49 protein-coding genes and 1 tRNA gene (1 of these 50 cut by a window edge) are annotated in these 57,671 nt (G+C 62.1%); 23 read left to right on the top strand and 27 right to left on the bottom strand.

All coding sequences use genetic code 11. From position 1 onward, the window contains the following. The 9 genes in view from P0M04_RS12235 to P0M04_RS12195 are tightly spaced (at most 53 nt apart) and all read right to left on the bottom strand, a layout consistent with a single transcriptional unit that may run on beyond the window. Positions 1-186 carry the 5' portion of an ABC transporter permease/substrate-binding protein gene (locus P0M04_RS12235; protein ID WP_259450863.1) on the bottom strand. It extends 1,359 nt beyond the left edge of the window, so 186 of the gene's 1,545 nt are visible here — the first part of the coding sequence; the start codon lies at positions 184-186; the stop codon falls past the left edge of the window. A gap of 45 nt (positions 187-231) precedes the next feature. Next, on the bottom strand, positions 232-1,443 hold the full coding sequence (gene hutI, locus P0M04_RS12230; RefSeq protein ID WP_259450736.1) for an imidazolonepropionase: 1,212 nt from the start codon (positions 1,441-1,443) through the stop codon (positions 232-234). After that, positions 1,436-2,053 carry a HutD/Ves family protein gene (locus tag P0M04_RS12225; RefSeq protein WP_259450735.1) on the bottom strand — a complete coding sequence of 206 codons (618 nt, stop codon included), beginning with the start codon at positions 2,051-2,053 and terminating at the stop codon, positions 1,436-1,438. The genes hutI and P0M04_RS12225 overlap by 8 nt, the downstream gene beginning before the upstream one ends. A gap of 25 nt (positions 2,054-2,078) precedes the next feature. Further along, positions 2,079-3,440, bottom strand: a complete 1,362-nt coding sequence (locus P0M04_RS12220) for a formimidoylglutamate deiminase (RefSeq protein WP_259450734.1) — start codon at positions 3,438-3,440, stop codon at positions 2,079-2,081. Next, positions 3,437-4,237, bottom strand: a complete 801-nt coding sequence (gene hutG / locus P0M04_RS12215; RefSeq protein ID WP_259450733.1) for an N-formylglutamate deformylase — start codon at positions 4,235-4,237, stop codon at positions 3,437-3,439. The genes P0M04_RS12220 and hutG overlap by 4 nt, the downstream gene beginning before the upstream one ends. 13 nt (positions 4,238-4,250) lie before the next feature. Then, positions 4,251-5,792, bottom strand: coding sequence for a histidine ammonia-lyase (gene hutH, locus P0M04_RS12210; protein ID WP_307727238.1), 1,542 nt, complete (start codon positions 5,790-5,792; stop codon positions 4,251-4,253). A gap of 13 nt (positions 5,793-5,805) precedes the next feature. After that, entirely contained in the window at positions 5,806-7,497 is a 1,692-nt protein-coding gene (gene hutU, locus P0M04_RS12205; protein WP_259450732.1) for a urocanate hydratase, read from the bottom strand. 53 nt (positions 7,498-7,550) lie between these two features. Next, positions 7,551-8,204 carry a hypothetical protein gene (locus P0M04_RS12200; RefSeq protein ID WP_259450731.1) on the bottom strand — a complete coding sequence of 218 codons (654 nt, stop codon included), beginning with the start codon at positions 8,202-8,204 and terminating at the stop codon, positions 7,551-7,553. Next, on the bottom strand, positions 8,201-9,874 hold the full coding sequence (locus tag P0M04_RS12195) for an amidohydrolase (RefSeq protein WP_259450730.1): 1,674 nt from the start codon (positions 9,872-9,874) through the stop codon (positions 8,201-8,203). The genes P0M04_RS12200 and P0M04_RS12195 overlap by 4 nt, the downstream gene beginning before the upstream one ends. A gap of 173 nt (positions 9,875-10,047) precedes the next feature. On the opposite strand from P0M04_RS12195, the gene P0M04_RS12190 reads away from it, so the two are divergent. Next, positions 10,048-10,686, top strand: a complete 639-nt coding sequence (locus P0M04_RS12190; protein WP_259450729.1) for a glutathione S-transferase family protein — start codon at positions 10,048-10,050, stop codon at positions 10,684-10,686. Between the two features lie 10 nt (positions 10,687-10,696). On the opposite strand, the gene P0M04_RS12185 is transcribed toward P0M04_RS12190, so the two are convergent. After that, positions 10,697-11,197: a hypothetical protein gene (locus P0M04_RS12185; protein WP_259450728.1), complete on the bottom strand. Its 501-nt coding sequence runs from the start codon at positions 11,195-11,197 to the stop codon at positions 10,697-10,699. Positions 11,198-11,458: 261 nt separating this feature from the next. Here P0M04_RS12185 and P0M04_RS12180 point away from each other — a divergent pair, with 261 nt between their 5' ends. Then, entirely contained in the window at positions 11,459-12,094 is a 636-nt protein-coding gene (locus P0M04_RS12180) for a transposase (RefSeq protein WP_259450861.1), read from the top strand. Positions 12,095-12,136: 42 nt separating this feature from the next. Here P0M04_RS12180 and P0M04_RS12175 read toward each other — a convergent pair whose 3' ends face one another. Beyond that, positions 12,137-12,826: a 2OG-Fe(II) oxygenase gene (locus P0M04_RS12175; protein ID WP_259450727.1), complete on the bottom strand. Its 690-nt coding sequence runs from the start codon at positions 12,824-12,826 to the stop codon at positions 12,137-12,139. Then, a complete protein-coding gene (gene ada / locus P0M04_RS12170) occupies positions 12,823-13,929 on the bottom strand; it encodes a bifunctional DNA-binding transcriptional regulator/O6-methylguanine-DNA methyltransferase Ada (protein WP_259450726.1) in 1,107 nt (368 codons plus the stop codon). Before ada ends, P0M04_RS12175 begins: the two co-directional genes overlap by 4 nt. Before the next feature lie 131 nt (positions 13,930-14,060). Here ada and hutC point away from each other — a divergent pair, with 131 nt between their 5' ends. From hutC to P0M04_RS12140, 6 genes are all read left to right on the top strand, one after another. After that, positions 14,061-14,780: a histidine utilization transcriptional repressor HutC gene (hutC, locus tag P0M04_RS12165; RefSeq protein WP_259450725.1), complete on the top strand. Its 720-nt coding sequence runs from the start codon at positions 14,061-14,063 to the stop codon at positions 14,778-14,780. Positions 14,781-15,062: 282 nt separating this feature from the next. Further along, complete coding sequence (trxA, locus tag P0M04_RS12160) at positions 15,063-15,389, top strand: thioredoxin TrxA (protein ID WP_036236119.1); 327 nt, start codon at positions 15,063-15,065, stop codon at positions 15,387-15,389. Positions 15,390-15,528: 139 nt separating this feature from the next. Then, positions 15,529-16,791 carry a transcription termination factor Rho gene (gene rho, locus P0M04_RS12155; RefSeq protein ID WP_036236120.1) on the top strand — a complete coding sequence of 421 codons (1,263 nt, stop codon included), beginning with the start codon at positions 15,529-15,531 and terminating at the stop codon, positions 16,789-16,791. Positions 16,792-16,927: 136 nt separating this feature from the next. Further along, complete coding sequence (locus P0M04_RS12150) at positions 16,928-17,197, top strand: hypothetical protein (RefSeq protein WP_259450724.1); 270 nt, start codon at positions 16,928-16,930, stop codon at positions 17,195-17,197. Between the two features lie 154 nt (positions 17,198-17,351). Continuing rightward, entirely contained in the window at positions 17,352-17,621 is a 270-nt protein-coding gene (locus P0M04_RS12145; RefSeq protein WP_056124537.1) for a type B 50S ribosomal protein L31, read from the top strand. A gap of 180 nt (positions 17,622-17,801) precedes the next feature. After that, complete coding sequence (locus P0M04_RS12140) at positions 17,802-19,562, top strand: ArnT family glycosyltransferase (RefSeq protein WP_259450723.1); 1,761 nt, start codon at positions 17,802-17,804, stop codon at positions 19,560-19,562. 4 nt (positions 19,563-19,566) lie between these two features. Here P0M04_RS12140 and P0M04_RS12135 read toward each other — a convergent pair whose 3' ends face one another. Further along, the gene (locus tag P0M04_RS12135) at positions 19,567-20,181 is read right to left on the bottom strand and encodes an FxDxF family PEP-CTERM protein (protein ID WP_259450722.1); all 615 of its coding nucleotides are present in this window, start codon (positions 20,179-20,181) and stop codon (positions 19,567-19,569) included. 283 nt (positions 20,182-20,464) lie between these two features. Between P0M04_RS12135 and P0M04_RS12130 the strand changes: the two genes are divergently transcribed. After that, positions 20,465-20,938 (top strand): hypothetical protein, encoded by a 474-nt coding sequence (locus tag P0M04_RS12130; RefSeq protein WP_259450721.1) that lies wholly within the window; start codon positions 20,465-20,467, stop codon positions 20,936-20,938. Positions 20,939-20,944: 6 nt separating this feature from the next. On the opposite strand, the gene P0M04_RS12125 is transcribed toward P0M04_RS12130, so the two are convergent. Then, entirely contained in the window at positions 20,945-22,903 is a 1,959-nt protein-coding gene (locus P0M04_RS12125; RefSeq protein ID WP_259450720.1) for an APC family permease, read from the bottom strand. A gap of 150 nt (positions 22,904-23,053) precedes the next feature. On the opposite strand from P0M04_RS12125, the gene P0M04_RS12120 reads away from it, so the two are divergent. The 6 genes from P0M04_RS12120 to P0M04_RS12095 all read left to right on the top strand — a co-directional run bounded on the left by P0M04_RS12120 (position 23,054) and on the right by P0M04_RS12095 (position 29,024). Beyond that, positions 23,054-23,138, top strand: a tRNA-Leu gene (locus P0M04_RS12120). Positions 23,139-23,315: 177 nt separating this feature from the next. Beyond that, on the top strand, positions 23,316-24,500 hold the full coding sequence (locus P0M04_RS12115) for a tyrosine-type recombinase/integrase (RefSeq protein WP_259450719.1): 1,185 nt from the start codon (positions 23,316-23,318) through the stop codon (positions 24,498-24,500). Positions 24,501-24,540: 40 nt separating this feature from the next. Beyond that, complete coding sequence (locus P0M04_RS12110) at positions 24,541-25,167, top strand: hypothetical protein (RefSeq protein ID WP_259450718.1); 627 nt, start codon at positions 24,541-24,543, stop codon at positions 25,165-25,167. A gap of 117 nt (positions 25,168-25,284) precedes the next feature. Continuing rightward, positions 25,285-25,488 (top strand): helix-turn-helix transcriptional regulator, encoded by a 204-nt coding sequence (locus P0M04_RS12105; protein WP_259450717.1) that lies wholly within the window; start codon positions 25,285-25,287, stop codon positions 25,486-25,488. Positions 25,489-25,607: 119 nt separating this feature from the next. After that, positions 25,608-26,297 (top strand): hypothetical protein, encoded by a 690-nt coding sequence (locus tag P0M04_RS12100; RefSeq protein ID WP_259450716.1) that lies wholly within the window; start codon positions 25,608-25,610, stop codon positions 26,295-26,297. A gap of 54 nt (positions 26,298-26,351) precedes the next feature. Next, on the top strand, positions 26,352-29,024 hold the full coding sequence (locus tag P0M04_RS12095; RefSeq protein WP_259450715.1) for a bifunctional DNA primase/polymerase: 2,673 nt from the start codon (positions 26,352-26,354) through the stop codon (positions 29,022-29,024). Positions 29,025-30,129: 1,105 nt separating this feature from the next. On the opposite strand, the gene P0M04_RS12090 is transcribed toward P0M04_RS12095, so the two are convergent. From P0M04_RS12090 to P0M04_RS12080, 3 genes are read right to left on the bottom strand one after another with little or no spacing between them, the layout of a single operon-like run. Beyond that, positions 30,130-31,104: a GIY-YIG nuclease family protein gene (locus tag P0M04_RS12090; protein ID WP_259450714.1), complete on the bottom strand. Its 975-nt coding sequence runs from the start codon at positions 31,102-31,104 to the stop codon at positions 30,130-30,132. A gap of 54 nt (positions 31,105-31,158) precedes the next feature. Beyond that, positions 31,159-32,265: a serine/threonine protein kinase gene (locus P0M04_RS12085; RefSeq protein ID WP_259450713.1), complete on the bottom strand. Its 1,107-nt coding sequence runs from the start codon at positions 32,263-32,265 to the stop codon at positions 31,159-31,161. A 1-nt stretch (position 32,266) separates the two neighbouring features. Next, on the bottom strand, positions 32,267-32,683 hold the full coding sequence (locus P0M04_RS12080; RefSeq protein ID WP_259450712.1) for a DUF3010 family protein: 417 nt from the start codon (positions 32,681-32,683) through the stop codon (positions 32,267-32,269). A 131-nt stretch (positions 32,684-32,814) separates the two neighbouring features. On the opposite strand from P0M04_RS12080, the gene P0M04_RS12075 reads away from it, so the two are divergent. From P0M04_RS12075 to P0M04_RS12055, 5 genes are all read left to right on the top strand, one after another. Then, positions 32,815-33,450 (top strand): recombinase family protein, encoded by a 636-nt coding sequence (locus tag P0M04_RS12075; RefSeq protein WP_259450711.1) that lies wholly within the window; start codon positions 32,815-32,817, stop codon positions 33,448-33,450. A 105-nt stretch (positions 33,451-33,555) separates the two neighbouring features. Continuing rightward, positions 33,556-34,146: an HNH endonuclease gene (locus tag P0M04_RS12070; protein WP_259450710.1), complete on the top strand. Its 591-nt coding sequence runs from the start codon at positions 33,556-33,558 to the stop codon at positions 34,144-34,146. A 986-nt stretch (positions 34,147-35,132) separates the two neighbouring features. Next, complete coding sequence (locus tag P0M04_RS12065; protein ID WP_259450709.1) at positions 35,133-37,553, top strand: DEAD/DEAH box helicase family protein; 2,421 nt, start codon at positions 35,133-35,135, stop codon at positions 37,551-37,553. 13 nt (positions 37,554-37,566) lie between these two features. Beyond that, entirely contained in the window at positions 37,567-38,751 is a 1,185-nt protein-coding gene (locus P0M04_RS12060; protein WP_259450708.1) for a restriction endonuclease subunit S, read from the top strand. Between the two features lie 2 nt (positions 38,752-38,753). After that, positions 38,754-40,664, top strand: coding sequence for a class I SAM-dependent DNA methyltransferase (locus P0M04_RS12055; RefSeq protein WP_259450707.1), 1,911 nt, complete (start codon positions 38,754-38,756; stop codon positions 40,662-40,664). Between the two features lie 227 nt (positions 40,665-40,891). On the opposite strand, the gene P0M04_RS12050 is transcribed toward P0M04_RS12055, so the two are convergent. Then, entirely contained in the window at positions 40,892-41,452 is a 561-nt protein-coding gene (locus P0M04_RS12050; RefSeq protein WP_259450706.1) for a hypothetical protein, read from the bottom strand. A gap of 523 nt (positions 41,453-41,975) precedes the next feature. Continuing rightward, a complete protein-coding gene (locus P0M04_RS12045; RefSeq protein ID WP_259450705.1) occupies positions 41,976-43,124 on the bottom strand; it encodes a hypothetical protein in 1,149 nt (382 codons plus the stop codon). A 135-nt stretch (positions 43,125-43,259) separates the two neighbouring features. On the opposite strand from P0M04_RS12045, the gene P0M04_RS12040 reads away from it, so the two are divergent. Continuing rightward, entirely contained in the window at positions 43,260-43,502 is a 243-nt protein-coding gene (locus P0M04_RS12040) for a helix-turn-helix domain-containing protein (protein ID WP_259450860.1), read from the top strand. A 107-nt stretch (positions 43,503-43,609) separates the two neighbouring features. On the opposite strand, the gene P0M04_RS12035 is transcribed toward P0M04_RS12040, so the two are convergent. Next, positions 43,610-43,825, bottom strand: a complete 216-nt coding sequence (locus tag P0M04_RS12035; RefSeq protein WP_259450704.1) for a hypothetical protein — start codon at positions 43,823-43,825, stop codon at positions 43,610-43,612. A gap of 703 nt (positions 43,826-44,528) precedes the next feature. Next, on the bottom strand, positions 44,529-45,269 hold the full coding sequence (locus tag P0M04_RS12025) for a substrate-binding periplasmic protein (protein WP_259450703.1): 741 nt from the start codon (positions 45,267-45,269) through the stop codon (positions 44,529-44,531). 242 nt (positions 45,270-45,511) lie between these two features. On the opposite strand from P0M04_RS12025, the gene P0M04_RS12020 reads away from it, so the two are divergent. After that, on the top strand, positions 45,512-48,871 hold the full coding sequence (locus P0M04_RS12020; RefSeq protein WP_259450702.1) for an MHYT domain-containing protein: 3,360 nt from the start codon (positions 45,512-45,514) through the stop codon (positions 48,869-48,871). Continuing rightward, positions 48,868-49,893 (top strand): response regulator, encoded by a 1,026-nt coding sequence (locus tag P0M04_RS12015; protein ID WP_259450701.1) that lies wholly within the window; start codon positions 48,868-48,870, stop codon positions 49,891-49,893. The genes P0M04_RS12020 and P0M04_RS12015 overlap by 4 nt, the downstream gene beginning before the upstream one ends. Here P0M04_RS12015 and P0M04_RS12010 read toward each other — a convergent pair whose 3' ends face one another. The 6 genes from P0M04_RS12010 to P0M04_RS11985 all read right to left on the bottom strand — a co-directional run bounded on the left by P0M04_RS12010 (position 49,894) and on the right by P0M04_RS11985 (position 57,662). Next, entirely contained in the window at positions 49,894-51,045 is a 1,152-nt protein-coding gene (locus tag P0M04_RS12010; protein WP_259450858.1) for a glycosyltransferase family 4 protein, read from the bottom strand. A 25-nt stretch (positions 51,046-51,070) separates the two neighbouring features. Beyond that, positions 51,071-52,336, bottom strand: a complete 1,266-nt coding sequence (locus P0M04_RS12005; RefSeq protein ID WP_259450700.1) for a glycosyltransferase family 4 protein — start codon at positions 52,334-52,336, stop codon at positions 51,071-51,073. Next, the gene (locus P0M04_RS12000; protein WP_259450699.1) at positions 52,333-53,274 is read right to left on the bottom strand and encodes a GDP-mannose 4,6-dehydratase; all 942 of its coding nucleotides are present in this window, start codon (positions 53,272-53,274) and stop codon (positions 52,333-52,335) included. The genes P0M04_RS12005 and P0M04_RS12000 overlap by 4 nt, the downstream gene beginning before the upstream one ends. 1 nt (position 53,275) lies before the next feature. Next, the gene (gmd, locus tag P0M04_RS11995) at positions 53,276-54,319 is read right to left on the bottom strand and encodes a GDP-mannose 4,6-dehydratase (RefSeq protein ID WP_259450698.1); all 1,044 of its coding nucleotides are present in this window, start codon (positions 54,317-54,319) and stop codon (positions 53,276-53,278) included. 361 nt (positions 54,320-54,680) lie between these two features. After that, complete coding sequence (locus P0M04_RS11990) at positions 54,681-56,993, bottom strand: NADP-dependent malic enzyme (RefSeq protein ID WP_259450697.1); 2,313 nt, start codon at positions 56,991-56,993, stop codon at positions 54,681-54,683. Positions 56,994-57,125: 132 nt separating this feature from the next. Further along, positions 57,126-57,662 carry a carboxymuconolactone decarboxylase family protein gene (locus P0M04_RS11985; RefSeq protein WP_259450696.1) on the bottom strand — a complete coding sequence of 179 codons (537 nt, stop codon included), beginning with the start codon at positions 57,660-57,662 and terminating at the stop codon, positions 57,126-57,128. Positions 57,663-57,671 lie beyond the last annotated feature (9 nt).

Genomic DNA, 57,671 nt, shown 5'->3' with positions numbered 1-57,671 from the left:
CAGCGCACCCAGCACGATGGCCGTGTTGCCCAGGCCCTGTTTATGCTCGGCCGGCCCGGTGCGCGCCGCGGTCTGGGTGAGGATCTCGCCCAGGATGTACGACTCGGTGAAGCGCTTGGAGCCCACGCGCAGGGGTTCTTCCGCGTGGGCGGACGACAGGATGCCGGCGCAGGCGAGCACCAGCATGGCGAATCTCAGCATGCGGTTTCCGGTGGCGTTGTGGATGAGCCGTCAGGATACCTGATCGCGCCACACGCCGGCACGGACGACGCCCCGGCACGGGTTCGCACCGATTGCATACGCCAGGTCGGCCGGACGGGCGATGTCCCACAGGGCGAAGTCGGCACGCTGACCCGCTGCGAGCGTGCCGGCGTCCGTACGGCCCAGCGCGCGCGCCGCATTCACGGTCACGCCGCGCAGTGCCTCCAGCGGGGTCAGGCGCCACAGCGTGCACGCCATGTTCATTGCCAGCAGCAGCGACGTCATCGGCGACGTGCCCGGATTGCAGTCCGTGGCGACGGCCAGTGGCACGCCCGCTTCGCGCAAGAGAGCAAGCGGCGGCATGCGCGTCTCGCGCAGGAAGTAATAGGCGCCGGGCAGCAGCACGGCGACGGTGCCCGCGCGCGCCATCGCGGCCACGCCCTCTTCCGACAGCCACTCCAGGTGATCGGCCGACAGCCCGCCGTACTGTGCGACGAGTGCCGCGCCGCCCTGGTCCGACAGCTGCTCCGCATGCAGCTTCACGGGCAGCCCGAGACGCCGCGCCACGTCGAACACGCGCGCCGTCTGGTCGTGCGAGAAGCCGATGCGCTCGCAGAACGCGTCGACGGCATCCACGAGACCCTGCGCCGCCAGCGCCGGCAGCATCTCGCCGCACAGCATGTCGATGTAGTCGTCGGCGCGGCCCGCGTACTCCGGCGGCAGCGCGTGCGCGCCGAGGAAGGTCGTGTACACGTCCACGGGCAGCAGCTCGCCCACGCGGCGCGCCACGCGCAGCATCTTCGCTTCCGTCTCCAGGTCGAGGCCGTAGCCGGACTTGATCTCCAGCGTCGTCACGCCCTCCGCCAGCAGCGCGCGGATGCGCGGCAGGCTCGCCTTCAATAAATCGTCTTCGGATGCCGCGCGGGTGGCGCGCACGGTGGACATGATGCCGCCGCCGGCACGCGCGATGTCTTCGTAGGTCGCGCCGTTCAGGCGCGCTTCCCATTCGTCGCTGCGGTTGCCCGCGTAGACGACGTGCGTATGGCAGTCGACGAGGCCGGGCGTGAGCCACAGGCCGCCGCAATCGTGCGTTGACAACGCCGGGGGCGCGTCGGCACGCGGTCCGACCCACGCGATGCGCCCGGCACGCACGGCCACCGCGCCATCCTCGATGATCCCGTAGCCGTCCGCCAGCGTCGCGACGCGCGCATTCGCGTACAGGACGTCGACGGCTTCACTCATACATGCCGTCCTCGTTGTCGAGGTCGTCCTCGTCGTCGTAGTAGTGGATATCGACGATGAAGATGGCGCCCTGCTCCGCCCGCAGTTTCCACTTCGTGTCCGGGTCGAGCACGACGGCGTCGAAGCGCACGAGGTTGATGCGCTGGTCGTCGCTGCACAGTTCCAGGCTGTCGCCTTCGGCCAGGAACAGCACGGTGACGTCGGCGCGCGCGACGAACGTGGAGTCGCCGTCGAGCCGGCGGCGGCCGAAGCGGTGCCAGCAGCGGTCCGTCCGCGTCATCACGTTGAAGTCCGTGCTGGCGCCGCGGTTCAGCTTGGCCTCCACGCGTGACTCGCCATCGAACGCCGCGACCGGTTCGCCCTTCGACAGCAGCATGGGCGTGCCGTCGATGTCGAGCGTCATGCCGGGGCCGTCGACGAGCACCAGCGTGCGCTCGACGCCGGGGAACACGGAGAACGGGCCGTCGTTCGCGATGGTGGCGAGGCTCACGCGCCAGTCGAAGTCGTCGAAGCCCGCGTCGGGTGGGAACACGGCGATTTCGGTCGTGCTGCCGCCGCCGTTTTTCCAGGACACCGGTTCGAGGTTCGCATACGGAATCAACATCGTCATGGCTTGCACCCCTTCGTCGTTGGCATCAATGTGCGTGCAGTGTACGCGCTGCGGCCTTGTAGCGCTGCGCGATCGCGTCCTGTGCCTTGTGGCGGCCGCCCTGCACCACCCAGTGGCCGCCGGCCAGCACGTCGCGCACGAGGTTGTCGTTGCCGCTGAACAGGAAGCGGCCCAGCACTTCGTGCGGCGGCACGCCGTCCAGGTTCGGGTGCGCGCTGTCCAGCACGAGCAGGTCGGCGCGCCGGCCCTGGGCGAGCACGCCGAGCCGGCGTCCGGCCGCCTGCGCGCCGCCCGCCAGCGCCTGCTGCCACAGGAAGGCGCCGACGTCGCGTTCGTCGCCATGGACGGCGATATTGCGGCGCTGGTGCACGAGGCGCTGGCCGTATTCGAGCCAGCGCAGTTCTTCCACGGGACTTTGCGACACATGGCTGTCGCTGCCGATGCCGAAGCGCCCGCCGGCCGCGATATAGGGAGACAACGGGAACAGGCCGTCGCCCAGGTTCGCCTCCGTCGTCGGGCACAGGCCCGCGACGGCGCCGCTGGCCGCGATGCGGTCCCGTTCTCCGTCCGACAGATGCGTCGCGTGCACGAGGCACCAGCGCGCATCGACGTCTGTCTGCTCCATCAGGTAATCCACCGGCCGCATGCCGGTCGCCTCCAGACACTGCACCACTTCCGCCTGCTGCTCGGCGATGTGGATGTGCTGCGGCCGTCCGGGCGGCAGCGCCTGCACCAGTTCGCGCAACTGGCTTGCCGACACGGCGCGCAGCGAATGCGGCGCCGCGCCCACTTCGAGCTGCGGACTGCGCAAGGGTTCCAGCGCTTCGACGATGCGCAGCACCTGGGCGGGATCCGTGCGGAAGCGTTCCTGGTCCTCACGCAACGGCGTGTCATTGAAGCCCGCGTACGCATACATCACGGGCAGCAGGGTCACGCCGATGCCGGCTTCGTGCGCGGCCTGGGCGATGCGCTGCGCCGTCTCGGCCGGATGGCCGTAGACATGGCCGCCCGGCGCGCGCTGCACGTAATGAAATTCGCAGACGGCCGTGTAGCCGTGGCGCAGGCATTCCGCGTACAGCTGCGCGGCCACGGCTTCCATCTGCTCCGGTGTGATGCGGTTGGCCACGCGGTACATCAGGTCGCGCCAGGTCCAGAAGCTGTCAGGTCCGCTCCCCGCCCGCTCGGTCAGCCCGCCGATGGCGCGCTGGAATGCGTGCGAATGCAGGTTGATCATGCCGGGCAGGACGTAGTCCACGCGCGCCACGCCGAGCGGCGGCGACGCCTCCGGCGCGACCTTCGTCAGGTCGCCGCGCACGTCCCATTCCAGCAGCACGTCCCGCTGCCAGCCGCCGGCCAGCAGCGCGTGGCGCGCGAACAGGGCGTTCACGCGTGTCCTCCCGCCCTCGCCCAGCCGATCGCGGACTCCAGCAATTCGCGCAGCAAAGGCTGTACCTTGCCGGCGGCGTCGGGTTGATATTCGAACGGCGGCGCCTCGTCCATGTACAGGCACTGGCACATCTCGAGCTGGATCGCGTGCACGCCGGCGGCCGGATCGCCATAGAAGCGCGTGATGTGGCCGCCCTTGAAGCGGCCGTTGAAGACGAACGAAAACAGGTCCTGGGAATCCGCCACGCGCATCATCTCGCCCTGCAACTGCAGCGAGCATGAGCGGCCGTCGGCCGTGCCGAAGTTCAGGTCGGGCAGGCGGCCGTCGAAGAAGCGCGGCACGACGGATGCGATCGAATGCGCATCCCACAGCACGACCTGCCCGTGCAGCGCGAGCAGCCGGTCGAGTTCCGCGCGCAGTTGCTGGTGATACGGGCGCCAGTAGCGCTCCAGGCGGCGCTCGATCTCGTCGGTGTCCGGTTCGCGGCCGTCCTGGTACAACCGCTCGCGCGCGAACGTGTCGACGGGGCACAGGCGCGTCGTGTCCTGGCCCGGGTACAGGCTCGTGTCCTCGGGCGGACGGTTCAGGTCGATGACGTAGCGCGACCAGCGCGCGGACAACGTGGAGGCGCCAAGGCTGTCCGCGAACGCGTACAGGTCGGGCAGGTGCCAGTCCGTGTCGGCCCGCACCAGCGCGCACGACGCCATGGTCGCTGCGATGTCGTCGGGAATGTCGGTGCCCGCATGCGGTATCGACAGCAGCAGCGGCACGGAACCTGGCTTGAACCTGAAATCCATCGTGATCCCCTGATCAGTGCAGTGCGGCGAACAAGTCCTTGCACGCGGCCGACAGTTCGCCATCCATCACCATCCGGCGCGCCGCCTCGATGTCCGGCGCGAAAAACCGGTCTTCGTCGAACGCCGGCACGTGCTCGCGCAATTTTGCATGGACATGTTCCAGGTGGCTGGAGCTCGTCAGCGGCCGGTGGAATTCGATCCCCTGCGCCGCCGCCAGCAGCTCGATGCCGACAATGACACCCGTATTGTGCGCCATCTGGCCGAGACGGCGCGCCGCGAATGTCGCCATGCTGACGTGGTCTTCCTGGTTGGCGGACGTCGGCAGGCTGTCGACGCTGGCCGGATGCGCCAGCGACTTGTTTTCCGACGCCAGCGCGGCCGCCGTCACGTGCGCGATCATGAAGCCGGAGTTCACGCCCGGTTCGCGCACGAGGAACGGCGGCAGGCCGGACAAGGTGGAATCGATGAGCAGCGCGATGCGGCGCTCGGCCAGCGCGCCGATCTCGGCAATGGCCAGGGCCAGGATGTCGGCCGCGAATGCGACGGGTTCCGCGTGGAAATTCCCGCCGGAAATCACTTCACCGGAGTCGGGGAACACGAGCGGATTGTCCGTGACGGCGTTGGATTCGATCAGGAGTGTCCGGCCGGCCTGGGCGATGAGGTCCATCACGGCGCCCATCACCTGCGGCTGGCAGCGCAGGCTGTACGGGTCCTGCACGCGCTCGTCGCCGACGAGGTGCGAGGCGCGGATCGCGCTGCCCGCCACCAGCTGGCGATAAATCTTCGCCGCCGCGATCTGGCCCGGCTGGCCGCGCACTTCATGCACGCGCGGGTCGAATGGGGCGTCGCTGCCGCGGGCGGCGTCCAGCGACAGCGCGCCCGACACCATCGCCGCTTCCAGCAGGCGCTCGGCGAGGAACAGGCCGTTCAGGGCCAGCGCCGTCGACACCTGCGTGCCGTTGATCAGCGCAAGCCCCTCCTTCGCGGCCAGCACGACCGGTTCGATGCCGGCCGCGTCCAGCGCGGCGCGCGCATCCATCAGTTCGCCGCGCATGCGCACCTGGCCGACGCCCAGCATCGCGAGCGTCATGTGCGCCAGCGGCGCGAGGTCGCCGGATGCGCCGACGGACCCTTGCGACGGGATCGCGGGCATGATGCCGGCGTTGTACAGGGCGATCAGGGTGTCGATGATCAGCGGGCGCACGCCGGAATAACCGCGGGCGAGGCTGCCGATCTTGGTCAGCAGGATCAGGCGCACGACGTGATCCGGCAGGAGCTCGCCCGTACCGACGGCATGCGACAGGATCAGGTTCTGCTGCAGCTGCTCGAGCTGGGCCTGCGGGATGTGGCGCTTGGCCAGGATGCCGAAGCCCGTGTTGATGCCGTAGGCCGGATCGCCCTTGGCGACGATGGCCTGCACGGTGGCGGCCGAGGTCTCGATGGCGGCGTAGGCTTCCGGTGCGAGCGTGAGCGGACCGTGCGCGCCCCAGACGGCGCGCAGGTCGTTCAGGGACAAGGCGCCCGGTTGCAGGGTCAGGGAATGTGCTTGTGTCATGGTGTCGATATGCTTACTTGATCATCGGGAGGCGCAGGCCGAAACGCTTGGCCGTCTCGATCGCGAGTTCGTAGCCGGCATCCGCATGGCGCATCACGCCCGACGCGCAATCGTTGACGAGGACGCGGGCCAGGCGTTTATCCGCGGCCTCGGTACCGTCCGCCACGATGACGACGCCCGCATGCTGCGAATAGCCCATGCCGACGCCGCCGCCGTGGTGCAGCGACACCCACGTCGCCCCGCCGGCCGTGTTCAGCATGGCGTTCAGCAGCGGCCAGTCGGAGACGGCATCGGTACCGTCGCGCATCGCTTCCGTCTCGCGGTTCGGGCTCGCGACGGAGCCCGTGTCCAGGTGGTCGCGCCCGATCACGATCGGCGCTTTCAATTCGCCCGTGCGGACCATCTCGTTGAACGCGAGGCCGGCCAGGTGGCGCTCGCCCAGGCCCAGCCAGCAGATGCGCGCCGGCAGGCCCTGGAACGCGATGTGGTCGCGCGCCATGTCGAGCCAGCGGTGTACGCGCGTATGCTGCGGGAACAGCTCCTTGATCTTCGCGTCGGTTTTATGGATGTCTTCCGGGTCGCCGGACAGCGCCACCCAGCGGAACGGGCCGCGCCCCTCGCAGAACTGCGGGCGGATGTACGCGGGAACGAAGCCGGGGAAGTCGAAGGCGTTCTTGACGCCCTGGTCGAACGCGACCTGGCGGATGTTGTTGCCGTAGTCGACGGCGTACGATCCCATCGCCTTGAAGTCGAGGATCGCCTGCACGTGCACGGCGCACGATTCGGCCGCGGCCTGCTTCAGCGCAGCGTGCTGCGCCGGGTCGCGCTGGGCCGCCAGCCACTGCTCGACGGTCCAGCCGCGCGGCAGGTAGCCGTGGATCAGGTCGTGGGCGGACGTCTGGTCCGTCACGAGGTCCGGCACGAGACCGCCCTCTTTCGCCCTGCGCACGAGTTCCGGCAGCACGTCGGCCGCGTTGCCGAGCAGGCCGATGGAGACGGCTTCCTTGCGTTCCGTGTGGGCGCGGATCATGGCCAGCGCCTCGTCGATGTCCTTCGCCTGCTTGTCGAGGTAGCGGGTGCGCAGGCGGAAGTCGATGCTGCTCTGCTGGCATTCCACGTTCAGCGACACGGCGCCGGCGAATGTCGCGGCCAGCGGCTGCGCGCCGCCCATGCCGCCCAGGCCCGCCGTCAGGATCCAGCGACCGGACATGTCGCCGCCAAAGTGCTGGCGGCCGGCTTCCGCGAATGTCTCGTAGGTGCCCTGCACGATGCCCTGGGTGCCGATGTAGATCCAGCTGCCGGCCGTCATCTGGCCGTACATGAACAGGCCTTTGCGATCGAGCTCGTTGAAATGCTCCCACGTCGCCCATTTCGGCACGAGGTTCGAGTTCGCCAGCAGCACGCGCGGGGCGTCGGGGTGCGTCTGGAACACGCCGACCGGCTTGCCGGACTGGATCAGGAGGGTCTGGTCGTCGTCGAGATCGCGCAGCGACGCGAGGATCTGGTCGAAGCAGGCCCAGTCGCGCGCCGCGCGGCCGATGCCGCCGTAGACCACGAGCCCCTGCGGGTTTTCCGCCACCTCGGCATCCAGGTTGTTCTGCAGCATGCGGTAGGCCGCCTCGGTCAGCCAGCTTTTACATGTGAGCTCGCTGCCGCGCGGGGCGCGGATGACGCGGGTGGGATCGAAACGCGGGTCTTTGGTCATGACGGACTCCTCGATGGGCATTCCAGGAAGTCTAAGTTGTCTATACAACCTCGTCAAGGGCGATAACTGAGGTTGGGTCGATAGCGCAGCAATTCATTGTCCACCCGGTCGACGAGGCCGGACAGCGTGTACGGCGTCCCCAAGGTCGCGGCCGCGCCGAACGACGCCACGGCGCGCATCAGCACGTATTGCGGGGCCTCGCCGCCCGCCTGCAGCCGGTACCACGTCTGGCGCGCCGTGCCGCGCGCGCGTGCCACCGCCTGCTCGAACGCCGCTTCCTGGCCGGGGCGGATGTGGTAAGTCGTCAGGTTCAGGAACGGCGACGCGTCCGGCAACGGTTCGCCCGCACTCATCGCGTCCATGCGCTGGTAGATGCCGTGGCTGACGAAGTCGGCGTACGGCACCACGTTCACGTTGTTGTCGGCGGCGTCGGCGGCGGGCTGCACGGCCGCGTCGAAGTCGGCGGCCGCGTGGCCGAACGTGCCGTCCATGAAGCGGTTGATGCGGTTGCCCAGCACGAAGGTCCAGCCGTACCACGTCCACGGATCCTGCACGCCCTTGTGCCATTGCAGGTGCCGCTCGTAGCCCTTTTCAAACGCCTCGGCCTGGCCAGGCTTGGGGACGATGACGACCATGCGGGCATAAGACTGCGCCCAGGCCGGGGAAACGGCCACGAATGCGAGAGCGGCGACGAGAGCTTTCATCATGGTTTTCGGTACACCTGTTGGCCGCCGACCCACGTCTCGAGCACGCCGGTCTTGTGGATGTCGTACGGGGAGATTTTGAAGAGGTCGCGGTCGATGACGATGAAGTCCGCGTACTTGCCCGCTTCGAGCGAGCCGAGCGTCTTTTCCTGGTGGCCGGCATACGCCGCGTCGAGCGTGAAGCAGCGGAAGGCTTCTTTCAGCGACATCTCCTGCTCGGGATACCAGCCGGCGATCGGATTGCCGTTCGCATCCTGGCGCGTGACGGCCGCGTGGATGCCGAAGAACGGGTTCGGTGCCTCGACCGGGAAATCCGAGCCGCACGCGATGCGCGAACCCTGCGCGAGGAACGTGCGCCACGCGTACGCGCCCTTGATGCGCTCGGGGCCGATGCGCTGCTCGGCCATGTTCTTGTCGGACGTCGCGTGCGTCGGCTGCATCGACGGGATGATGCCAATGCTTTTGAATCTCGGGATGTCGGCCAGCGTCACGACCTGGGCATGCTCGATGCGGTGGCGCAGCGCCTGGCCGCGGTTGGCCGGGATCTCCCTGGCGAACGTGTCGAGGATCTGGCGGTTGCCGGCGTCGCCGATCGCGTGCACGTTGACCTGGTAGCCCTTCTTCATCGCCTTGGCGATCATCGCGTCGATCTCGCCGTTCGAATGGAACAGCAGGCCGTGCGAATGCGGATCGTCCGTGTACGGCGCCAGCAATGCGGCGCCGCGGCTGCCCAGCGCGCCGTCGGCGTACAGCTTCACGGCGCGCAGCGCGTACATGTCGCGGCCGTACGTGTTCAGCGGGCCGTTTCTCGCCAGCTGGTCGAAGTCGGCGCCAGTCCCGCCGATCATCGCGTAGATGCGCGCCGTCAGCCTGCCGTGGTCCGCGTAATCGCGGTACAGCCGGTCCTGGGCGATGCCGATGCCCGCGTCGTGCGCGCTCGTGAGGCCGACGCTGGCCATCGTGCCCAGCGCGCGGTCGAGCATCGTGCGCGCTTCCTGTTCGGTCGGTTGCGGCAGCACCTTCTGGATCATCGCCTGCGCCGCATCGACCAGCACGCCCGTCGCGTGGCCGGCAGCGTCGCGCACGATCTTGCCGCCGACCGGGTCCGGTGTCTTGTCCGTGACGCCGGCCAGTGCCAGTGCGCGGCCGTTGGCCCAGCCGGCGTGGCCGTCGACGCGTTCCAGCCACACAGGCCGGTCGGCCACGACGCCATCGAGCTCCTGCGCCGTCGGGAAGCGGCCCAGCTTCCAGTTCTCCTGGTTCCAGCCGCGCCCGCGCACCCACGCAGCCTTGGCGTTGGCGCGCGCGTAGTCGCCGATGGCGGCCAGCGCCTGCGGCAGCGACACCGTGGCAGACAGATCGAGCTGCGTCAGCATCTCGCCCAGACCGAACACGTGGCCATGCGCGTCGATGAGGCCCGGGAGCACGGTGCGGCCGGCCATGTCGACATGCTTCGCCTGCGGGGTTTTCGCGTTGACTTCAGCGGCAGTGCCGACGGCGAGGATGCGGCCGGCGTCGTCGAACGCGAGCGACGCGAACTGGACGACGTCGCCCTTCGCGTTCAGCGTGTAGCCGTTGGCGTTGTCGATGACGGTGGTGGCGTGGGCCGTGGCGGCCGTGAGGGCCAGGGCGATCAGGGTGCACTGCAGGGGCCTTGTGGGCTTGTGGCGCATGGGGTCTCCGTTCTTGTGATCGATGAACCGGGATACGATTCAAACGCAACAAACAGAGTGTATCGAAATTTACATTGTGGTCAATCGCCCTGCCATCGGTTCGATGGCAAGAACCGGAGGGTACGGCGTGTCGTACGGTGGTCCAATCGTGGTCCGACTCATGGAGACCCACGATGCTTACCCTGTACGATTACCTGCCCTCGCAGAACGCCTGGAAAGTCCGCCTGCTGCTGAACCATCTCGACATCCCCTACCGCACGGAGATCGTGCGCATCTTCGAAGGCGAAGGCCAGCGCCCGGACTTCCTGGCCATGAATCCGACCGGCGCCGTGCCCGCGCTGCGCCTGCCCGACGGCCGCACGCTGGCCGAGTCGAACGCCATCCTGACGTACCTGGCGCACGGCACGCCGTATCTGCCGGCCGATCCGTTCGACCAGGCGAAGGTGCAGCAATGGCTGTCGTTCGAACAGGACCACGTGGCGTCGATCGCGACGCTGCGCCACTGGACGCTGACGGGCAAGCTGGCACGGCGCGCGCCGGCGCTGGTCGACCGCCTGCGCCGCGTCGCGGACAAGGCGCTGGCGATCCTCGACCGCGAACTGGCGCAGCGCCCGTTCATCGCGGGCGCTGCGTACACGATCGCCGACATGTCGCTGTTTGCCTACGTCCACCGGGCCGACGAGGCCGGGCTCGCGCTGTCCGACTATCCCGGCGTCAATCGCTGGATCGGGCGCGTGCGCGCGCAGCCGGGGTTCCTCGGCACCGTGTACCCGTATTCGATCGACCCGTTCTCGGGCGGCGAACTGCCGTGAACGCGCGCGCTCACTCGAGCTGGATACGCGTGATGTAATAGCCCGGATAGGCGGCGGCCTGGCCTTGCCAGATGAGGGTGTCGATGGTCTTGCCGGCCGCGTTGATGTCCTTCAGCGGCACTTCGACGACGGCCCACGTCTTCGCCTTGAGCTGGATGGCGAAGTCGGCGTCGATCGCCTTGCCGTCGGCCATGGCCTTGATCATCAGGGTCTGGCCGCCGTCCTTGCCGCCGTTGATGACGAAGGTCAGCTTGCTGTAGCCCTCGGTGGAAAACGGCTCATGGTGCAGTGCGAGCGCGCTCCACGGCTCGCCTTCGACGCGGATCGGCTTGCCGTTACCGACCGACATCGACAACTGCGTCTTCGCCCAACTGTAGTTCTGGAAACCGTTCTTCAATTCGTCATCGTAGAGGACGAGGGGTTGCGGCAGCTCCCCGGCCCGGGCCAGGCTTCCGCCAGACACGCCGGCCACGCCGAGGGCGGCCAGGAACAGGCGACGCGATACGCTCATGGTTGTCTCCGTTGGATTATCGTTGTATGCCTGCTGAGGTGCAGGTTTGTCGATGCTACGACGGGGACATATGCATATCCAACGGCTGGTAAAAATTATTGCCCGACTGACGGATTTCATAAACCAACACCGGGGTCAGAGCCCGATTTTTGGAAAGTTCCACATGCAAATTGTCCGGATATCTCCGTACGGTTGATCTTGCTCGACGTCTTCGGGCGACGATTCTGTATCGTCTCGTCTTTCGTCGCTTTCGCTTTCGCCATGCCACGTCCGCGCCGCCTTGTCCTACCGTCGGTACCGCTCCATGTCATCCAGCGAGGAAACAATCGGATTCCGTGCTTCACCTGTCGAAGCGACTATCTGGTGTATCTCGACATATTGCGTGAATGTGCATACGACTGCGGTTGTGCTCTGCATGCCTACGTACTGATGACCAATCACGCCCATTTGCTTTTGTCTCCAGATGATGAGCACGGAGCCAGCGTACTGATGCGGCGCCTCGGTCAACGTTATGTGCAATATTTCAACCGTCACCACACGCGTACGGGCACCTTGTGGGAAGGCCGCTTTCGTTCTTGCCTGGTGCTCGACGAGCAATATTTTCTGGCATGCCAGCGCTACATCGAGCTGAACCCTGTGCGCGCGCGCATGGTGGACAAGCCAGAACACTACCCCTGGTCCAGCTACCAAACAAATGCCCTCGGACAGGATAGCTCGCTGATCAAACCGCATCTCGCATATTTGCGCCTGCACCATGAAACGATCGCGCGCCAGGCTGCGTACAGGCAGCTATGCGAAGACGCATTGCCCGATCAACTTATCTCCGAAATCAGGGTCGCCAGCAATGGCAATCGTCCTCTTGGCACGGCAGCATCAAGCGAGACGGCGCCAGACTAAGCGCTGGAGCAATTGCCAAAAATCGGGCTCTGACCCCGGTTCTCAGCTGGCGTCGTGGAAGATGATCCCGAGCGTATGCCGGTGCCCGCTGCGCACGCGGCTCACGCCGTGGCGCATGTTGACGCGGTAGATGCCGCGCGTGCCGTTGACGGGGCGGGTGTGTACCGGGAAGACGACGGCGTCGCCCTGCCCCAGCGGCACCACTTCGACGCGTGACTGCATGCGCGGGCGCTGTTCCGTCAGGACGAATTCGCCGCCGCCGAAATCCACGCCGGGACGCGACAGCAGCACGGCCACCTGCAGCGGGAAGACAAACTCGCCGTACAGGTCCTGGTGCAGGCAGTTGTAGTCGCCCGGACCGTATTGCAGCAGCAGGGGCGTCGGCCGCAACTGGCCGGCCGCGTGGCAGCGCGCCAGATAGTCGGCGTGGGCGTCCGGGTAGCGTTCCTCCAGACCGAGCGCCGCTTGCCAGCGGTTGGCGATGCGCGCCAGCGGCGGATACAGCGCCGTGCGCAGGTCCGACAGGCCAGGCGGCAGCGGGTACGCGTAATAGCGATATTCTCCCCGCCCGAAGCCGTGCCGTTCCATCACGACGCGGCTGCGGAATAGCGCATCGTCTCCATAGCCGGCGGCATACGCCGCGCACTGGTCCGGATCCAGCAGGGACGGCAGCACGGCGCAACCGGACGTGTCCAGATCGTCGCCGACGCGATCCCAGTCGATGCCCGTCATGCCTCCACCTCGTTGGAGGCGGCAGCCTGGCTGGCCTCGCGCTGGAGCAGCGCGTGCTTGCGTTCGACACCCCAGCGGTAGCCGGAGATCGAGCCGTCGTTGCGCACGACACGGTGGCAGGGAATCGCCACCGCCACCGGATTGGCGGCGCAGGCCCCGGCGATGGCGCGCGCGCCCTGCGGCATGCCAAGGCGCGCGGCCAGCTCGGCGTAGCCAACCGTCTGCCCGGCCGGAATCTGCCGCAGCGCCTGCCACACGCGCTGCTGGAACGCGGTGCCGCGCACGTCGAGCGGCAAGTCGAGCCCGAGGCGCGGCGCCTCGACGAAGGCAACGACCTGCGCCACCGTGCGTTCGAAGCCGGGCTCGGCGCCGATCAGGTCGGCCTTCGGGAAGCGGTCCTGCAGGTCGCGCACGAGTGCGTCGGGATCGTCGCCCAGCAGGATGCAGCAGATACCCTTGTCGGTCGCGGCGATGAGCAGCGCGCCCAGCGAGCACTGCGCCACGGCGAAGCGGATGGCTTCCCCGCCACCGCCCGCACGATAACGCTTCGGCGTCATGCCCAGTACGCCGGACGACGCGGCATAGAACCGGCCGCTCGAATTGAAGCCGGCGTCGTAGGCGGCCGCGGTGACGGTGCCGGCCTGCGCGAGGCCCTGCTTCAGACGCTCGGCCCGGCGCGCCGCCGCATAGGCCTTCGGCGTGATCCCCGTGTGCGCCTTGAAGATGCGGTGGAAGTGGAAGCGGCTCATGCCGCAGGCTTCGGCCAGGCTGGCGAGGTCCGGTTCTTCCTCGGCGGCCTCGATCAGGCGACAGGCCTTCGCCACGGCCTCGGCCTGGCGCTCGACCAACGGCGGCGCGTCCGGGCGGCAGCGCAGGCAGGCGCGAAAACCCGCCGCCTCGGCATCGTGCGGCGTCGCGTGGAAAGCGACGTTGGCACGGCGCGGCGTGCGCGACGGGCACGAGGGCCGGCAGTACACGCCGGTGCTGCGCACGGAATAATAAAACTGGCCGTCGGCCTCGCGTGCACGGGCGACCACGGCGGCCCAGCGCTCGTCGTCGGTGAGCCAGGCGGCAGCGGATTGAGGGATGGTGGCGGTGTTCATCTCGGTCTCCAGATTCTCGATGGCCCCATCGTAAGCGCCGGCGTGCCGGCAAACACTTCGGGTCTTGCTTTCGAATTCGCGATGCTAGAATGTCGCCTCCCCGACGAGGTGACCAGATTCCGGAGAGTAGTTTGGACGAACAGATCGCGCAAGACAGCACGCCCATTTTCCAGCGTATCAAGGATTATCTGCTCGGCGAGATCGCGTCGGGCCGCTGGAAGGAAGGCGACCTGGTGCCGTCCGAGCAGGCGCTCGTGCGCCAGTTCGGCGTCTCGCGCATGACCGTCAACCGCGCCGTGCGCGAGCTGACCGCGGAACAGGTGCTCACGCGCCGTCAGGGTTCGGGCACCTATGTCGCGCCGCAGAAGTACCAGGCGACGCTGGTCGAGATCCGCAATATCGCCGACGAGGTGCGCGCACGCGGCCACGTGCACGCGAGCCATCCGCGCCTGCTGGAACAAAGCCCGGCGGGCGAGGCGCTGGCGCGCCAGTTCGAACTGGAGCCCGGCACGCCGCTGTTCCATTCGCTGATCGTACACGACGAGAACGGGCAGCCGATCCAGGTCGAGGACCGCTGGGTCAATCCGGCCTGCGCGCCTGCCTACCTGGAACAGGACTTCGCGCGCATCACGCCCAACGAACACCTGATGGAAGCCGCGCCGCTGCAGGGCGCCACCTACAGCATCGAAGCGCTGCCGGCGCCGCGCGAGGTGGCGGAAATGCTCGGCATCGCGCCCGGCACGTCGTGCCTCGTGCTGAAGCGCCGCACGACGTCGGGCGGGCGGGTGGCCTCCGTCGTGACGATGTGGCACCCAGGCCATTTATATAAATTCACAGGCAGCGTCGGCTGATTTAATGTGATAATTGGTGAGGTCAATCAGGAACCTTGAGCATGTTGAGATTTTGTACAAAGCTCACGAACACGTTCCAAAAAAATCGGTTATTATTCCGATTAAACCCCGCCTGACATCCTCTTGCAGCTCTTCCACTATTGAATATTGCACACATTGGCACCACCTTTGTGCAGCAAGCCAGTCTGACAAGTACGGGAACCGGCTGACACTACCGAGCAGGATCGACGAGAGTCCGAAAGACCTGCAGGCGTTAATTGACCTACCTCTCTTGAGGAAAACATGAGCGAAAACATCAAACACATCAGCGATGCATCTTTCGAAACCGACGTGCTCAAGTCCGAGCGCCCGGTCCTGGTCGACTTCTGGGCCGAGTGGTGCGGCCCCTGCAAGATGATTGCCCCGATCCTGGAAGAAGTCGCGAAAGAATACGACGGCAAGCTGCTGATCGCGAAGATGGACGTCGACGCCAACCAGGCCGTTCCGGCCAAGTTCGGCATCCGCGGCATCCCGACGCTGATCCTGTTCAAGAACGGTGTCGCAGCCGCCCAGAAAGTCGGCGCGATGGCAAAAGGCCAACTGACTGCTTTCATCGATAGCAACATCTGATACCATTAGGTGGCGGCAGCGCGCCCGCACTGCCGCCTGTTCCGGCCCGGGTAGACGATCGATTCCGATCCTATCCCTTTGATTAACCCACGCAGTTCCCTCCCCTACCTTTACTTTCCCGTCACGGGACACCCGACACATGCACTTATCTGAACTGAAGGCAATGCACGTCTCCGCCCTTCTGGAGATGGCGATCAGCCTGGATATCGACAACGCAGCCCGCCTGCGCAAACAAGAACTGATGTTCGCGATTCTCAAGAAGCGCGCGAAACAAGGCGAACAGATTTTCGGCGACGGTGCGCTCGAAGTGTTGCCGGACGGGTTCGGTTTCCTGCGATCGCCGGATGCGAGCTACATGGCTTCCACCGACGACATCTACATCTCGCCATCGCAGATCCGCCGTTTCAACCTGCATACGGGTGACTCGATCGAAGGCGAGGTCCGCACGCCGAAGGATGGCGAGCGCTACTTCGCACTGGTGAAGGTGGACAAGGTCAACGGCGAATCGCCGGAAGCCTCGAAGCACCGCATCCTGTTCGAAAACCTGACGCCGCTGCATCCGAACGAGCCGCTGCGCCTCGAGCGCGACATGAACGGCGCGGAAAACATCACCGGCCGCATCGTCGACCTGATCTCGCCGATCGGCAAGGGCCAGCGCGGCCTGCTGGTCGCCTCGCCGAAGTCGGGCAAGTCGGTGATGCTGCAGCACATCGCCCACGCGATCACCGCCAACCACCCGGACTGCACGCTGATCGTCCTGCTGATCGACGAACGTCCCGAGGAAGTGACGGAGATGCAGCGCTCGGTGCGCGGCGAAGTCGTCGCCTCGACCTTCGACGAACCGGCCACCCGCCACGTGCAAGTCGCGGAAATGGTGCTGGAGAAGGCCAAGCGCCTCGTCGAGATGAAGAAGGACGTCGTGATCCTGCTGGACTCGATCACCCGCCTGGCACGCGCCTACAACACCGTGATCCCGGCCTCGGGCAAGGTGCTGACCGGTGGTGTCGACGCCAACGCGCTGCAGCGTCCGAAGCGTTTCTTCGGCGCCGCCCGCAACGTCGAGGAAGGCGGCTCGCTGACCATCGTCGCGACCGCGCTGATCGAGACCGGCTCGCGCATGGACGACGTGATCTACGAGGAATTCAAGGGCACCGGCAACATGGAAGTCCACCTCGAGCGCCGCCTGGCCGAGAAGCGCGTCTACCCGGCGATCAACCTGAACAAGTCGGGTACCCGCCGCGAAGAACTGCTGATCAAGCCGGACCAGCTGCAGAAGATCTGGATCCTGCGTAAGCTGCTGTACTCGATGGACGAGATCGAGGCGATGGAGTTCATCCTCGACAAGATGCGCGCGACCAAGAACAACGTCGAATTCTTCGACCTGATGCGTCGCGGCGGCTGATCCTCCAGCCCTGGCATCGAACGAAAAAGGCGAGTCGTACTCGCCTTTTTTGTTTTATGCGCTACGATTCATCTAGGTCAAGCCCAAGGGTGTCCAGGCGCGGAAAATCCGCACCAAGACAACCAAGGAGGCCAAGATGATGTTCAACGAACTACGCGACGTCCCGGCGCACAACAAGGATGTGCTGCTCGACCGCCGGCTGACGGTTCTCGAAACCCGCTTCGACACCACGCTGACCATGTTACCCAACAAAGCAGACCTGTCGGAACTGAAGGCCGAACTCAAGGCCGACATCCATGGCGAATCGGCTCACCTGAGCAAGTGGATGGCGGCAACCGCCATCACGATGGTCATCGGTTTCGGCGGCATGATCCTCACCATGATGTCGCGCCTGCACGCCGCCTGAGCGGCATCCGCAAGGCGCCGGTTGCCTTGGGAGCACGGCTGGCTTATAATCGCCGGTTCCGTATCCAACCCTGGCAAGTGATCGGCAATCGGGTCAAGAAGCAGGTCGACCGACGAAGTGCCGTTTGGCTACCAACTTAAACCAAGGCAAAACCATGAAGACCGATATCCATCCGGATTACCGCGAAGTCGTGTTCCACGACCTCTCCTGCGATTTCAAATTCATCACCCGCTCGACCATCTCGACCCGCGAAACCATCAATTTCGAAGGTAAAGACTACCCGCTGGTCAAGATCGAGGTGTCCGCTGAATCGCACCCGTTCTTTACCGGCAAGCACAAGATCGTCGACACCGCTGGCCGCGTTGAAAAATTCCGCCAGAAGTTCGGCTCGGTCGGTTCGAAGACCAGCGTCGCCAACGGCTAAGTCCCCGACGAGCGAACATCCGGGAAGCCTTCGGGCTTCCAAGAAGGAAGCCCCGGGGCTTCCTTTTTTTTCGTCGTCGCCACCCTGCGTTACGCCTCGTAGCAATGCCACCGCGACGCTTTGCCACGGTCCCCTTATACTACGCGACATTAATTTATTGCATTACTTCGCGCCCTATCGATGAAACCCGTCCGCCTACCCGCCGCCGCCACCCTCGCGCTGCCACGCTGGGCTTTGTACGCACTCGGCCTGTTGTACATCCTGCCGGGCCTGATCGGGCGCGATCCGTGGAAGGATGACGCCGCCAGTTTCGGCATCATGTGGACGATGGCGCACGGCGGCATCCAGGACTGGCTGATGCCGCACATCGCCGGCCTGCCCGCACCCGAGGAAGGGCCGCTGGCGTTCTGGCTCGGGGCGCTGTGCATCAAGCTGTTCGGCTGGCTCGTGGGCGACGTGCTCGGGGCGCGCATCTCGACCATCGGCATTTTCGTGCTGGGCACGGTATCGCTGTGGCACACGGCATTCCACCTGGGCCGGCGGTCGGAAGCGCAACCGCTGCGCCTGGCCTTCGGCGGCCAGCCCGAGCCGGACGATTACGGCCGCACGCTGGCCGACACGGCCGTCCTGATTTACCTCGGCTGCCTGGGCCTGCTGCTGCACAGCCACGAGACGCTGGCCGTCACCCTGCAGGGCGCGTTGCTGTCCTGGTTCCTGTTCCGCTCGGTGCGCTACATCGAGGACAGCACGCCGCGCAACGCCGTACAGGTCGGCGTAGCGCTGGGCCTGCTCACCTTGACGCGCGGCTTCGCGCCGCCGCTGGCCCTGCTGGCCGCCCTCTACCTGTGCATCCGCTTCCTCAAGCTGCCGTCGGCGTCCCTGCTGCGCCATCTCGGCCAGGCTGCAGGCACCGCGCTGCTCATCACGCTCGTGTGGGCCATCCCGGCCACGCTGGCGCATCCGTACGGCCTGTCGCCCGTCGGCGGCTGGCTGGCCTGGAATGCCGAGCAGTTGAGCGTGCCGGGCTGGCATGCGATCAAGGCGTTCTTCCGCGTCGGCATCTGGTATTTCTGGCCGGCGTGGCCGTTCGCCGCCTGGGCCGCCTGGGCCTGGCGCCGGCAGCACGGGCTGCTGCACATCATCCTGCCGACCTTCTTCGTGGGCGTGCTGACGCTCGTGATCCTGTGCGACCCGATCCCGGAAAGCGGCGACCTGCTGAAGCTGCTGCCGCCGATGGCGCTGATGGCCGCGTTCGGCCTGCCGACGATGAAGCGCGGCGCGATCAATGCGATCGACTGGTTCTCGGTGATGGTGCTGACCCTGCTGGGCGGGATGGTCTGGCTGTTCTGGATCGCCAAGCTGACGGGCTGGCCCGCGCAGCTGGCCAGGAACGCCCTCAAGCTGGTCCCGGGCTTCAAGCCGGAATTCGGCATCGTCGCCTTCCTCGTCGCGGCCGCGGCGACGGTCGGCTGGATCTTCCTCGTGCACTGGCGCCTGTCGCGCCAGCCGTCGGTGCTGTGGCGCGCCGTGGTGCTGTCGTCGGGCGGCCTGATCCTGTTGTGGGTCCTGCTGATGACGCTGTTCCTGCCGGACCTGAACTACGGCAAGAGCTACGCCAGCGTGGCCCAGCAGATCGCCGCGCGCCTGCCGGCCGGCGCCGACTGCATCGACACGAACGTCGGCGCACCCCAGCGTGCTTCGTTCGCCTACTTCGGCCACCTGCCGTTCGCCCCCGTCGACGGCGGCGCGTGCAGCTACATGCTGCTGCAGGACAGCGTCGGCCAGAAGGTGCCCGCCCAGTCCGGTCCGATGCAGAACGGCGCGCTCGTGCGCGGCGGTGCGGCGCTGCCGTTCCACGGCCGCGACTGGACGCTGCTGTGGGAAGGCCGCCGCCCGTCCGACCGCGACGAACGCTTCCGCCTGTACCGGCGCGTACGCTGAGCGCTCAGCGGCGCGGGATGCGCCGCACGCCCGCGCGCACCCGCGCGGGCTGGCGCCGGCGCCATGCCAGCGTCGTCAACACACCCAGGCCGGCCACCAGCATCCCCCAGGTCTGCGGCTCCGGCACCGGCGAGATCGTCAGATCGGCCCCGAATGCCCCACCGCCGACGCCCCGCACCTCGCCATTCACCTGGATCGCGTAGGAACCGCTCGTCATTCCAAAGCCGGAGAGTGCCCAGGAATCCGGCGCATCGGCGCCCGAACCCGTCAGATCGATGCCCGCGATGGCGGTCCCCAGCACGGCCTTCGTGACCGGATCGTAGCGGTACAGGGAAAGGCCCGTGATCAGGAGGTCCTTCGTCTGCGGCGTGTCCAGGTAGGACGACGTCAGCGAGGCGGCCGCATCGAACGGCGTGCCGACGTCGAACGTGAAGATGTCGGTGAAGGTGCTGCCGGTGGTCGATTGCGCGAACGTATCGCCGAAATGCGCGTTGAAGCCGCCCAGGCCATCGTCCGCCATGACGACCGGGGCCGTGCGGTTGACCGTCGCCGCCCCCGCGCCTTGCGCCATCAGGGCCGCCCCCGCGACCATGGCCAGAACGAGAGATTTGAGTTTCATGATAGTTCCGTTGAGAGATTAATCGGACTCGCTATCCAGGAGCAGGTGTCTTTACACCGATCCGTCCGAACAGCTTAAGTTTCGAAAGCCTGACTAACCGTTAGATCTCGCACAAATTCCCATCATTTCTAGACAGAAAAGAATTTTCCACCTAGAAATCTTTCGTTCCAGAAAAATTCTTCTCGGAAAAAGCTCATTTGAGGGAAGTCAATCCACCATGGGGGCGCTTGATCAAAATGGAGTTGTAGCGGTCCCAGCCGTCGTTCAACAAAAGGAGTTCGACATGAAAAGCGTGACATTCTCCGAGATCGAGCGCGTCCGGAAGGGACCGCACCGCCCCACCTCTCTCGCGCCGGCGCAGCGCCGGGCGGTGCTGCTGCTGAGCATGGTGCTGGGCCTGCCCGCGCTGGCGTTCGCCTTCCACCTCGTCGATCCGACGGCGCCGCTCGGCTACATCGTCGTGCCGGTCCTGCTGGGCGGCGTGCTGCCGGCGATCGCGCGCACGCTTCCCGGCCGCTTCGAGGTCACGACGCGCTTTGCGGCCTGCCATCTGGTCGGCACGCTGGACGATGCGATGGAACAGCTCGGCTATGCGCCGGTCGATCGCGGCCCCGGCACCGTGCGCTACCGCATGCGCGCGGCGCGCTGGCCCGCATGGAAAAACGCCGACATCACGGTGACCGTGCGTGACCACATGCTCGAAGTCACCGGCCCCGTGCGCACGTTGCACGTGCTGCGCCGGCAACTCAGTTGCTGAAGGCTTTTACACTTTCATCGGCAGGATCACCATCTGCAAGCCTTCCAGGTGCAGGCGGCGCTGCACCGCCAGCGCCGCCTGGTTGTGCAGCAGCCGCGTGAACCAGTTGTCGGATGCGAAAATCAATTTACTGGTGAAGAAGATCGAGTTCGGATACTCGTGATTGATCTGCTCGCACATGCGGGTCACCTCTTCCACCGCATCCGTGCCGAAGCCGATGTACGACGCCGACGCCATCCCGTGGCTCTGGCAGAAATCGACGAAGTATTCCAGCGTCCGCGCCGCATCCATCCGCATCTTCTCGAGCGCGCCCTCGCCGCCGTAGGCGTGGGCGTCGACCGTGCGCGCGTTCACGAACAGGAAGTTCTTGAAGTGGCCGGGGAACATGCGCAGCACCCACAGCAGCGCGTGCAGACCGCCGCCGCGCGAGTTGCCGACGATGAAGACGGCCGTCTGCGCGTCCGGTTCGGGATCGACGGCTTCCTTCACCGGGCCGAACGGCTGGTTGGCGAACACCCGGTCGACGGAACGGATGGCGCGCTTCGTTTCGCGGTAGTGGTTGCGGATGAAGATGCACAGGCCCGCGATGGCCGCGATGATCAAGGCCGTGGCCCAGCCGCCCTGCGTAAAACGTTCGACGAGCAGGATCGCCAGGATGCCCGCGCAGATGATGAACCCCGTCAGCGACAGCAGGAAGCGCCGCACCCAGCGTGCGTCCTTGCGATGGCGCCACCAGTACAGGCACAGGCCGAACAGCGAGATCGCGAACGTGAGGAACACGGAGATCGAATACAGCACGACGAGCAGCGTGACCTGGCCCCGCGTCCAGAACAGGATCGCCAGCGCCGCGATGCCCATCACGAGGATGCCGTTCTGCGTGACGAGGCGCGTGGACAGGTAGCGGAACTGGTGGGGCACCCAGGAATCGCCCGCCATGTTCGACAGCACGGACGGCCCACCGAGGAAGCCGGTATTCGCCGCCACGAACAGCAGCCCGGCCTCGAACGCGAGGACGACGGCGAGCAGGATCTTGTTCACCAGTTCGCCGCCCAGGCCCATGTTGGCGATGATGCGGCGGAAGGTGGTCGCGTTCAGCGTCTCGCCGGCGGTCGGCTGCGCGTCCCACAACAGGTACAGCAGGATGATGCCGCCGGCCGTGACGGCAAGCGACAGGGCCATGTAGAACATCGTCATCTTGCCCGTGCGGACGCGCGGCTCGGCCAGCAGGTTGACGTTGTTCGACACGGCCTCGAGACCCGTATAGGTACCTCCGCCCTGCGAATACGCGAGCAGCAGCATGCCGGCCACGCCGGCCCAGCCGATCTCGCCGGCCAGCGAGCTTGTCTCGGCCATGGTATCCGGCACGAGCTGCGGCAGATGCGACGCATGCGCGACGATACCGTACACGATCAGCACGAGGTGCGTGGCGACGAAGCCGAGGAAGATCGGCAGCAGGATCTGGATCGCCTCCTTCAGCCCGCGCAGGTTCATCACGATCAGCAAGCCGATGAAAAACGCTTCGGCCCACAGTTTATAAGGCTGGAAGCCGAGCGGCAGGAACGACGCGAGCGCATCGACGCCGGATGCGATCGAGATCGCGATGGTCAGCACGTAGTCGAGGATCAGGGCGGCGCCGGACACGAGGCCGAGATACGGCCCGACGAGCTTGGTGGCCACGCGATAGCCGCCGCCCCCGGTCGGGAACAGCTCGATCACCTGGTTATACGCGAGCGCGATGATGAAGACCGTGACGGCGGTGGCGACGGCCATGTACAGGCCGAGGTGGGTGTGGACGCCGAGCGCGCGAAAGGTTTCTTCGGGACCGTACGATGAGGAGGACAGGCCGTCTGCACCGAGGCCGACCCAGGCGAGGAAGGCAACCAGGGCCATCGAGTGACGCGTCTCGCTCTTCATGGGGTCGAGCGGCTTGCCGAGGATGATCTCGCGTATTTTCTTATTCTTCATCGTACAGGCCGCCTAGCCGGACGGCGCGTTTGCTCAGGTAGGCGAGATCATACGCCGGAACGCTCACTGCGCCCACTGCGCCCACCGCTGAGCGCACGCACTCTGGTCAGTTTTGCATTCCATGTGCTAATATGCGCGCCTGCGCTTGCAGCCTCTGTGGCGGAATTGGTAGACGCACTTGACTCAAAATCAAGCGCCGAAAGGCGTGCCGGTTCGATTCCGGCCGGAGGCACCACGAACATGAATTACCCCGTCTCATCTCAGCTCAAAACCCGCATCCTCCCAGAGGAGAGCGGGTTTTTTGTTGTCTCTCTTCATCTCATCAGGCTTCGACCCATCGCACGTAGATACCGTCATTTTTGGCGGTATCTCCGAATACCGATGAACACATACCGTCACGATGAGAGAGAGCATGAGCTTAACGGATACCTTTGTCCGACAGGTTAAACAAACTAAACCTGGCGGAGATAAACATAGTGATGGGCAAGGCATGTACTTGCTCGTCAACGCCGCCGGCAAATACTGGCGCTTTGACTATCGCTTCCTCGGGAAGCGCAAGACTTTGGCATTGGGCGTCTACCCGGACGTCAGCTTGGCCAAGGCCCGCGCGCGTCGTCAGGAAGCGCGTGAACTGCTCGCGGAAGGCATCGATCCCGGTGCCGCCAAGCGCGATGCCAAGAACGCCAAGTTGATCGCCGCCCAGCACACGTTTGAGGCAGTGGCACGACTGTGGCTGGAGAAAACTAAACCGGAACGTGCAGCGATCACCCAGGAGAAGGTCCAGAACTGGTTGACCCACGACCTGTTCCCTGCCCTCGGTTCCCGCCCCATTTCAACCATTAAGCCTCGCGATGTTCTGGTCGCGCTCCAACGGATCGAGGCGCGCGGCGCCAACGAGTCCGCGCACCGAGTCAAATCCCTGTGCGGCCAAGTATTTCGCTTCGCTGTGGCGATCGGTCTGGCGGAGCGCGACGTGACGGTCGACCTCAAAGGTGCGCTGGCGTCCGTCAAGGCAAACCACTTCGCGGCGATCACAGAGCCCCACGAGGCAGCCAAGCTGCTCACGGCGATTCATGGCTATAGCGGACATCCCTATGCTGCTGCCGCGCTCAAGCTGGCGCCGCTGGTCTTCGTGCGCCCTGGTGAGCTGCGCAGCGCGGAATGGAGCGAGATCGATCTGGACGCCGCCGAGTGGCGCATCCCCGGGCACAAGATGAAGATGCGGAATGATCACATCGTCCCACTGGCCAAACAGGCCATCGACATCCTGCGTGCCGTGCACGCGATGACGGGGCATGGGAAGTATGTCTTCCCGAGTATCCGCACAGGCGACCGCTGCATGAGCGAGAACACGATCAATGCGGCCTTGCGCGGTCTCGGCTTCGGCAAGGACATCATGACCGGCCATGGCTTCCGTGCCATGGCGCGCACGATCTTGGACGAGGTACTGGAAGAGCGCGTGGACTACATTGAGCATCAGCTGGCGCATACCGTCAAGGATGCGAACGGGCGGGCGTACAACCGCACCGCTCACCTGTCTGCCCGTCGGCTGATGATGCAGCGGTGGGCGGATTACCTCGACCAACTCCGTGGCTAACCGACCATACCTATACGTTGACACAACAAATTCAATGCACATGCGCAAACAACATAATTTCGACTTCGCGACTTCGTCGCTGTCGGAGGATTCGTTCCAAGAAATTCTCGACTTCATTTACGAACTCGACCAGTTCGCGGCGAATTTCAGTTTCGGCCTTGCTGGCCCTGGACTGCTCGATTCGGTGCTCCAACAGCTTTTGGATGGTGAGGCAAATGGGCGATTAATGCTGAAAAAATTTCAAGATGAAGTGGTGCGCGTTCAGGTTGACGGTTATTCAATGACGCACGAAGAAGGCTTCAAATTGATGATGCTTACGATTCTTGCAAGTTTACATTTTGCCGTGCACGCGCTTCAGGCTGAGTCTGTGGACGAGGCATTGAGGCATTTCGCGCGCGCGGAGCGCCTCCGGGGATTCGCTGACGGCCTCCTTTTTTCTGGTACCGATGCCTTGGTTCGCGCAAACTTGGCACGCATGGGCGCGAAGGCCAAAAATAAAGAGACCGAACAAATCAGAAACCGCCTCGAGGCTTGGTACGCTCAGCATCATACTCAGTTCAAAAGCATGGACGCGGCGGCCGAAGCGGCTCGAAAGCAAGAACCGATTTCCTTCCGTACAGCTCGACAGTGGCTCAGCGAGTACAAGAAAAGGAAGAAATTGCAATAAAACCAACACACTGCCGGCAGCAGGTACACTCTGCCGGCTTACAGCATGGAGTGCACAGCATTCTCTCTATAAAGTCATCTCATCTCATCGCGAAGATGAACTCATTAGGAGAAAGTAATGCAAACCAAAGTCATTCGTATCGCGGACATCGCGACTACGCCCACTAAGCCCGGCATGCTGCCGGTTAGCCCGGCAACCATCTGGCGCTGGGTCCGCGACGGCAAGTTCCCCAAGCCGTTCAATATCGGTGCCCGCACTACGGTATGGGACTACGACGAAATCCAAACTTACATCGCCCGCCAAGCCGGCACGCCGTTGTAATTCTCGCAACTCATCGCAGCTCTCTTGAGCCTATTCACCCATCCGCAGTACCTGCTTATCCACCAGTGGGCACTCCGGCGGCGGGTAACCCGACACCCATCCACTTTTTGAGGTTTTATATGACCATTGACACCGTATCCCAAATTATGTCGCAGAACTTGGCTGTTAAAGCCGCTGCGATGAACAGCTACAAGCAACTGCGCGCCATGACGGCTAGCCTCGCCAAAGACGCTGATCACTCGACCATCCCGGAGAAAATCCGTACCAAAGTCCGCACGGTAGTCCAGATTTCGAACGAAAATGCGTATCGCCAATTGCGCTCCAAAACCACATTGAGCATGATCCGGGTGTATCAGCAGATTTTCGCTCTCCGGGATGTACCGCTGGCAGACAAGCGCAAGCTGATGGATGCTATGCCGATCATCCCCGTGCCGGTCGGGGCTGCATTCCTCGGCGTTGCGGAAGCCGACCTGCACGACATCAATTCCCAAAGCCGCGGCGCGTTCGGTGACATGTACTTGCGCCGCCGCTGCAACTCGATGAATGAACTGCTGCTGATCGCTCAGAATCCCGAGTGGTTGCATGACCGCGTCGATTCGTCGGCATTGGTGTTGGGGAACTGCAGGGTGCTCGACTCGATCATTTATGTGGACATCCGCACCGCAGCCGCCTACACCGACATGGAATTGTGCGAGGTAGACAACCAAGTCAAATCGAACGGTCGATTCTCCTACGTCTACGGTCCCACCTACCGCGTGTCCGACTTGGAAGAAATCCGTGTCGCCAAGCTGAACGCGCAGCAGCAATAATCCTTTTATACCTCCGATGCGGGCTGTTCTGCCCGCGTCATCATCTCGATCCAAATGAACGATACCCCCGAAATTCAAGATCAGGACGATGCGCAAGTCGCCGAGTTGGCCTCGCTATCCACCGGCGTCGACTGCTCCGTGAGCGACGTGACTACTAACAATGCTGTCCCGGCCGCTGAGCCCTTCATTGGGCAGGCCGAAGCCAAAGTGCTTGAAGTCGGTGTGGGCGGCATCCCTACCGACGCAGCGCCCTCCGAAGCAAACACCACCAGCCCCGCCCCGCCGGCCCAGGACAACGCTGAACAAGTAGTCCGCTATGCGCTGGTGCAGCCTGCTGTGTATAACACGTCTGCCGCGCCGGTTGCAGCGCTCCAAGGCAATCCCTACGATACCTCGGCGGCCACTTCGCCGGCCCACGCACAGGCACTCCTGATGGCATCGTTGGGCCACACAGTGTTCCCGCTGTACGGGATTAAAAACGGTTTGTGCACCTGCGGCAACGCCACTTGCCCCAATGCCGGCAAACACCCGCGCCACACGAATCCCTTCAAAGAGGCCACCACTAATCCGGCCGTCATCAACATGTGGTTCAAATACGAACCCGACCTGAACTACGGCGTGCGCTTGGGCCAACCGATGGGCAACACCAGCAAAATGGCCATGGTAGTGGACGTGGACCGTTACAAGGTCGGCGGCGCAGAGGCTCTGGAAGAGCTGGAGAAAACCTACGGCCGCCTGCCGGAAACCGTCGAGGTGCTGACCGGCGCGGGCGGCAGCCACTACTACTTCTTTGCCGACAGCTCACTCAGCTTCACCGATAAATTGGGAAAGAACGTCGACCTGAAGGTTAACGGCTACGTGGTCGGCCCTGGTTCCGTCCACGCATCCGGCCGCCGCTACGAGATGGAGGCTTCTAGTGACCTCTTCGAGGGCCATGTGATGGCAGACCTCCCGCAATGGGTGTCAGACAACTTCAGCAAGTTCGCAAAGCAGACTGAATCGGACGTAGAAATTGCGCCCAACACCGAACCGCTGTCGCCCTACGAGCGTGCTTCCATCGAATACGACCTGGCCGCAATCTCCGCCGCATGCAGCCGAGACGAATGGCTGAAGGTCTTGATGGGGCTGCACTGCCGCAACCAGTCTAAGGAAATGTTTGATATCGCCGACGAGTGGAGCCAGACCTGCCCCGAGAAGTACGATGCCGGTGCTTTGATTAAGGCGTGGAACAGCTTAAAGCCGCGCGACGGCATTACGTACGGGACGGTCCGCATGATGGCTATGGAGGAACGCATCAAAGATGTGGATATCAGCAAGCTGCTGGAGAGCCTGAACCGCATGTCTGTCGCAGAACCAGAATACGGTACGGCCGGAAATCCCATCGCCGTACCCGATAAAGTTTTCATGCCCGCCAAACTCGTATGCGACATCCCATCCCACCTGCTGACCATCCCAGGCAAACTGGGCCAGATGGTTGATTGGACCAATGCCACGGCCATGAAGCCGCAGCCGATGTTCGCCGTGCAGGCGGCGCTGGCGCTCGGCAGCGTCGCCATGGGGCGTAAGTTTCGCACCACCAATGACAACTGGCCGTCGCTGTTCTTCCTCAACATCGGAGTATCGGGCGCCGGCAAGGAGCATGCGAAGACCGCCATCGAGCGCGTCCTGCGTGCCGCCAAGTTCTCCACCTTGTCCCCCGCGTCGGAATACACGTCCGACAGCGCTATCGACTCGATGCTGCGCACGCATCCCACCCATATCGCCATCATTGATGAGTTCGGCTACATGCTGAAGACCGCCAACGCGAAAAATAATACCAATGGCGGTACGGCGCGCAAACGCCTCATGGAGGTGTTCGGCCGTTGCGGCGGCACGCTCCAGCCCAAGGCTTTCTCTACCGCCACCTTGACCCAGGCGCAACGTGACGGGTTAGGACCGCGCCATGTGGAGAATCCGGCACTGACAGTACTGGGTATGACCACGCCTACGCCGTTCTACGAGGCCGTAGGATCGGGAGCGCTGACGGATGGCTTTCTGAACCGCCTCATCGTCGTTGAATCCGATCTGGGGCGCCAGCCTGCCCGTTTTGTCGATCAAATCGCGATGCCCGATGATCTGGTTCGCTGGGTCCGCGAGTGCCGCGTCAAGGGCAGCGGGGATTTAGCGGATGTCATCGACACGGCGCATAGCGAAGTGGCGGTTCCGGCCATTTTGGATTTCTCGGGCGAAGCGCGCCGTTTGTTCACCAAACTGGAACTACGCTGCATCGAGCGCATGGACGAGCTGGAAATGCACGGAATTGCCGAGATGTACAGCCGCGTGCGGGAAATCGCCATGCGCGTCTCGCTGATCGTCGCGCACTCCAGCGAGGCGGACATGATCGGCGCCGAGCATGCGCAATGGGCGATCGACTACGTGACCTTCTGGGCTGACCGGGCGATTAGCCGCATGGCCGATAACATCGCTGACTCCCCATTCGCAGCCCTGTGCAACGACGTGGCTAATCTGATCTTGAAGGCCGGCCGCCGTGGCCTGACCGTCTTCGAGCTGGCAAGAAAGTCCACGAAGTTTAAAGGGGCTGACACCCGCATGCGCCGCAGCGTGTTCGAGAATCTGGCATCGGACCGTAACATCCGCTGCTACGAAACGAAGTCGGCCAGTGGGAAGGGCAAAACACGCGCAGCCTACATCGTGTCGGATTTCATTCAGGAGCGCGCCCAAGAGTAATTAGAGCAATAAACGCAATAAACACCCACCCGTCTTCGGCGTGGCGTGCGACCAGGTGAAACGGAAAGTATGTAATAACAGAGGTATAATTTTTTATACTGTTTACCCTGAAAGCCGCATGTGGCCTAGTTTATAGACCGCAAGCGGCTTTTGCTTTTGATCGTGCTTTCTCATCCCAAGGAGTGCTTGCGCGCCGCCATGACCGGGCGTGGAGACACGCTCCGCATGCAGCATCAATCGGGTCGAGCGATGCGGTAGTCCACGCAGTTCTTCCTCGACTCCGTAACACGCAATGGCGCGCCTGTCCTGATCACCGATGAATCGAACCTGCGGCGCAGCAGATCGCGGTACGGCTGGACCAAGCAAAAGTAGGCACGCGAATTGTTTTTCGTCCGGTACTCTGGCTGCACCGCTGTGGCTATCACAGACTGCTGGAGTTCCCACTCTGATCCCGTAGCCCACCCGTGAACCTCGCATGCATATGCCCGGTTTGCTTTTCTTTTAGGTAGAGCAAATGAAAAAAGCAAAAGCGCCAAGAGTGCCAGTCCTCGAAAATGCATTTGAGGTAAACCTGCCGAAGTTGATGCGGACCGCGAAGGCCACAGGCTCGTCCAGACTCGTCCTAGACGACAGAGATGTGAGGACCGTTGTGGTGCTCATGGAGACGCGCCTGGCGGCCTTCCTGGGCGGTCGGACGTGGATCGTGGACATTGTGTCCGTCCAGTGCCTCCAAGGTCGTGTGCGGCCCCTCCTCAAGTGCCCTCGCGCGCACGAGGGGAACTTTCAATCTCTCTACTTTCGGGCCGGCGAGCTGGCGTGCCGGCATTGCCATGCGCTGCGATACCGTACGAATGTTGCGGCATCTGCGGCAGAGCGGGCGCGGATCGCGCGATCAAAATTGTTGCGGCACATGGGAGCCGAGCCAGGGGAACTCGTGCCACTGCGTCAGCCATTAAAATGGCGCAAAAGGTATCTCAGTTTGGTAACGCGCGTCGAACACCTGACCTCTGTCCATTATCGAAACGTACGAGAATGGCTGGAGCGTAGCTGACATCGTGCATGGTGTTCTGCAGGCTACGGGGAACACCTCTTTTAAGTATCCAGTTTAGGCCGTACCACTGCGTTCTTTAGGCGCGGGGTCTTCAAGCAGCAGATTCGACTGCTGTGTCTCAAACTGGGCGTAAGTTGTCCCATCCTCAAGTTTCCAGCACTCCCGTCCATTAATCGAATAGCCTGCTAGGATACCCGCAGCCTGCGAGGGGCTTTTGAAGAGATGATCTCGCGTCACCCGCAACTTCGCCTTGGACACTGCGAGAGTGCCAGACTCGATCAGTACTTGGCGAAGGGCCGCCATACTGCTAGTCAAACTTTTATAAGTCGTAGCGTTTGCGTCCGAACCTTCCAAAACAACCATTCCCTCATCGGTGCGCATGCTGCGCGCGTGGATCCCAGCAACACGCAAATGGAAAACAGCCGGGCCGTAAGGCTTCTGTTCAACGGCTACAGAACCTATATTCGCATCGACTAGAGACTCGACGGCCGGGGTTTGATCGAGCGAATTTGACCGTTTTGGTCGTAAAACGAGATTTTCTAAAACCTTATGACCCAAGGCCCCGAGCAACATTTTTGCAGCCCCGAGGAATTCCTCCATAGCGTCGCGATCGGACCTCGGCAGTGATGGTAGTTGAGGCGAGGCGAAATTTGTTACCTGATATCGACCGGCCTGCTTTGCAATTTCTACCAAGCGGGATTCAAGATATCGAACGTGTGCTTTCGTTAGGTTCTCGTCTTTACTTGTAAAGGCAACGACCTCAGTCCAGAAGTCTTTGCCGGTCACGTGCGAAGCAAGTCTGTCAATAACGACTTCGGCCTCACCAATATACACTGCATCGCTACCAGTAGCGTCATCGACACCAAGAAGAAAGTAAACCCCAGGACGTTGAACCTCCGGCCATTCACGCAATTCTTGGAAACGAGACCGGGGGCACGCAAGCGCCTGACCGCTCCAGTTAGCAATTTCAGCATGGCGAATGCCAGCCACACTTTCATCCGGCAGGTAAATCTTGATAGTCTTGCCCATCTTCAACGCTCATTTTTTACTGAGAATAAACAACATTCTAAAGACTTTTTTCTACTAATTGCCAGCGACATGTAATGAAACGGCCGCAACAAGCTGATCCATTGCACCCTCACCAAATGAATTATCAGCCCTCCACTCACCTATCTTTCGCTTTTGAACCCCGTATTCAGCACCTTTTTTAACTATTTTATAACTTATTGGACCAGTTAGAATCGGGTCTCCATCTTCAGCCCGCCAGTCAAGGACACTTGGCCTAACTTCTCGAAGTTTTGCGAGAAATGCAGCGGTTGTCTTAAATCTTTTCTCCGGATTCAGATGACACGCTTTCTTTATTACTTTCTTTAGTTCTTCCGGAACCCATGGCGGCATTTTTTTGTAATCGAGAATTTTTCCGGAACAAATAATCTCGCTGATGCACTTATCCACGAAAAAACATTGATCAGCTGGATTTTTTATAGTGCTCAGCTCATCACGCTGCTTTGGATTCAAATATGCTAGATCCTCGTATGGCAAGTAGCCGCCGAGAAGTTGGAACAAAATCATACCAGCCTGATATATATCACCGGTAACGCCATATGATTTATCTTCCCCAAATGCTTCTGGTGGGCGGTACAAAAGAGAGTGCCCACAAGCGGGAACAGAACTCGCACCTTCTGGAATTTTCTGTACTGAACCAAAATCCCCAATGATTGCAACCTGCGCGTCGCTAACATATACGTTAGCAGGCTTTAGATCACGATGGACATAATTTTGCGCATGAAGATGGCTTAATCCAGTAAGTATCTGGGCAGTAAAATCTATCGCCGCCAAATTTCCTATACTTGTTCGCTCAAGAACGTCGTCCAAATCTCCATGCGGGCAAGTAGGAGTTTGAAAATAAGCCCACTCATGATCTAATAGTCCAGCGTCGAGAATTTCCAAAACGTTCGGCGCACGGATTGCCGACAACTGCTTTGGCTCGGCATGATACTCTTTATCCCCGCCCCAATAATAAAACTTTAAAGCGATTTCTCTGCCCAACACTTTATTAACGCCGAAGAACACCATGCCATTCCCGGCCTTAACATCCTCGCGTGTAAACTCGATATTTTTTGAAAGCAATATAAGATGATCACGAATTTCCGGCGGCGCATTTACGCCCTGGAGATATAAGCCCGGCATCTCAACCCTTTAAAATAGCCACGCGGGCTGTACGATATGCGTCTGTTTGGTATTTGTTTAATTCTATTGGAATATCTTGACCATTCTTCTTCTCGAATGCCGAAATTGTATTCGGGGCTATAAACACGACATCAGCCTCAGCAATCATTTGGAACAGCCCTTCTATTTTGAAGCTTACCGGACCACTCGCAAAACCCCCAGTTTTCATGCGCTTCTTTATTGCTATTTTTTCAATTTTGTTTTCACGCACGAGCGCAAGAACGACTTGATGAAAAGAGCGCACTTGTTCGTTTATCTCATCGTCTTTAAGTGCAATCTTTTTGGTTTCAAGTTCGCAGAGGTGTAAGCCATTGGCGTCACCCTCAACTACAACAAGCCGCGCTTCACTGCCGCTTATATCAACACCACACACCTTCATAAGCTACCCTATCAAGAAGACAATGCCAGATTTTATCCCACCCTTGTGTACGGTGGGAAACGACCGTTTTCTGACACCCCATTAGGCCAGCACCTTGAAGTGTTGAAAAAATAGCCTTTGCATATATCAACATGTTGATATATATTCACACCATTTTCCAACACATCAAGGGTGAGGCTATGGCGGTGTTTGGGTATGGGCGGGTGTCGACAGCAGAGCAAAGGGCAGATAATCAGCGGCTGGAGATCGAACGCGCGGGTTACGCGGTTGAGTACTGGTTTGCGGATACCGTGAGCGGAAAGGCGCACGCAGCGCAGCGCAAGCAGTTCAGTGAGATGCTGACCAAGCTGAGAAAGAAGGACACGGTAGTGGTATCGAAGCTCGACCGCCTGGGCCGAGATGCGCCTGACGTGTTGGCGACGATCAAGCATCTCGCCGAGCTGGGCGTCGAGGTCATCGTTCTCCAGCTCGGGAAGCTCGACCTAGCGTCACCAGCGGGTAAGCTTATGTTGGCCATGCTGGCCGCAGTGGCCGAGATGGAACGTGACCTGATCGTAGAGCGCACCCAAGCCGGGCTTGCTCGCGCCAAGGCCGATGGCAAGACCCTCGGCAGGCCATCGAAAACGACGCCGGGGCAGCGCAGAGCGATGGTTGAGGGATACGCGAACAAGCAGAGCGTGAGTTCCTTGGCGAAGCTCTTCGGGGTCTCTCGCTCGACTGTTCTCACTATAGTTAAACCGGCTCTCGCCGTGTCGAGCATGAAGTAGTCACAAGCTGACAGCAGCATCGGAGGCGATTACGATGTGTCATCGTTCACACCGCTTCGCCGCTAACTTTGACGCTACACGGTATGCACAAGCCAGGAGAACAAAATGGCGCGCGTCAGTACCAAGCATCCGGATTTTGATTTGCCAGGCAGCAGTAAAATAACTGGCCGCAAGTCGACAATTACGGGTCTTTTCTTGACATCCATCACGCCTTGCATTGAGCCGACCGATGCCGAAATTCGTGAGGCCCTAGAGATCCTTGGAATGAAGACTGGGTACTGCGTATGTGCATATTGTGGAGATCGACGCACTGAATGGGATCACTTGCGAGCAATTGTCAAGGATCGGAAGCCGACTGGATACATTACTGAAATCGCGAATCTCGTCCCAGCGTGTGGTAAGTGCAATCAGTCAAAGGGAAACAAGCCATGGCGCGAGTGGATAAAAAGCACAGCGCGACATGCTCCAGCAAATCGGAATGTCGTGGACTTAGAACAACGCATTGAGCGCCTAGCTGCGTACGAAAAGTGGCGCGAACCCTGCAAACTCGACTATGAAGCTGTCCTCGGCGAAGAGCACTGGAAGAGCCATATGTCTCACCTACAAAGTGTATTGGACCTTTTATCGCTTGCCGAAAAGCATGCCGAGATATGCCGGCAGTTGCTTGCACACGCAAGCCCGCGACGTGGGCAATGAATTGGTAGCTTTCTGTACTTTTTGAGGGCTAGGTGCATGATCACGTCTGTCAGATCTCTAGATGGGCTTGCTAATGGATGACTCAGATTCGATGGCTCTAATTATCCGCCGCGCAGAGGAAGCCCTGCACGCTGTCCAGTTGTACTTGGATGTCGACCTGCCCAAGGTGCCGGCGTGATCCACGCAACCGTTATCCGCACGCTGGGGCCTCACCAAGCACCTACAGGCGTTACCGTGTCCCCCATGCCGGTGTACCATACAAGGCTACCATCGACGCCCTTGGCTCGCTCTATGACACGAGCCTGGTCGTCTACTTCGGTCGCAAGTACAGCGCAATGTGGGTGTTGGCGACGGCGCCAGCCGCCTCGCACCCGCTGGTACCTGTCGAGGTGGCGTGGCGGGCGCCTCGGGCGATACACGCCCCCACCCCCACGGGGGAGACTGAACACCGACCGGATAATGCTGACCTAATAGGACGCTCCCTCAAATTTTTTGCGCATAGAAAAAGAAAAAATTTTCGGCGCCTGTCATAAAACGACAACACTAGTCGGTACAGCTCGGCGAGCTATTGAAAGAATGTCAATAAATTGACCACGAGGTATCTGCGCGCACTCTTACCCGTCTAAGTTCGCAAGTGGAGCTTGGCGTCATGATCGCCGCAACGGATCAAGTGGTGAGCCGACCACAATCCGCCCTAGCTTGCCGGTTGGCAAGCGGATAGACTATGCTCTTTGTGGTTAGACCAAATTTATACGGTCCAAATTCCTGCAGCGGGGAGCGCCCTCATAACTTCTGCCCCGTAGGCCTCCGTGTTGCAGCTTGTCAAACTCTGTGTGCCAAGTCCGACTCGATCTATCGGTAGATCGACCGCAACATTTTCGCGCGCACCGCGCTGGACGGTGGTAAAAGTTCAACGCATTGGAGATCGGCGAATGGGATACGCAGTGGTGCCGACGAGCACATGGATCAAGACTAAGGGAGCGACAGTGGCACTCAACGAGGAAGAAACGCGCTTTCATCTAATTGATCCGGTGTTGCGCCGTAAGGGTTACGATGACCCACAACGCATCCGGATGGAAACGCCCGCTCCAGTGGAGCCAACCGGGCCAAAGGGCCGCCGCAGCAAGCGAGGCGGGCGAACCGATTACTTGCTGTGTGTGCAGGTAGGCGATATGCCGAAGCCGCTGCCTGTTGCGGTGCTGGAAGCTAAACGATCAGACGCTGACCCTCTCAAGGGTATGGAGCAGGCTAAGGGATATGCCGACTGCACGCGCTTTGACGTGCAATACGTTTTCGCCAGCAACGGTCACCTTTACGGCGAATACGACAAGCCAAGTGGTATTCAGTCCGGCCCAAGCCCACTCGAAGATTTTCCGCTACATCCCGATTTATGTTCGCGCTACGCCAAGGATAAGGGCATTAATCTCGCCTCGCCGGATGCTGCTTTGCTGTTCCAGGCCGACAGCCCGGCATGGTCTGCCACCCGCTACTATCAGGATGCGGCTATCCGCGCCGCCTTCGAGAAGATCATCCTTGAAAGACAAGCGGGCAATGCACCGCGCGTCCTGCTCACGCTGGCTACGGGCGCGGGCAAGACGATTATTGCCACCAACTTACTCTGGCGCATGGCTCAGGCGGGTCTGTTACCCAAGCCTGCGTTGTTCCTGTGCGACCGCGACGAACTACGCGAACAAGCCTACGACAAACTCAATGCCGCTTTCAGCAGCAACGCCCGCATCGTGGAAACCAAGCAGGGTAAGAATGCCGCGGCCAATGCACGCATCCACATCGCCACCTACCAGACACTGGGTATTGATGAGAACGGCGATGGTAGCTTCCTAACTGATCACTACGGCGAGGATGCGTTCAGCGTCATCATCATCGACGAATGCCATCGCTCGGCATGGGGTAAATGGTCGCAGGTGCTTACTCGAAACCCCAATGCCATACATATCGGGCTGACCGCCACGCCACGCAAACTGAAACCGCCAAAAGACGAGAAGAAATCGAAAAATGTCGAGGCCGCCATGGCTGCCGACAATGCCATTACCGCGCACAACGTCGAGTACTTCGGCGAGCCGGTGTATGAATACACTCTGGCTCAGGCGCAGGACGACGGCTATCTGGCCGCTTGCGAGATCATCAAGCGCAAGGCCGACATCGACTCGCGGACCTTTACCCGCGAGGAAATCCTTAAGGCGGGCGTGAGGGACATCAAAACTGGGAAGCTGCTTACCAAGGAAGACCTACCCAAAGCCGAGTACGCTGGGAAGGATTTTGACGACGAACTGTTCATCGACCTGCGCACACCCAAAATGTGCGAAGACCTTTTCGAGCTGCTGTGCGAGAATGGCGGTCCGGAACAGAAAGTCATCATCTTCTGTACGCGCGACCTGCACGCGGACCGTGTGTCAATGCAGATGAATAATCTCTACGCCCAATGGTGCAAAGAGAACGGCAAGCCGCGCAAGGACAACTACGCGTTCAAATGTACTGGCAGCGGCGGGGCGGACAAGATCGAGACCATGCGAGGCTCAGGCGAGCGTGCCTTTATCGCATGCACAGTGGACTTGCTGGAAGCCGGCGTGGACATCGAACGCCTGAACGCTGTGGTGTTCTTCCGCTACTTGCAATCGGCTATCAAGTTCTACCAGATGGTCGGGCGCGGCACGCGAATCCACGAAGAAACTCAAAAATACAAATTCTGGCTCTACGACTACACTGGGGTTACTGACCTGTTCGGCACAGAATTCATCACCAACCCGTCCCGGCCGGGCAGCGGCGGCGGAAGTGACGGTGGCAGTGGCGATGAGGGCGACGATGGTGATCATGACGGCCCCGCTGTGCCGGTTATCGGTGGGCAGAAGGTCCGAGTTAACGCGCAGGGGCGCTTCATCCTAGCTAACCGGGGCGGCATTGCCACACCAATCCCAGTGGATGAATACCGGCGCGAGGTCATTACCCGTGTGCTGAGCGAGGCACATAATCTTGATCACTTCCGCGCACTGTGGATCGAGAAGAATAGACGTGCCCAGCTAATAAATCACTTGCTGGGTGATAATTTCAGCCCCGACGCAATCCGCAATGCGGATCACATGGATGATTTTGATCTGTTCGATTTCTTCAGTAAATATGGCTACCACGCTCACGCCCTGACCAGGCCGCAGCGTGGTGCTGAATACGTTAAGGCCAACGCGGCATGGTTCGCGGCCATGGACTCCAAGACGGCCATCGTGTTAAAAGGACTGGGAAATCAATTCGCGCTGGGGGGTACCGATGCCTTGGAAAAGCAAGAACTATGGGCTGTGCCAGAAATCGCGAAGGCGGGCGGACTTAAAGCCCTGAGCCTATTGGGCAAGCCGGCGCAGGTTATGCAGGATGCGAAGATGAGATTGTTTCTAATTTGAGGTTGTATTTAATATGAGTTCTCAGATCGCTCCGATTGCGATCCCCCCCGATTTGCCGCCAGCGCCACCTGGATGGCGCTGGCATAAGCTCACTGATGTTGCGCGACTAGAAAGCGGACACACGCCGAGCCGTTCCCGCCCGGATTGGTGGGGCGGAGATGTGTCGTGGATTTCGCTGACCGAAATTCGCGCCTTGGACGGGAAGTGGGTGGAAAACACGCAAATACGCACCAATGAGTACGGTATCGCCAATTCGGCTGCGCGCATCCTGCCTCGCGGTACGGTTTGCTTCTCTCGCACGGCGTCGGTAGGCTTTGTCACTATCATGGCCGCCCCAATGGCGACCAGTCAGGATTTTGCCAATTGGGTGTGCAGTGACGAACTCGATCCTGAGTTTTTGATGTATGCACTGATCTGTTCGCGGCGTAAACTACGCGAATTAGCGACGGGCGCGACTCATAAAACTATCTACATGCCGATGCTCGAAGCATTTCATGTATGTGTTCCCAGCATCGAAGAGCAACGCCGCATTGCCGCCCGTTTGAAATCTCAACTGGCTGAAGTAGAGGCCACACGGCTCGCGGCGCAGGCTCAAGCACAGGGAGTCGCACGTCTTGCAGACACCATCGTTCTGAATAGTGTGCGCGAGCACCCAGTTGTAGAACATTCGCTCGGCGATGTTTTGGTCGAAATGAAACGCGGTATCGGCGTAGACTGGAGCGATCACCCAGTTCTGGGTGCAACGCGCGACGGTGTGGCACCTGCAAAGGAAGCGCCCGGTAAGCACGCAGCTAAATATAAGCCCGTATTGCCTGGAACCGTGTTTTATAACCCGATGCGTATCCTCATCGGTTCAATTGCATTCGTGGACGACGACGATACGCCCGGAATCACAAGCCCTGACTACGTAGTATTGCAGGGCAAGCCAGAGCGAGTAGATTCCCGATGGTTTTATTATTGGCTGCGCTCGCCACTAGGGGCTGCATGCATTAACTCATTGGCGCGTGGCGCGGTGCGCGAACGCATGCTATTCAATCGTTTGGCCGAAGGTAAAATTGAATTGCCAGAATTCTCAGTTCAACAGCGTGCATCTGCCGCATTAAAAGAATTAAAGGCTGTTCGCACCGCAATCAATAAACAACTCCGTGAGATTGACTTGCTCCCGCAGAAGATCCTCACCCATGCTTTCGAGAAGTAGATATGGTCCGACCTAAGAAAACCGAAAAAACTCCTAAGGCTATCGCCTCCACCCAGTCACTCTCTGCTTTTGTCAAAAGCATATGCGACGTGATGCGCCGTTCTAACTGCGCCAGCGCACTGCAATACGTACCCGAACTGACTTGGATTCTGTTCCTGCGTATTCTCGACGCCCAGGAAACGCGCGAGGCCGAACAAGCTGAGGTGCTTGGTGCTGATTTCTCGCCCGCATTACGCAGTCCTTACCGCTGGCAGGACTGGGCAGCGCCGTGGTCAGACGAGGGCGATCATCCGAAAACTTCGGATGGTAAAGTGCAGGGCTGGAAGCGGCAGGAGCTGTATGGCGCTGGCGACGGCAAATTGTTCGAGTTCATCAATAAGGAATTATTGCCGCACCTGCACGCGCTGGATATCGATCCGCGCACGAATTTGCCCAACCCAGCGGCTTCACCAAAGCAGCGCATCATCGGCCGCATAATGACGGCGGTAGAGCGTGTCCGTGTGGATGACGAAGCTAACCTGCGCGACATCCTCGACCGCGTGCATGAAATCAGTATCGACCACATCGACGACACGCATTTCTTCACACTCTCGCAAGTGTATGAAGACCTCCTCCTGAAGATGGGCGAGAAGAACTCCGACGGCGGTCAGTTTTTTACTCCGCGCGAGGTCATCCGGGCCATGGTGCACACCATCGATCCATCGTTGGGGCAGTCGGTTTATGACCCCTGCTGTGGCACTGGCGGTTTTCTTGCCGTAGCGTACGAACACATGGCTCGGAAGTTGGGTAATGCTGCCGCCAGCACAGATATCGAACAGCTCAAGCACGACACCTTTTACGGACGTGAGAAGGAAAACTTAGTCTTCCCTATCGCGCTGGCGAATCTGGTACTACATGGCATTGACCAGCCGAACTTGTGGCATGGAAATTCACTAACTCGTCGTCCCACTTACGCCGAATTGTTTCAGCACGCGCCCGCACAGTTCGACGTGATCCTGACAAACCCTCCGTTCGGCGGCAAGGAAGGCAAGGAGGCGCAGAAGAAATTCCCCTTCGAGACCAGTTCAACTCAAGTTCTGTTCGTACAGGACATCTTGGCTCAACTCGCGTCTGGCGGTACTTGTGGAATCGTGTTGGATGAAGGACTTCTGTTCCGCACTAATGAAAGCGCCTTTGTTGAAACAAAGCGGAAACTCATCGACGAGTGTGCACTGTGGGCGATCGTTAGCCTGCCCGGTGGTGTGTTTTCAACGGCCGGAGCGGGCGTGAAGACCAATCTGCTGTTTTTTACCAAAGGCCAAAAGACCGAACGCATCTGGTACTACGACCTATCGTGGGTAAAGGTGGGCAAAAAAACTCCGCTCACGCTGGCGCATTTTGGCTTCGATAAGGATGGCGGGGTGCTAAGCGACGATGCATTGCCGGCCATCCTTACCGCCGATTGGCAAGCCGATGAGGATAACGCAGGCAAGCCTTTCCCCAGCTACGCTCGTATGTTGCAAAACCACGGCACGGCCAAGGGCGCAAGCCGTTATTCATGGACTGTGGACTTCGCAGACCGTCGAGCCAAGGCACGCGAGGAAATGCAGCCGCTGCTGGACAATGCCGCAGACCTCAAGGCGGCCATCGTGGATTTGAAGGAAAACCTGAAGCGGCTGAGGAAAGAAAAGGTAGACGCAAAAGAGATCGAGGCGCTGGAGGTCGAAATCCGCCAGCAGGAAAAAGCGGTACGAGATCTAGAAGCCGAGGCCGCCGCCATCGATGCAGCCGTGTTTGACTTGAAAGCTGTCAACCCGAGCACTGTAACGACAGTGGACGAGCGCACACCAAGAGAAATCATCGAAAGCATCGCGGCTCAGGGTCGCATTGTTGCTGATGCACTTTCACGACTGAATATGCTGATGGCTGCCTGAGACATCCTTTTGTCGCCTGAATACCTGACCTTCGCCGTCCTCAGCGGCAAAGATTGCAGGTGGGCTTTAAAACCCGCGCTAGGCGGTCAACGTGGCGAATGACGGGCGGAGAGCGGTAGCCGACATACACCATGCGCTTAGCAGCGCAAGAAGGGGCACTCCTTGCCGAGTCATGGCCCAGCAGCGTGGAGAATTGCCCTGACTGCCGCGCGCAATAGGATTAGACTTTACCAAGTCTGGGGGCTTAATTCCTGCACCTGCGTGTCGCCGCTTCGCGCGAGTTTTTCGATCTTTAGCGCCCTGATCTCGTTATGACCGTCTGCCGGCACAGCTTTGAGTATGGCGACGGCCTCGTCAAAGCGACCTAGCTGGCGCAGAAGTTCGCCACGTTCAACTTGTTGGCTTGGGGCGCACTCGACGAGTTGTAAGAGCCGGCGCATGTTGAAAAGTGCTTCTTCCGCCAGCATGTTGTACGGCGTTAAAACCAATGGGCCGTTCTTGCCCAACCGCTGTTTATCGTTCCAAGCCCACCACAACCGTCGCCGTAGGTAAATTTCACGCTCGTCTGTGTTGCACGCAAGCGCCGCCAAGGCCTCCAAGAAGTCTTCTGCACTATGCAGAGGTACAATGCGGCAAGCATCTTTAATCTTTCGCGGTAACGCGATCCAGATCCGCTCATCGCGCAGCCGACCTTTTCTGTCACCAGTTAATCGATGCCATAGGCGTGCAACTATCCCGATCGTGTACGGCTCTTGCAGTGCAGGCATAGGGTTGTTGGCGTCTTCCACCCATACGACCCTGGAACAAGCTGGGCATCGACCCACAGGTGCTCCGATGAACGTCCACCACTGCTCACACTTCCCGTCTGACCAATCTGGCACGTCATCGTAGAAATGCAGGAAGGTCAGCACGGATCGCGTGAAGTAGCTTGCACATGCTGGGCATTGGTAAAGGGTGGGAGCGGATATCCGGGTCATGTTCTGTAGTGGGATTCTAGACCGTGTGACTCCGCCAAATACGTGCACAGCGCCGGCTGCTGCCGTACGCGCTCGGAGCGGTTGTCAGTCGCCGAACTTACGGGTCGCGTGCAGAAGATCACGGATCAGTTTAAAGCGACGGTCCCGGTTGAGATTGTGGATACGGTCGCGCACGTCCTGACATGCCAATAGTACCGACGTGGCCAGTGGCGCGACGACAAATGATCGCATCAACCTGATCCGGGAGGGGTTGCGGACTGATTATGTTGAAGCAACAATCTTTCGTGAGATATTCCATTGAGGTTGAGTCCTTCTTGACCGAGCAGCAATGATCTCAAATTAGATATTCTCGATTACTTCCTTTTGAACGATTAAGCCCTCTACTCAAAGGGCGGATGTTCGTGTGGTGGAACAGAGCAATTACATCTGCTCCACTTGTGGCAGCACTAAGCGGCCGGATATGATCGAGTTCCCATTCACCGTAATTATCCCAGTTCATCCATTCTGTAAACTGTCTAGCAATGTGGTGACGAAAGTAATCTATTGAGCATCCGAGTATGTCCTGCAATCTTGATGTTTTCTTATGCTTGTGCTTTTTTAATGTGTTACGCAACAAGGTTCTGATATTCCATTGCATCTTAAACAATGGATCAAATTTAACTCTTCCCAGCAATCGAGCGCGAACATCGGCTCGTCGGTTATATTCGACAGCTTTCAGTCGTCTAATCTCGCGCACATCAGGTCGCCGGTTTCGTGCAGCCTCATATTTAATTCGACGCTTACGAAACTCAGGATCGTTGGCATATCGTTCCTTATTGCGCATTCCAGAGCACACCACACATTCACCGTTGCCCGTATATCGTGGGCTGATGTGGCCGAGCTTACACATTTCGCCGATGAAGAAGCGTTTGAGGCCTTCTTTTATGGCTTCTGCCTGAGTAACATACGGCTGTTCTAGAAAAACATCATCGTCCAAACGCAATGCGCGCAATTGGTTCCACAATTTTAAAGCGCGCTTGCTATCGCTGCCAGACGTTTTGCGCCATTGACAGGCGACACAGCGTTGGTTAGCAACGTTTCGTTGATCAACATGTCCGAATGGACAAGGTTTTCCCGAGAAATACCTTGTACGTCCATTAGCCATCGCTGATTTGTGCGACTCGACCTCAAACAGCAATTCAAGCTGGGTAACGGTTGGCCATTCGGTGGTTAAAGGCACTGGGACCAATATAACGCGCTGGCCATCGCGAGACGGATCACTTTCAGCACGGTGACGACGGGCTGCAAGCCGATGACATTCTACGCAACGGTTTCCAATCACACGTCGTTGCGCGACGTGGCCATAGGGGCACGGCAAGCCGCTGAAATAGCGGGTCAGTCCGAGTGCCGCTGCGTTTTGACGACTAATAATCTCGGGCGCAACGACGAAGCCTTCGTTGCACGCTTCATCGCGGTTTTCCGCTGACAGCCGGTCTTCGAGCACCCTTCTTTGCACCATATTCCAGTGTTACCAAAGAACAATTTACTTTCGATTACCACGTGGCGGCCCGAGCTGAGATCGAACGAATGAGGAAGATAACCCGTGGAGCTGGACCAATCTTACCCGGAAGATTGGGACATGCCAATCAGTTCTCCCAACGCTCAGGAACCTGCGCTCATTGCCTTTGGCCGCGCAGTGCGTGCTGAGCGTACTGGACAAGGCGTCTCTCAGGAGGAATTGGCGTTACGCTCTGGCATCGATAGGTCGTACCTTGGGGCCATTGAGCGTGGAGAGCAGAATGCCGGACTGCTCCATCTCGTCCGCATCGCTGCCGCATTAGATACGCCGCTTGCGAAAATCTTGGCGCACGCTGGCCTGTAGCCTGCAACGTCTATGCTCGAGAACAAGCGCTCTGTTGAATACCCAGATTTGCCTTGTCGATCGGTTGTGGGACGCACTGCTGCCCGAGTTAGCGTTCGACAGAGCCATCAATCACCGTCTCGGTGAAGGTAGTCAACGATCTTCTGCATCAGCTTGCCCCAGATGGTGCGATCGAAATCTGAAAGCGCATAACGTGGGAACGGTTTGAACACGTATTCGGTACGAACACTGCCGCTGTCGGCGGCGGGACACCCTTCTTCACCGCAGGTTACACCTGTCGGTTCGCCATAAGATGGCCCAGTAGATGCAGCAGGTTCTGTCATCGTATCTCCGACGCGCACACATTTGTTCAGCCAAGGTGCAGAAGCAGACGGATATCGGCAACCGCCCATGCAAGCCTACCATTGACCCGCATGGGACGCAGTGGACCATCTTCATAACACGCCCACTTTCGCGGTGTCTGAGGTGTCCGGCCAAGCAGATCAGCCGCAGTTTTTGTGTCGACATGACTTCGCATTGCCAGCCGCTCCATCGCCGGCACAGCCACGCTTGGTTTGCCAGCTCCTGCATGGACTGCCTCAATCTGCCTTATCGCCCGCTCAAGCAACTCTACGCGCGCATCCAGGTCGAGGAGACCGTCCAAAGCCCCTATTAACGCACTGGCAGCGCGACCAAAGACAATTGCCGCGTGTGCAGCGTCCTGAAGGGCCGCTGTTGCATCGTGCACTGACTTGGAATTCGTCGACATAGCTTAGCTCCCAAGAGCGTCAGATAGCGGAAATTGTAGACTGGGCCGCTCACAAAATGGAAGGTCAGCCGCGCAAGCTGCCATGGTAAACTCTGCCCGTCGCGCTGGGCTGAGTCACGGCGAGATTGCGTGAGAGCGGGTGGCTACGCGAAGATTTGACGGTAGTTTTAGCGGTATCTCTGCAGGACGAAACGGCGAACTCTAGCATTCATGCGGGTTCCAGCCCACTTTTCGATTCCGGCCGGAGCACCACCCCCAAGTAGTTCCCTCGACACCCGCTACCGGGCCGGCACTCCCCAATCATCATACTTGTGCACGATCGCCCGTGACGTCCCGTCGCGTTCCATGGCTTCCAGCGAACCGTTCATGCGCGCGACGAGCGCATCCGGCACCGCGCGGTTGCAGGCCAGGTAAACGCGGATGCGGTTGAACACGAGGACGGGCACCACCTTGCCCGTATAACCCAGCCGGTCGAGCGTGAGGCTCCCGCGGCGGATGCTGGCGGCCCATAGGTCGATGCGGTCCATCATGAGCTTGCGGGGATTGATCAGGTCGTTCGGCGCGGGGTCAACCTTGAAGCCGCGCGCGCGCAGGAACTGGTCGCGCGCGTCGCCGTTGTAGGTGCCCACGCGGTAGGCGCGCGCATCGTCCAGGCTCTTCAGGTCGAAGCGGCGGTCGGCGCGGCCCATCAGGACCCACTCGGCCTCGCCGATCGGTCCGATCCATTTGAAATGCGGTTCGCGCTCGGGCGTGCGGGTGGTCGAATAGACGCAGGCGTCGCTGCGTTCCAGCGCGGCCGTGTACGCGCGCTTCCAGGGCAGCAGGTCGATCGAATAGGCGATGCCGGAGCGGGCCATGATCTCGCGCACCATGTCGGTACCGATCCCCGTCACGCGGTCGCCTTCGCGCATGCTGTACGGTGCCGAGGTCTCGGTGGTCAGGTACAGCCGCGGCGCCGGCTCCGCCCGCGCCCACGTGCAGGCCACCGCCAGCAGCGCGGCAAGAACTGTCGTTTTCATACGTTCGCACCCAGTGCGGGCGTCCCCGGCGGACTACCCGTGCAACTAGCATAACAGCAACATCGCGCACGCGGCAACGCGTGGCAACCCGACAACGCCGGGCGGCGAATGGTGGCGCCTTTGCGACAATTTGCGTGTTCACTTTGATATTTGATTCCCTTAAGCAAGACTTTATGCCATGGAAATGACATACTGGCGAGGCCGCGCTCAATTTCGTCATTCTCTCTAAAAATCACGCGATCATGCTGTCCGTGTTCACCCTCCCTTCCGATCCGTCGCTTCTCAGCTACGGCCTGTACACGCCCAAGCTGGTCGCGTTGTCCGTCCTCGTCGCCATCTTCGCTTCCTGGATGGGCCTGCAGATCGCCGGCCAGGCCGCCGCCAACCGCGCCCAGCGCTGGGTTGTGCTCGGCACGGGTAGCCTCGCGCTCGGCGCCGGCGTGTGGGCCATGCACTTCATCGGCATGCTCGCGTTCGACCTTTGCACGGAAGTCGACTACGATCCCTCCGCCACCATCCTCTCCAGCCTGCCGAGCATCGGCGCCTCGTTCGTGGCGCTGACCCTGATCGCGCGCGAGCGGCTGGGCGGCTGGGGCCTGCTGGCCGGCGGCGTGATCGTCGGCGCGGGCATCGGCGTCATGCACTACGCGGGCATGACCGGCATGCAGATGGGCCTGGAACTGCGCTACGACCCGTTCATGTTCGGCCTGTCGATCATCGTCGCCGTCGTGCTGGCAACGCTGGCGCTGTGGGTGCGCTTCGGCCTGTCCAGCCTGTCGCACCGGCTGAGCGAGCAACGCCGCCTGCTGCTGGCCGCCATCGTGATGGGTTGCGCGATCGCCGGCATGCACTACACGGGCATGGCAGCCGCGCGCTTCGTCGGCCACGTGGCGACGCAGACAACCCACAAGACCAGTACCTTCCTGGCGCTGGCGATCACCCTGATCACCGTCGCCTTTACCGTCTTCGTGCTGGCCGCGAACGGCCTGCTGCGCTACCGCCAGATGTTCCGCGAACTGTCGCGCAGCGAAGCGTGGATGCGGGCGCTGCTCACCACTACGGTCGACGGCGTGATCACGGTCGACCGCCAGGGCACTATCCGCGAATTCAATGCCTCGGCCGAACGTATCTTCGGCTGGCGCCGCGACGAGATCGTCGGCCAGAACATCCGCCTCGTGATCGGCAACGAAGCCGCGTCCGAGGAAGTCGGCCTGCTGCGCTCGCTGCGGACGGGACAAATCAGCCCCAGCGCGCGCGGTGCCGACGTGACGGGCCGCTGCAAGGACGGCAGCATCGTGCCGATCCGGCGCGCCCTCGGCCATGCGCGCCTGGACGGGCAGGACCTGTTCGTCTGTTTCATCACCGACATCAGCGACCGGCGCAAGATGGAACAGGCACTGCGCGCCAGCGAGCAGCAGTTCCGTTCGCTGATCGGCAACATCCCCGGCATCTCGTACCGCAGCAGCCTGGTCGAAGGCGAGGCGCCGATGCTGTTCATCAGCGATGCCGTCGAGCGCATCACCGGCTACCCCGGCCGCGACTTCCTGGGCGCGACGCCGCGCCGCACGTTCGCGCCGCTGATCCACGCGGCCGACCGCGTGCGCGTGTCGGAGACGATCGCCACCGCGCTGCGCGAGGACCGGCCGTACCTCGTCGAATACCGTTTATTGCACGCGGACGGCAGCACGCGCTGGATGTGGGAAAACGGCACCGGCGTGCGCAACGAGGCGGGCGAGCTGTGCTGGCTGGACGGCGTCATCCTCGACATCACGGAGCGGCGCGAGATGGAAGACGCGCTGCGCGTGGCGAAGGAAAACGCCGAACAGGCGGCCGCGGCGCGCGCGAGCTTCGTCGCCAACATGAGCCACGAGATCCGCACGCCGATGAATGCCATCCTCGGCTTCACCGACGTGCTGCTGGACGGCCAGTTGAACGTCGACCAGCGCCGCCACCTGGACACGATCCGCAGCTCGGGCCGCGCCCTGCTCCGCCTCCTCAACGAAATCCTCGACACCGCCAAGCTGGAAAAAGGCGCGGTGGAGCTGGAACAGAACGACTACAACCTGCTGTCGCTGATCGACGAACTGTCGTCGACCCTGGCGGCGAACGCGCGCGCCAAGGGCCTGCACGTCGACATCCATTACGATCCGGTGCTGCCGACCTGCCTGCGCGGCGACGAGCTGCGCGTGCGCCAGGTGCTCACCAACCTGCTCGACAACGCGATCAAGTTCACGGAACACGGCAGCGTCACCCTGCGCGCCGACCTGAAGGACGAACACCTGCACTTCACGATCAGCGACACCGGCATCGGCATCGCGCCGGAGCGCCTGTCCGCCATCTTCGAACCGTTCACCCAGGCCGACGCGTCGATGACGCGCCGCTTCGGCGGCACGGGCCTCGGCACCACGATCTGCAAGCAGCTGGTCGAGCTGATGGGCGGCCGCATCTGGGCCGAGAGCGAACCGGGCCACGGCACGACGTTCCACGTGGTGCTGCCGCTCGTGCTGGCGCGCTTCGCCCCGCAGCAGCCGCGCGTGCGCACCGCCGCCGCCCTGCCGCCGCTGCGCGTGCTGGTGGCGGACGACGTGCCGCAGAACCAGGAACTGCTGCAACTGTTGCTGGCGCGCCGCGGCCACACGATGACGGCCGTCGGCGACGGCGCCGCCGTCGTCGAGATCGCGGCCCGCGAGCGCTTCGACGTGATCCTGATGGATTTCCAGATGCCGACCATCGACGGCCTCACCGCCACGCGCATGATCCGCGAGCAGGAAGCCGTCGGCGGCCGTGCGCGCGTGCCGGTCATCGCGATGACCGCCAGCGTGCTGGCCGAGCACCGCCGCGCCAGCGTCGAGGCGGGCATGGACGGCTTCGCGAGCAAGCCGGTCGACTGGTTCGCGCTGTCGCACGAGATCGCGCGCGTGCTGGGCCTCGGCCCCGGCCACCAGGCGGACGACCTGCCGGCGCAGGAGCGTCATACCCTCAACCGCCATGCCGGCGTACGCCGCTGGAGCGGCAAGGAAGACGCGTGGCTGGAAGCCCTCGCCCACTTCGCCGCCCAGCACGACGGCCTCGGCACCACGCTCGCGGCCCAGGCCACGGCGGCCGACTACCGCGCGCTGCGCATGCACGCGCACAAGGTGCGCGGCATCGCCGCCAACCTCGGCCTGGAACTGCTGGCCGATGCGCTCGCCAAGCTGGAAGGTCTCGTCGACGGCGACAGCGGCAAGCTGTACCCGGGCGCCGAGTCCACGCTGGAAGCGTCGCTGGCCGACCTTGGCGGGCTGCTCGACGGCGCGCTGGACGCAATCCGCGCCGCCCTGCCCCAGCCGGCTGCCGCCGCCAAGCCGCAAGCAACGCGCCCCGCGGCCGACCTGGACCGCGCGCGCCGTGCCGGCAACGTGCTGCGCGACGCGCTCAAGCGCGGCGGCCTGGACGACGCCGCGCTGGCCGGCCTGGCCGCCGCCACGAGCGGCCATCCACTCGCCGCCCGCGTCGCGCAAGTCCACGCCGCCATTTCCGATTTCGAGTTCGACCTCGCCCTGCAACAACTTGACACCGTGCTGGCCGCCATCGACGAGCCGGCACAGGAGATCGCCGAATGACCACCGTCACCCAACCGCTGATCCTCGCGGTCGACGACGAGGCCAGCAACCTCCAGCTGCTGCGCCAGATCCTGCAAGACCACTACCGCCTGCGTTTCGCCAAGGACGGCCCGCGCGCGCTCGAACTGGCGCGCGAAGAGACGCCCGACCTGATCCTGCTCGACGTGATGATGCCCGGCATGAGCGGCTACGAAGTGTGCGCCGCCCTCAAGGCCGATCCGGCGCTGGCCGCCGTCCCCGTCATCTTCGTCACGGCGCTGAACGACACCAGCGACGAGGTGGAAGGTTTCGAAGCGGGCGCCGTCGACTACATCACCAAGCCCGTCAGCCCGCCGATCGTGCGTGCGCGCGTGCGCACCCACCTGTCGCTGGTGCGCATGGAAGAATTGCGCGCGTCGCGCCTGGAGATCGTCCAGCGCCTCGGCCTGGCCGCCGAATACAAGGACAACGAGACGGGCCTGCACGTTATCCGCATGAGCCATTTCGCGCGCATCCTGGGCCTCGCCGCCGGCATGACGGAAGCGGAGGCGGACGACCTGCTGCACGCCGCGCCGATGCACGACGTGGGCAAGATCGGCATTCCCGACCGCGTGCTGCTGAAACCCGGACCGCTCGATCCGGACGAATGGAAGATCATGCAGAGCCACGCGCACATCGGCGCCGAGATCATCGGCCAGCACGACCACGGCGTGCTGGCGCTGGCGCGCAACATCGCCCTCTCGCACCACGAAAAATGGGACGGCAGCGGCTACCCGAACGGCCTGGCCGGCAAGGATATTCCGCTCGAAGGCCGCATCTGTGCCATCGCCGACGTGTTCGACGCGCTGACGTCGATCCGGCCGTACAAGAAGGCGTGGACGGAAAGCGAGGCGCTCGACTTCCTCGTCAAGCAGAAGGGCAAGCATTTCGATCCCGAGCTGGTCGACCTGTTCCTCGGGCAGATGCCGGCCATCCGCGCGATCCGCGAGCGGTGGGCGGAGCAGGACGAGGTGCCGACGGCACCGATGCAGGTGGCTGCCTGATCAGCCGAGGCGCGGCGCGGCCGCAAGACGCACTTCCGCCCGGCGCGCCACCAGTTCCTGGTACAGGCGCGCATAGTTGTCGGCCATTTGCGCCGACGTGAACAGCTGCCAGTAGCGCGCCTCCGCGCGCTGGCCCATCTCCTGCGCCATGCGCGGATCGTTCCACAGCCGAATCATCGCGGCGCGCAGCGCCTCATGGTCGGACGGCGGCACCACCAGGCCGGTCTCGCCGTGCACGTTGATGTAGGTGGTGCCCGTGCCGATCTCGCTGGAGATCATCGGCTTGCCGTACATCGCGCCTTCCAGCAGCGAGATGCCGAAGGCTTCCGAACGCAGGTGCGACGGGAAGGCGACGGCATAGCAGAGCTTGAGCAGCGCGGCCTTGTCGAGGTCGTCCACGGCGCCGACGAACTGCACGCGTTTCAGGCCCAGGCGTTCGGCGTGCGCCTTCAGCTCCGCCTCGATCGGCCCCGCGCCGACGATCACGACCGGGTAATCCGTGCCGGCCACGGCGTCGAGCAGGATGTGGAGGCCCTTGTAATAGCGCAGCACACCGACGAACAGGAAGAATTTCGGACCGACCCGCGCGCGCCAGTGGTCCAGGCGTGCCTGGTCCGGTTCCGGATAGCTCGATTTGTCGAGGCCGAACGTGATCACGCGCGTCTTGTCGCGGTAGCGGTCGAGCACGGCCGACGATGCGAGGTAGTTGGGCGACGTCGCGACGATCGTGTCGACGCTTTCCAGGAACCGGTGCTTGAGCGGCTGGTACAGCTTCAGCAGCGCTTTCTGGCGCACGATGTCGGAGTGGTACGTGACGACGGTCGGCTTGTCGATGCGGGCGAGGAAGTGCGCCAGGTCCATGAACGGCCACGGGAAGTGGTAGTGCACGACGTCCGCTTCCGCCGCCATGCGCGCCAGCTGGGAAATGGCCTGCACCGACACGGCGTTCGACGCCACCTCGAAGTTCAGCGGCACCCGGTGCACCGTATGGCCTTCATAGTCGAACGGTTCCAGGCGCCGGTCGCGCGACAGCGACAGCACCTGGTTCGTGATGCCCAAACGCCCTGTTCCCACGCACATCTGACGGATGACCTGCTCGACCCCGCCGACCGAATCGGGGAAATAGGTCTTGTAGAAGTGGAGAACGCGCATGGGCTGGGACATGGAGACAGTCTGGTCAGAGTAAGGAGCGGTAGACGGCGGCGGTCTGGCGCGCCGTCGCGTTCCAGGTCAGCTGGGCGGCGCGTGCGCGCCCGGCCGTGATACAACGCGCCCGCACGGCGGACTCGCGCGCCAGCGTGAGCATGGCGTCGGCGATCGCGCCCGTGTCGAGCGGATCGACGTCCAGCGCCGCGCCGGCCGTCACTTCCGGCAGCGACGTCGTGTTCGACGCGACGACCGGCACGCCGGACGCGAACGCCTCGACGACCGGGATGCCGAAGCCTTCGTACAGCGAGGCGAACACGAACACGCCCGCGCCCGCGTACACATGGCGCAATTCGGTGCTGTCGGTGAGGCGGTTCAGCCAGACGACGGTCGCCCCATCCTGCACGGCGGCGGCGATACGGCGCAGCACCTCGTCCGAGCGCGCGCCGGCGCTGCCGACGATGACGAGCTGGCGCTCCGCGCGCACGGCGGGCGGCAGCGACAGATAGGCATCCAGCAGGCGTTCGACGTTCTTGCGGGGCTGCAGCGTGCCCACGAACAGGAAATACCCCGGACGCAAGCCATTGGCCTGCAGGGTCGTCGCCACGGCGTGCGCCGGCGGCGGCACCAGCCATTCTTCGCCCACGCCGCATGGCACGACGGTAATGCGGCGCTCGTCGATGCCGAAGCATTCGACCAGTTCGTCGATGGCGAAGTGCGACAGCGCGATCACGTGGTCGGCCTTTTGCGCGGCCTTGCGCTGCAGCCAGTTCTTCAGGCCACGCATACGCGGGTTGCACCACTCGGGATGCTTGACCGGCAGCGCATCGTGCAGGCTGGCGACCACGGGGCAGTCCATGCGCACGACGCGGTAGTCCGTCACGTGGAACACGTCGACGGGCATGTGCACGCGGTGCGCATCCGGGGTCAGGAGGTCGACGAAGGAGGCGCGTTCGAACGTATGGGGCAGTGCTTCGCCCTTCGTCACGGGACCGGCGCTGCGCAGGCGCGGCCAGGAATACGGCCGCATCGCGCAGCCGGCGTGCGGCAGGTGGCGCAGCAGCGCCTGCGTGTAGACGCCGATGCCGTCCAGGTGTCCGCCCGTGAAGGCCGGTTCGATCATGGTCGTGCCGATGCCGATGCGCAGGTCCGGCTGGACAAGCGCATCGTTTGCGGCCTCGACGGAACCGGGCAGCGCACGCAGGCGGTCCTGCAGGGCGGGCGTGCCGTCCGGTCGTCGTTTAGGGAGGCCGAGTTCGATCATGTTGGCGTCCAGGCCGGTCGGCACCCTGTTCACGCCTGGTACATCCAGCGCAGCGTCTCGACCAGCGGCATGGGCTCGACCGTACCGATCGTGGCTGCCAGCTTGGCGTTGCTGCCGGACAGCGTGAGCACCTCGTTGGCGCGCACGAAGGCGGGGTTGACGTGCACTTCGATGCGGTAGCCGGCGATGTCGCTCATCATGTCGATCAGGCTCTCGAGCGAGTGCGAGTGGCCGGAGCAGACGTTGAAGACTTCGCCCGCGGGCGCCGCCGCCAGCAGGCGCCGGTAGCTCTTCGCGACCATGCGCACGTCGGAAAAATCGCGCGCGATCGCCAGGTTGCCCAGCTCGATGCGGCGCGCGCCCTTGCGGAAGTGCGACACGATCTTGGGCAGCAGGAAGTTCTCGTTCTGGCCGACGCCCGTGTAGTTGAACGGCCGCGCGATCACGATCGGCAGCTTGTCCATCCACAGGCGCGCCATGTATTCCATCGCGAGCTTGCTGACCGCGTAATCGTTGGCCGGTGCGGGCGGCACGAATTCGTCGATCACGGGCACCGCGGCGTTGCCGTAGATGTTGGCGGACGACGCGAGCAGCACGCTGGACGGCTTGTGCGCGCCGTGCGCCAGCGCTTCCAGCAGGTTGCGGGTGCCGACCACGTTGACGCGGTACATCTGCTCGGCGTCGTTGTGGGCGACGAACGCGATGGCGGCCAGGTGGACGACCACGTCCGGCCGCACCTGTTCGATCACCGCGGCCAGCGCGGCGCGGTCGTTCAGGTCGACGGTGAAGATGTCCGGTCCGGTCTCGCTGCCCGGCAGTACCGTGCCGAACACGTGATAGCCCGCCGCGGTAAGCTCGCGTGCCATGTGGTAGCCGGTGAAGCCGCGCAGGCCGGTGATGAGGGCGCGTTTGCCCACGCCCTCCTGCGGCTCAGCGATACGGACAAGGTCTTCCGTGACCAGACGGTTCATGTCAGAACGAAAAACCGGTTTCGTTACGACGCAGGTCGGCGTCGACCATCATCTGGCACAGTTGTTCGAGCGACGTCTCGGCCTTCCAGCCCAGTTCGCGCTGCGCCTTGGACGGGTCGCCGATCAGCAGGTCGACCTCGGCCGGACGGTAGAACTTCGGCGACACGCGCACGAGCAGCTTGCCGGTACGGGCGCAGTGCCCCGTCTCCTGCTCGCCCTCGCCCTTCCACTCGACGTCCAGGTTGGCGCCGCGGAAGGCCATGGTGACGAAGTCGCGCACGGTCTCGGTGCGGTTGGTGGCCAGCACGAACGTATCGGGTTCGTCCGCCTGCAGGATGCGCCACATGCCTTCCACGTATTCGCGCGCATAGCCCCAGTCGCGCTTGGCGTCCATGTTGCCCAGCTCCAGCACGTCCAGCTTGTTCAGGACGATCTTGGCGACGGAATCCGTGATCTTGCGGGTGACGAACTCGCGGCCGCGCAGCGGCGACTCGTGGTTGAACAGGATGCCCGAGCTGCCGAAGATGCCGTAGGACTCGCGGTAGTTCACGGTCATCCAGTGGGCATACAGCTTGGCCACGCCGTACGGGCTGCGCGGGTAGAACGGGGTCGACTCGACCTGCGGCACGGCCTGCACCTTGCCGAACATCTCGGACGTGGAAGCCTGGTAGAAGCGCGCTTTCGGATGGACGATGCGGATCGCTTCCAGCAGGTTGACGGCACCGATGCCGGTGATCGAGGCGGTGGTCACGGGCTGTTCGAACGAGACGCCGACGAAGCTCTGTGCGGCGAGGTTGTACACCTCGTCGGGACGGCTGGATTCGATCAGGCGGATGCTCGAGGAGAGGTCGGTGAGGTCGTATTCGACGAGGTTCAGGTTGGGATGCTGCTCGATACCGAGTTCGGCGATGCGCCAGAAATTAACCGAGCTGGACCGGCGGAAGGTGCCGGTCACGTGGTAGCCCTTTTCCAGTAGCAGTTGCGCCAGATAGGCGCCATCCTGCCCGGTAATACCGGTGATCAGGGCCTTTTTTGTTGTTTGCATGTTCTTGGTGATCCAGTGGTGGTCCGTGGCGGCCGCCGCGATAGCCGAGGCGGGTCGGCATGCGGGATGTCAGCCGCGATGACGCGGACCATAAATTTCCGACAACTCCGCATTGTATCAGAGTGGTGCTTGCATCATTGCACGAAAGAAATCGTGCAAAATATACAATATGTACTCGTCTATTATCACCTGAAACTCCGCCAGCACGTCGCGTGATTACGCATTGTTACGAGTCACTCAAGCTTTATTACATATTCACGAAATGTCGGGAACTTCTACATTTCAATGACAAAAGGGCCTCGATGGGCCCTTTTGGGTTATTTCGTCACAGGTGGCAAATTTGCAACACAAAAGTGTTGTATCAACGCTCCGAGACGGCGTCGACGACGCACAGCGCCGTCATGTTGACGATGCGGCGCACGGTGGCCGACGGGGTCAGGATGTGCACCGGACGCGCGCAACCCAGCAACACCGGGCCGATGGCGATGCCGCTGCCGGCCGCCGTCTTGACCACGTTGTAGGCGATGTTCGCGGCTTCGATGTTCGGCATGACGAGCAGGTTGGCGTCGCCCTTCAGCGTCGACTGCGGCATGATCTTGGCGCGCAGCTTCGAATCCAGGGCCGTGTCGCCGTGCATCTCGCCGTCGACTTCCAGGTCCGGCGCCTTCTGCTGAATGAGGGCCAGCGCGGCGCGCATCTTCTTGGCCGACGCGCTGTTCGACGTGCCGAAGTTCGAATGCGACAGCAGCGCCACGCGCGGGTTGATGCCCAGGCGTTCCAGCTCCTCGGCCGCCATCAGCGTGATCTCGGCCAGCTCTTCCGCGGTCGGGTTCTCGTTGACGTGGGTGTCGACCATCGCGATCTGGCGCTCCTGCGTGATGATGAAGTTCAGCGCCGCATAGACGTTGCTGCCGGCACGCTTGCCCAGCACCTGGTCGATGTATTGCAGGTGCACGTCGGTCGTGCCGTAGGTGCCGCAGATCATGCCGTCGGCGTCGCCCTTGTGGATCATCATCGCGCCGATCAGCGTGTGGCGGCGGCGCATCGCCAGGCGGGCGAGGTCTTCCGTGACGCCCTTGCGCATGACCATCTGGTGATAAGACTGCCAGTAATCGCGGTAACGCTCGTCGAAGTCGGGGTTGATGACGTCGAAGTGCTTGCCCTGCTTCAGGCGCAGGCCGAATTTCTCGATGCGCTTTTCCAGCACGGCCGGACGGCCGACGAGGATCGGCCGAGCCAGGTTCTCGTCGACGACGACCTGCACGGCGCGCAGCACGCGCTCTTCCTCGCCCTCGGCGTAGACGATGCGCTTCAGTTCGGCCGGTGCGGTCTTGGCGATCTGGAACAGCGGCTTCATGAAGCTGCCGCTGCGGTAGACGAATTGCTGCAGGCTCTCCGCGTACGCGGCCAGGTCGGCGATCGGACGGGTGGCGACGCCGCCTTCCATCGCGGCCTTGGCGACGGCCGGTGCGATGTGCGTCAGCAGGCGCGGGTCGAACGGCATCGGGATCAGGTATTCCGGACCGAACGACAGGTTCGAGATGCCATAGGCCGACGCCACGATGTCCGACTGTTCGGCGTGGGCCAGGTCGGCGATCGCGTGCACGACGGCGATTTCCATTTCGCGCGTGATCGTCGTCGCGCCGCAGTCCAGCGCACCGCGGAACATGTACGGGAAGCACAGCACGTTGTTGACCTGGTTCGGGTAGTCCGAACGGCCGGTGGCGATGATGACGTCGTCGCGGACGGCCTTCGCGTCTTCCGGCAGGATTTCCGGGTTCGGGTTGGCGAGCGCCAGGATCAGCGGGTTCGGCGCCATCTTCGCGACCATCTCCGGCTTGAGCACGCCGCCGGCGGACAGGCCCAGGAAGATATCGGCGTCGGGGATGATCTCGGACAGCGTGCGGTGCGGGGTGTCCTGCGCGAAGCGTTCCTTGTCCGGGTCCATCAGCTCGGTGCGGCCCTTGTAGACGACGCCGGCGAGGTCGGTCACGTAAATATTCTCGATCGGGAAGCCGAGGTCGACGGCCAGGTCGAGGCAGGCCAGCGCCGCCGCGCCCGCGCCGGACACGACCATCTTGCACTTCTTGAGATCTTTATTGACGACCTTCAGGCCGTTCAGGATGGCGGCGCCGACGATGATCGCGGTGCCGTGCTGGTCGTCGTGGAAGACGGGGATCTTCATGCGCTCGCGCAGCTTGCGCTCGATGTAGAAGCACTCGGGCGCCTTGATGTCCTCGAGGTTCACGCCGCCGAACGTCGGCTCCAGCGCGGCGATCACGTCGATCAGCTTGTCCGGATCGTTCTCGTTGATCTCGATGTCGAACACGTCGATGCCGGCGAACTTCTTGAACAGCACGCCCTTGCCTTCCATGACCGGTTTCGAGGCAAGCGGGCCGATATTGCCCAGGCCGAGCACGGCGGTACCGTTCGAGATCACGGCCACGAGGTTGCCGCGGGCCGTATATTTATACGCGGTGGACGGGTCCTTGACGATTTCTTCGCACGGCGCGGCGACGCCCGGCGAGTATGCCAGAGCCAGGTCGCGCTGGTTCAAGACGGATTTGGTCGGGGTGACGGCGATCTTGCCGGGAGAGGGAAACTGGTGATACTCGAGCGCGGCAGCCCGCAGTTGTTGACGAAGTTCTTCTTTTTTATCGATTGACGAATCCATGCTGTGCTGCCTTCCTGAAGACCGGGGGTCTCCGATTTTAGCAGAGTGTCACCAACTCCCGTCTACGTATTTCTTGGTATCGACAGTCATGACCAAGGCCGGGTAGCATGGCACCCGGCCCATTTTCCCGCGTCAGGCAGGCGCTTTCGGGAAGTCCACCACCGTGTCGTTGATGCGGTTCAGCAGGTTCGTGAACGTGATGCTGGTGATCGCGAAGATCGTGTCCACCACCTGCGCATCCGTGTAGCCGGCCGCCTTGAACGCATCCACCACCGGCTGCGGCACCGTGCCGCGGGTGCCCGCCACTTCACGCACGAACGTCGACAGCGCGTCCAGTTTCGCATCGCCGCCCGGGTTGCCTTTGCGTGCAGCGAGGATCGCGTCCGGGCTCAGGCCGGCCACCTTGCCCATCAGCGTGTGCGCGGCCAGGCAGTAGTCGCAACCGCTCACTTCGCTGACGGCCAGCTTGATCACTTCGATCTCTTTTTTCGACAGGCTCGTGTCGGCCAGTTTCGCATCGAAATTCAGCAGGGCCTCCAGGGCCACGGGGCTGTTGCTGCCGATCGTGTCGTACGCGTTCGGGACCTTGCCCAGTTTCGACTTGATGGCGGTGAAGAGTTCGGCGGTACGGCCGGTGGCGTTGGCACCCAAGGCATTCAGACGGCTCATGATCTTTCC

This window comes from Telluria mixta (assembly GCF_029223865.1).
GTDB classification, from domain to species: domain Bacteria; phylum Pseudomonadota; class Gammaproteobacteria; order Burkholderiales; family Burkholderiaceae_D; genus Telluria; species Telluria mixta.
Note: the sequence above shows the minus strand (reverse complement) of the source record. Positions and strands in the feature narration are given on the sequence as shown.

Coding starts and splice junctions, on each gene's coding strand:
- hutI (WP_259450736.1), bottom strand. CDS start 1,443: ATGAGTGAAGCCGTCGACGTCCTGTACGCGAATGCGCGCGTCGCGACG.
- P0M04_RS12225 (WP_259450735.1), bottom strand. CDS start 2,053: ATGACGATGTTGATTCCGTATGCGAACCTCGAACCGGTGTCCTGGAAA.
- hutG (WP_259450733.1), bottom strand. CDS start 4,237: ATGGATTTCAGGTTCAAGCCAGGTTCCGTGCCGCTGCTGCTGTCGATA.
- hutH (WP_307727238.1), bottom strand. CDS start 5,792: ATGACACAAGCACATTCCCTGACCCTGCAACCGGGCGCCTTGTCCCTG.
- hutU (WP_259450732.1), bottom strand. CDS start 7,497: ATGACCAAAGACCCGCGTTTCGATCCCACCCGCGTCATCCGCGCCCCG.
- P0M04_RS12200 (WP_259450731.1), bottom strand. CDS start 8,204: ATGATGAAAGCTCTCGTCGCCGCTCTCGCATTCGTGGCCGTTTCCCCG.
- P0M04_RS12195 (WP_259450730.1), bottom strand. CDS start 9,874: ATGCGCCACAAGCCCACAAGGCCCCTGCAGTGCACCCTGATCGCCCTG.
- P0M04_RS12190 (WP_259450729.1), top strand. CDS start 10,048: ATGCTTACCCTGTACGATTACCTGCCCTCGCAGAACGCCTGGAAAGTC.
- P0M04_RS12185 (WP_259450728.1), bottom strand. CDS start 11,197: ATGAGCGTATCGCGTCGCCTGTTCCTGGCCGCCCTCGGCGTGGCCGGC.
- P0M04_RS12180 (WP_259450861.1), top strand. CDS start 11,459: ATGCCACGTCCGCGCCGCCTTGTCCTACCGTCGGTACCGCTCCATGTC.
- P0M04_RS12175 (WP_259450727.1), bottom strand. CDS start 12,826: ATGACGGGCATCGACTGGGATCGCGTCGGCGACGATCTGGACACGTCC.
- ada (WP_259450726.1), bottom strand. CDS start 13,929: ATGAACACCGCCACCATCCCTCAATCCGCTGCCGCCTGGCTCACCGAC.
- trxA (WP_036236119.1), top strand. CDS start 15,063: ATGAGCGAAAACATCAAACACATCAGCGATGCATCTTTCGAAACCGAC.
- rho (WP_036236120.1), top strand. CDS start 15,529: ATGCACTTATCTGAACTGAAGGCAATGCACGTCTCCGCCCTTCTGGAG.
- P0M04_RS12150 (WP_259450724.1), top strand. CDS start 16,928: ATGATGTTCAACGAACTACGCGACGTCCCGGCGCACAACAAGGATGTG.
- P0M04_RS12145 (WP_056124537.1), top strand. CDS start 17,352: ATGAAGACCGATATCCATCCGGATTACCGCGAAGTCGTGTTCCACGAC.
- P0M04_RS12140 (WP_259450723.1), top strand. CDS start 17,802: ATGAAACCCGTCCGCCTACCCGCCGCCGCCACCCTCGCGCTGCCACGC.
- P0M04_RS12135 (WP_259450722.1), bottom strand. CDS start 20,181: ATGAAACTCAAATCTCTCGTTCTGGCCATGGTCGCGGGGGCGGCCCTG.
- P0M04_RS12130 (WP_259450721.1), top strand. CDS start 20,465: ATGAAAAGCGTGACATTCTCCGAGATCGAGCGCGTCCGGAAGGGACCG.
- P0M04_RS12125 (WP_259450720.1), bottom strand. CDS start 22,903: ATGAAGAATAAGAAAATACGCGAGATCATCCTCGGCAAGCCGCTCGAC.
- P0M04_RS12115 (WP_259450719.1), top strand. CDS start 23,316: ATGAGCTTAACGGATACCTTTGTCCGACAGGTTAAACAAACTAAACCT.
- P0M04_RS12110 (WP_259450718.1), top strand. CDS start 24,541: ATGCGCAAACAACATAATTTCGACTTCGCGACTTCGTCGCTGTCGGAG.
- P0M04_RS12105 (WP_259450717.1), top strand. CDS start 25,285: ATGCAAACCAAAGTCATTCGTATCGCGGACATCGCGACTACGCCCACT.
- P0M04_RS12100 (WP_259450716.1), top strand. CDS start 25,608: ATGACCATTGACACCGTATCCCAAATTATGTCGCAGAACTTGGCTGTT.
- P0M04_RS12095 (WP_259450715.1), top strand. CDS start 26,352: ATGAACGATACCCCCGAAATTCAAGATCAGGACGATGCGCAAGTCGCC.
- P0M04_RS12090 (WP_259450714.1), bottom strand. CDS start 31,104: ATGGGCAAGACTATCAAGATTTACCTGCCGGATGAAAGTGTGGCTGGC.
- P0M04_RS12085 (WP_259450713.1), bottom strand. CDS start 32,265: ATGCCGGGCTTATATCTCCAGGGCGTAAATGCGCCGCCGGAAATTCGT.
- P0M04_RS12080 (WP_259450712.1), bottom strand. CDS start 32,683: ATGAAGGTGTGTGGTGTTGATATAAGCGGCAGTGAAGCGCGGCTTGTT.
- P0M04_RS12075 (WP_259450711.1), top strand. CDS start 32,815: ATGTTGATATATATTCACACCATTTTCCAACACATCAAGGGTGAGGCT.
- P0M04_RS12070 (WP_259450710.1), top strand. CDS start 33,556: ATGGCGCGCGTCAGTACCAAGCATCCGGATTTTGATTTGCCAGGCAGC.
- P0M04_RS12060 (WP_259450708.1), top strand. CDS start 37,567: ATGAGTTCTCAGATCGCTCCGATTGCGATCCCCCCCGATTTGCCGCCA.
- P0M04_RS12055 (WP_259450707.1), top strand. CDS start 38,754: ATGGTCCGACCTAAGAAAACCGAAAAAACTCCTAAGGCTATCGCCTCC.
- P0M04_RS12040 (WP_259450860.1), top strand. CDS start 43,260: ATGCCAATCAGTTCTCCCAACGCTCAGGAACCTGCGCTCATTGCCTTT.
- P0M04_RS12035 (WP_259450704.1), bottom strand. CDS start 43,825: ATGACAGAACCTGCTGCATCTACTGGGCCATCTTATGGCGAACCGACA.
- P0M04_RS12025 (WP_259450703.1), bottom strand. CDS start 45,269: ATGAAAACGACAGTTCTTGCCGCGCTGCTGGCGGTGGCCTGCACGTGG.
- P0M04_RS12020 (WP_259450702.1), top strand. CDS start 45,512: ATGCTGTCCGTGTTCACCCTCCCTTCCGATCCGTCGCTTCTCAGCTAC.
- P0M04_RS12015 (WP_259450701.1), top strand. CDS start 48,868: ATGACCACCGTCACCCAACCGCTGATCCTCGCGGTCGACGACGAGGCC.
- P0M04_RS12010 (WP_259450858.1), bottom strand. CDS start 51,045: ATGCGCGTTCTCCACTTCTACAAGACCTATTTCCCCGATTCGGTCGGC.
- P0M04_RS12000 (WP_259450699.1), bottom strand. CDS start 53,274: ATGAACCGTCTGGTCACGGAAGACCTTGTCCGTATCGCTGAGCCGCAG.
- gmd (WP_259450698.1), bottom strand. CDS start 54,319: ATGCAAACAACAAAAAAGGCCCTGATCACCGGTATTACCGGGCAGGAT.
- P0M04_RS11990 (WP_259450697.1), bottom strand. CDS start 56,993: ATGGATTCGTCAATCGATAAAAAAGAAGAACTTCGTCAACAACTGCGG.
- P0M04_RS11985 (WP_259450696.1), bottom strand. CDS start 57,662: ATGAGCCGTCTGAATGCCTTGGGTGCCAACGCCACCGGCCGTACCGCC.